Consider the following 55,826-nt stretch of genomic DNA (forward strand, 5'->3'; position numbering starts at 1 on the left):
CGTGCAGCATTCCCAGCGAAGCGATCACAAGCCGTTGAAGCGACGCGCGATGCGTCGCGTCGAGCAGAGACCCGACAGCGTCACCACGCTCTTCGTCCCACGCGAGCAATTGCATCAGCGTGTGCGCCCCATCGATCACGTCACGTGCATCGTTGAGGAACGCGGCACGCTGCCGCGCCCGATGATCGAGCCCCTCCAACAGGTTCCAGGCAAACGGCTTGAACTGGGCGCCGGCATGCGCGGCGCGTGATGATGATGATGACGAATCGGCCATGGAGGCCTCCCTTCGGTTCGGCTTTGCAACAACCACGCACCACGCTGCTAAACGAAGGCGGCGGCTCGAACGGGTTAGCAGACCGGGAACCGCTAGGCGAAACCGGCAGGGCGCGAGCCCTCCCATCCGAGCCGCCTAAAAGGAAGCCGGAATAGAAAAGCCGCAACACCATTGCGGTATGCGGCTTTCACCGCGGTTCTTTCGGGCTGCTAAACCCGGCCCCGCTCATCGCAGGGCGGACTGAATGTAGCGGCGCACTCCAGCCGCGTCAACCAGCCGGCGACACGCGCAGGTGCAACGGACTCGCCGGACGCAGCGTCACGTTAAGCACCGGTCGCGGTGCCTCCTGCCCTTCGGGCACCGACAGCACATGGCGTTGCAGCAGCATCGCCGCCACCACGGTCAGCTCGGTCATCGCCAGGTGCTGGCCCAGGCACACACGCGGGCCGGCACCCAGCGGCATGTAGGCCCCGCGCGGCACTTCGGGCGCACCGGGGGCAAAGCGCTCGGGACGAAACGCCAGCGGCTCCTCGAACCAGCGCGGGTCTCGTTGCATGAGCTGCACCGGCACCATGAACATCGTGCGTGCCGGAAACTGCCAGGCACCCAATGTCACTGGCCGTGTCGCCCGACGGCTGAACAGAACGGGCGCGGCGGGATAGAGGCGCATCGCCTCCTGCAGCGTGCGGGTCAGCGCGGGCATCGCAGTGAGGTCTTGCGCCGTCGGCGCGCGACCCTGCTGCCGCTGCTTCACTTCGTCGGCAGCCTTGCGCTGCGCTTCAGGGTTGAAAGCAAGGCACCACGCCCACCACGTGAGCGTGGCCGCGACGGTCTCGTGCCCCGCAAGGAACGCGGTCATGCATTCGTCGTGCACGGCCTGCAACGGCCACGCCGCCGGATCGTCGCGGTGCAGTTGCAGAAGGCGCGTGAGCAGGTCGTCGGGGCGCTCTTCCGGCGCCATGGCCGAGCGCGCGCGCAAGTGGTTGTCGATGAGCGTGCGCAGCATCGCCTTTGCATTGCGCTTGGCGCGCTTCCACGGCATCGCGTCGGGCCAGCTCGCAGGCCAGTAGAACTCGCTGTCTGCGGCCGTGCCGACGATGTGCACGGCCTGCGCGACCCGTGCCGCGTCGTCGCCGATGGGGCGCGAGAACAGCATGCGCACGATCACGTCCATGGCCAGCGTGGTGAGCGCGCTTTCGATCGGCCAGCGGGCCTCGTCGCCGCGCGGCCATGACCGCATCGCAAGCTCGGCCGTCTCCGCGATCGTGGGCACGAAGCTCTGTGTCGACTTCGGCGAAAACGCAGGCTGCAGCGCATGCCGCTTGTCGCGCCACGCCGCGCCCTCGGACACCAACACGCTGTGGCCATGCACCTGCGAGAACACGCGCATGCCGCGCTCCCAGCGAATGAGGGCATCGTGGTTCGCGACCAGCAGCTCGCGCACCAACGCCGGATCGGTCACGACGACCTGATGCTCAGGCCAGATGCGCAGGTGCACCAGGTCGCCATGGCGTTGCTGCCAGTCGCCCAACGTGCCCAGCAGGTCGCGTGACATCTGGTTGAGCAGGCCCCAGCCCGTGATGCCGGAGGGCGGCCCGGGCGGCCAGTGGCCGAGGGGGTGGCGCACCGGTGCACTCAGAGGCGCCGTCGCGTGCATCGGGCACGCGGAGGAAGAAGAAGAAGAAGAAGAAGAAGAAGAAGAAGAAGAAGAAGAAGAAGAAGAAGCGGTGTTCATGCCCCGCATGGTTCCCCGTTTCATGCGCACCGTCTTGAACCGAAACGACACGCGTGCGCGACTGCCTAAACTCGAGCCCGATGGACATCGCTCCCCTGCTTTCCCCCCTCGCCTACCCCGACCCGCTGGCGCGCGCGCCGCGTGTAGGCCCGGAAGACACCGGCCACATCCTGCCGACGCCGCCGGTGCTGCAAGGGGCCGTGGTGGCTGCGATCTCGCGCGACACGCGAGGCCTGACCATGAACGATGCGCAACGCCTGACGCACTTCCCGGCCTCGCCGCTGATGAGCCTGTCGTGGTTCCAGCACACCGAGGCCAGCATGATCGAACGCGGCGATGCACAGCAGCTTTCAAGCTGGCGACCCTCGGGCGCCGATTCGACGGTCGTGATTTCAGGAAGCCAGTCGCGCCCGTCGGTCTGCTGGGCGCACGAGAACGGACGCGCCGGCATGATCTGCTTCACTGCGGACATCGCGCGCACGCTGTTCGGCATCGATCCGGCCGCTGTTCACGACCGCTTCGTGCCCGCGCACGAGGTCATGGGTGCCACGTGGTCCCCACTGCTCGACGCCTTGGTCTGGTCCCCCGACGACGCAGCCACACTGGCTGCACTGCGCGACCACATCGCCCCGCGATGGCAGGCCTTGCACGGACGCTCGACCACCGCGCCATCGCTGCGCCAGTTGGGCCGCCACTGGGTCGAGCGCCTCGCATGGCAGGCCCACGAATGGCGCCGCACGCACAGCCCGCGCCAGGTGGAGCGTCGCGTCAAGGCCTTCAGCGGGCGCTCGCTGCGCGACTGGCAATCGCTGGTGCGCACCGAGGGCCTGTTCTTCGCCGCGCGCGAGCGCTACGAGACCGGCCAGCCCTTCGACTGGGCGACGCTGGCGCTCGACCATGGCTTTGCCGACCAATCGCACCTCGTGCGTGTCACACGGCACATCGCCGGTTTTTCTCCAGGTGAATTTGCCGAGCGCTTTGAACATGACGAGTCGTTCTGGATGTACCGGCTCTGGATCTGACTGGCCCCGGACCGGGGTGACACGGCGCATGCGTCGCCTACCACGCTTTCCTTCATTCCTCTCGCCGCGATACACGTCTTTCCGCCCCTCGCGGGAGGCCTGCCTATTCAACAGGCAACGTGGTGGAAACCCACGCCAGCTCTCGCTTCGCCGGGTCGCCTCCCCGCACAACCCACAGAGTTGTCCACAGAAAAATCGAACAAGTCATCGAACCGTCATGCGGATGCCGCGGCCACGTAACCCTTGAACTGTTCGCGCAACTTCGTCTTCAGCAATTTGCCGGTGGCGGTGTGCGGCAGGCTGTCGACGAAAGCCACGTCATCGGGCAGCCACCATTTCACGACGCGGCCTGCGAGGAATGTGAGCAGTTCCTCGCGCGTCACTTCGGCGCCCGCGCGCTTCACCACGATGAGCAGCGGCCGCTCCTGCCACTTCGGATGCGCAACGCCGATCACCGCGGCCTCGGCCACCGCGGGGTGCGCGCTCGCTGCGTTCTCCAGGTCGATGGAAGAAATCCATTCGCCGCCCGACTTGATGACGTCCTTCGCGCGATCGACCAGGCTCACGTAGCCGTCGGCATCGACGGTGGCCACGTCGCCCGTCGGGAAGAAGCCCTCGGCATCGAGCACCGGTCCGCCTTCGCTCTTGAAGTAGCCGCTCGCAATCCACGGCCCGCGCACGTGCAGGTGGCCGAAGGCCTTGCCGTCGTGCGGCAGGCGCAGTCCGTCTTGGCCGACGATCTTCAGCTCCACGCCCCACACGCCGCGGCCCTGCTTCATCTTGATGGTGGTCTGCTCTTCCTTCGACAGCGCCAGGTGCTTGGGCAGCAGGTTGCCGATCACGCCGATGGGGCTGGTCTCGGTCATGCCCCAGCCCTGCACGAAGTCGGCGCCGAAGTCGCGCTCGAAGCGTTCGATCATGCTGCGCGGCGTGGCCGCGCCGCCCACGCCGATGCGCTTCAGGCCAATGGCGCGCGTGTCGATCTCGGGGTGCGCATCGAAGTACTGGAACAGCATGAGCCAGATGGTCGGCACCGCCTGCGAGAAGCCAACCTTCTCGTCGCGCATCAGCTCGTACAGGCTCTGCGCGTCCATGTGCGGGCCGGGCATGACCAGCTTCGCGCCCGTCATGGCGGCGGCATACGGCATGCCCCACGCGTTCGCATGGAACATGGGCACGGCCAGCAGCAGCGTCATCTGCGAGTTCACGCCGAAGGTGTCGGGCGCGCACTCCATCAGCGAATGCAGCACCGTCGAGCGGTGCGAATACAGCACGCCCTTGGGGTTGCCGGTGGTGCCCGAGGTGTAGCAAAGCGAGGACGCGGTGCGCTCGTCGAACTCGGGCCACGCGCAGGCCTCGCTCTGCGCGCCCACGAGCTCGTCGTAGCACAGCAGGTTCGGCACGTCGATGGCGGGCATGTGCGCGCGGTCGGTCATGGCGATGAAGGCGCGCACCGTCTTCAGGCCGGGCGCGAGCTTCTCGACCAGCGCGGCGAAGGTGGTGTCGAAGAACAGCACCTTGTCTTCGGCATGGTTGACGATGTAGTCGATCTGCTCCGGAAAGAGCCGCGGGTTGACCGTGTGCAGCACCGCGCCCGAGCCCGACACGCCGTAGTACAGCGCCAGGTGCCGGTGCGTGTTCCACGCCAGCGTGCCGACACGCTCGCCGGGCGCGATGTCGAGCGCCTGCAGCGCATTGGCCACCTGCTTGGCGCGGCGCTGCACCTCGGCGTAGTCGGTGCGGTGCACCGGCCCTTCGACGCTGCGCCCGACGATCTGCGCATGCGGGTGGAAGGTGGCCGCATGGTCGATGAGCGACGAGATGAGCAGCGGGCGGTCTTGCATCAATCCGAACATGGCTTGTCTCCTGTGTAGGGCTGTCGCGCTGCATCGTAGGCAGCGGCCACGGCGCGTCACATCGTCGGAACGGACGATTGAGGGCGCCAGAGGGTTGCCCCTCATAGGCGCCTTGCGCGGCGGCTGGGCCCTCGGCGGATGCGGGAAATGCGGCAGGGAACGGAACCTGCTTGCACGCCGGGCAACCACGAGGCGCCCGATGCTCATCGCTCAAATCTCCGATCCCCACGTGCGCCCCGCCGGCCAGCTCTACCAGGGCGTGGCCGATTCGAACCGCATGTTCGCGCAGGCCATCGACCACCTGCACGCGCTGGACCGCCGGCCCGACCTGGTGCTGCTGACCGGAGACCTCGTCGACGAAGGCAGGCCCGAGGAATACGCTCAGACGCGGCGGCTGCTCGCGAAGCTGGCCGTGCCCTGCCTCGTGATTCCGGGCAACCACGACCACCGCGAGAACTTTCGCGCGGCCTTCGCGGACCACGCGTACCTGCCGCGCGAAGGCGCGCTGCACTACTGCATCGACGACCACCCAGTGCGCATCGTGGCACTCGACTCCTGCGTTCCCGGGCTGCACCACGGCGATGTCGATGCGCAGGGCCTGGCGTGGCTGCGGCGAACGCTGGAGGCGCAGCGCACGAAGCCGACGCTCGTGATGCTGCACCACCCGCCCTTCGCCAGCGGCATCCCGTACATGGACCCGTACCGCTGCATGAACCCGGCACCGCTCGAGGCCGTGCTGCGCGGCTTCGACAACATCGAGCGCGTGCTGTGCGGCCATGTGCACCGCACCATGCTGCGGCGCTGGGCCGGCACGGTCGTGTGCGCGTGCCCGAGCAGCACGACGGAAATCGCGCTGCGGCTGGCGGCGGACGCCGCGCCCGCCTCGTACATGGGCCGCCCGGCATGCATGCTGCACCTGTGGGACGCGGCGCAGGGCATGGTGAGCCATGTGAGCCACATCGGGCAGATGGAGGGTCCGTATCCCTTTGCCTGATACGCAATGAAGCGGCCGGCTGCGCCCCGTCGTGGGCAGAATGAACCCTTCCCCGCACATCCGCACATCCTCAGCCCCGCACGCCGCGCCATGCCCCAGCAACGCACCCTTCTCCACGCCTGCGACGCGTTCGAAGTGGCGCACGTTCGCTCGCACCCTGCGCGCTCGCAGGAATGGAGCGAGGCCTACACCGTCGCCTCGCGGCGCATCGTCTTTCCCGCCGGCAGCACCTTGCTCGAGGTGCGCTCCGGCGGCAGCAGCTGGCTGGCCGACGGACTCACCGCCATCCGCTTCGCCGACGGCACGGTCTACCAGTTGCGCCAGGGCATGCCGGCCGCGCGCAGCAGCCTGGTCGTCACCCGGCATCGCGCAGACGCCACCGACGAGGCGCCCGCCTTCTTCCTTCTGTCGCCGAGGTCGCTGTACCAGGTGCACGCCGCACAGCGGCAACTGCGCGCCGACGGCTGCGGCGCGGCACGTGTCGCGTCGCTGGTCGGCGAGCTGCCCGCGTTACGCCGGCAAGTGCCGCAGGCGGGCGCGACAGCCCGCGCCCGGCGCCTGCTCGCGCAGGCCGCGCAAACTGCGCACGGCGAACCGCGCATGTCGCTTCACGACGTGGCCGACGCCGTTTCGCGCTCCCCCTTCCACCTCGCCCGCAGCTTCCGCCAGCAGACCGGCCTGAGCCTGCACCAGTACCGCCAGCACCTGCGGCTCGCCGCGGCCATGGAGCGGCTGGCCGATGGCGACCACGAGCTCGCGGCCATCGCGCACGATCTCGGCTTCTGCAGCCAGAGCCACCTGGGCGCGGTGTTCCGCCGCGAAACCGGCGTGACGCTCGGCGAAGCCCGCCGCGTGCTGGGCAGCGCACGAATTTGATAGCCGCCACGCGGCGCGGTCGCGAGACTCGCCGCCATGACGGACCGCCACCTTTGCACCGGCCTGCTGGCCGCACTCGCCGCCGCGCTGGTCGGCAGCGCCTGGCAACTCGTCTCGCGCCACGGCGTGACCACCACGCTCGGCCCGATGGAGCTGGCGCTGATGCGCTACGGCATACCCGCCCTGCTGCTGGCGCCGCTGTGGTTCGGCCGCGCGCGCGGCACCCGCATGGCGCCCGCGGCCTCGCGGGCCACGCTCGCGCTGCTCGTCATCGGCGGCGGCCTGCCCTTCGGCCTGCTGGTGCTGGCCGGCGCGCAATGGGCGCCCGCCAGCCACATGGGCATCTTCATGGCGGGCAGCCTGCCGCTGTTCACCGCCATCGGCGCGCGGCTGCAAGGAGGACAAGAGGGTCACAAGGGACACAAGGGACACAAGATCGGCGGCATGCGCCTGCTGGGGCTGGGCTGCATTGCGCTCGGCATGGCGCTGTTCGCGGCCGGCAGCTTTCGCAGCGGCTCGCTCGACTGGCGCGGTGACCTGCTCTTCCTGGCCGCGGCCATGCTGTGGGCCACCCACTCGCTCGCCTTCGCGCGATGCGGCCTCACGCCATGGCAGGGCGCCGCGTTCGTCAACGGCTGGTCGGCCCTGCTCCTGCTGCCGCTGGTGGCGATCGCGGGTGCGCCGCGGCTGCTGAGCGCGCCGTGGGCCGACATCGCCCTGCAGGCCGCGGGGCAAGGCGTGGTCGCCGGCTTGCTCGGGCTGGTGGTCTACATGGTGGCCGTGGCGCGGCTGGGTGCCGCACGCGCATCGCTCTCCGCGGCGCTGGTGCCGGTGCTGACCACGCTGGGTGCGGCGTGGTGGATGAACGAACCGGTCACCGGCGCGGTGCTGCTGGCGTTGGCGCTGGTGGTGCCGGGCGTCGTGCTGGCGAGCGGCGCGGTGCGCGCGCGCGCGAAGGTGCCGACGCAGGCGGCGTAGCGGCGTCGGGCCGCACGGGCAGAATGCGGCGCATCGCCACCCGCGCCAAGAAAAACGCATGCTCACCGACGCTGTCACAGCAACTCGACTGGAACCGCCGGCCCATTGGCGCTCGGGCACATGAGCGATCAGATTCATCTGCAGCCCGTCGTGACCGTCCTCGCAGGCCCCTTCCAGCCCGATCCGATCAGTGAGATCGTGTCGATCTTCCATGCATCGAACGGATTGCAGATCAAGCTGAAGAGCGCGGACTCCACCGCCGAAGTCGTCTTCCCGACCACGTGGGGATTCAGGGTTCTCGACGAACTCGACCTGACGGAGTTCTGGTCGCAGTGCTCCATGAAGACCGGCTGGCTTTTCGAGGTCACCGGCGGTGGATGGAAGGCGCTCGAAATGCAGCGGACGCACTTTGTCAGCGGCCGCCTTTACGATGATCTGCGCGAGTTTCTTGTCATCGGCACCACCTTCTGCGTGAGCGTGTTGAGCCAGGATGAACCCATGGTCCGGACATGAGCCGCCAACACCCACCCTCACCACCGGAGGACCACGCATGAACAAGCCGACCTGCTGGTTCCCCGCCAAGCGCTACGGCTGGGGTTGGGGCGTGCCGACCTGCTGGCAGGGTTGGGCCGTGCTCGCGCTGTACTTCGTGTTGCTCGCCGGCGTGATCTTCACCGTTCGCCCCGAGCGGGAGCCGTTTCACTTTTTGCTCGCTGTCACCGGCCTCAGCGCCGCGCTCGTTGCCGTGTGCTGGCTCAAGGGCGAACCGCCCCGTTGGCGCTGGGGAGAGAAGAAGCGATGAAGGCGAACGCATCGCCGATGCGCTCGCCGGTCGAAGCGGCCGACATTTCCGGCGGCTCGCATCCCTGCATCGCATGGCTCGACGCCTGCGTGACCGATTGATGCGCGGCGCGCGCTTGCGGCTCTGCGCCGCCTGCCTGCTGCTGTGCGCCTTCTGCGCCCCACCGGCCTTCGCCAACGGCAGCATGCAGTGCGAAGGTGTTCCCTACTCGGCGGAGATCCAGTTCCGGTTGTCGACCGGCGAGCTCACGGAGCTGATCGTCGCGCGCACGAACGGCGCGAACACCGCATCCGAGCGCTTCACGCTGCGCCAGCGGTTCGTCGACCACGAGCGCCAGGTCATGCGCATCGAGGGCGCCGGGCTGGACCACCCCGCGCACAAGGCCACGCTGAACGCATCGAAGACACGGGGCACGCTGACCTACCGCGGCGCGCAGTACCGGTTGCGTTGCGACTGGAGCGAAGCCGGCTGAATCAACACCGGCCGAATCAGGCCGCGGCCATCACCTGGTCGCGCCCCATGGCCTTCGCGCGGTACAGCGCGGCATCGGCCCGTGCCAGCACGTCGTCGACCCGGTTGCCTTCCTCGCCCGCCGCCACGCCGATGCTCACCGCCATGGCACCGACCGCCGACAGTGGCGAATCCGGCGTGAACGGCTCGCCGACGGCCTGCTTGAGTTGCTGCGCGATGCTCATCGCCTCGGCCTGGCCCGCGCCGCTCAGCAGCACCACGAACTCCTCGCCGCCATAGCGCCCGAGCACCCCCGCATCGCCGATCGCGCGCTGCATGCGGCTGACCGCCTCGCGCAGCACCGCGTCGCCCATCAGGTGGCCGAAGCGGTCGTTGATGTCCTTGAAGTGGTCCAGGTCGATCATCAGCAGCGCCACGCGCCGGCGGCCCGCATGGGCGAACGCGGCACGGCACGCGTCGAGCAGCGCGCGGCGGTTGAGCGCGCCGGTCAGCGGGTCGCGCGAAGCCAGGTACTCGAACTCGGTGTGCACGCGGTCAGTGGCCATCAGGATCACCGCGATCGACATCAGCAGCACGGTGAACGAATACATGGTGATGTAGAGCGACTGGATCCACGACGTGTCCAGCAGGCTCTCGCCCGCCATGCCCACCAGCACCGACACGAAGCGCAGCGCGGCCACGGCCGACTGCACGAGCAGCAGGCCGGTCATCAGCCGCTTGCCGAACACCATGCCGCGATCGCGCATGTACAGCCGGGCGTGGAAGAAGAACAGCGCCGACACCGCGAGCGTGACCAGCACCAGGCGAAATTCGAAGTCGGGCTTCACGGCACTGAACCAGAACATGGCCAGCCCGAGGAAGCCGTTCAACAGCGTCCAGCCCCGCGTGTCGCTGCGCCCCAGCAGGAACTTCTGGCTGCCTGAGTAATAAAGAATGCAGGCCTGGAACAGCACGAAGTTGGCGACCACGATGGTGACGAAGTCCGGCAGGAAGCCGCGCCCCGCGAACAGCATGGTGCTCACGAAGGCCACCAGCGGCGCCAGTGCCCAGTCGCCCAGCCCGCCGATGCTCGGCGGGTAGCTGCGGCGCATGAAGAACACCACGAGCGCCATCATCAGGCCCATGATGCCGGCCAGCATGATGACGGAGCGGGGGTCGAGGATGGATGGCAATGCGCCCATGGGCATCGATTATGTTGGCATTGCCATTCCATGTTCCGGGACACCGGTTCCACGAGGGAACCAGGCCCGGCGGTCCCGGTGGACCGCGATGGCTCAGAGCCGCTCGACGATGGTCACGTTGGCCATGCCGCCGCCTTCGCACATGGTCTGCAGGCCGTAGCGCTTGCCGCGCTGGCCCAAGGCATGAACCAGCGTGGTCATCAGCTTGGTGCCCGAGGCGCCCAGCGGATGGCCCAGCGCGATGGCGCCGCCGTTCACGTTCAGGCGCGCCGGGTCGGCGTCCAGCGCCTGCAGCCATGCAATGGGCACAGGCGCGAAGGCCTCGTTCACTTCGTACAGGTCGATGTCGCCGATGCTCATGCCGGCCTTCTTCAGCGCGCGCTGCGTGGCCGGCAGCGGGGCCTCCAGCATGATCACCGGGTCGTGCCCCATCACGCTCATGTGGTGGATGCGCGCGAGCGGCTTCACGCCCAGTGTCTTCAGGCCGCGTTCGTTCACCACCAGCAGGCCGCTCGCGCCGTCGCAGATCTGGCTGGCGGTGGCGGCCGTGCAGCGCCCGCCCTCGGCGATGAGCTTCACGCCCGCGATGCTCTCCAGCGTGGCGTCGTAGCGGATGCCTTCGTCGGCGGTGTGCAGCTCGCCGGGCTCGGTGCCGTCGGCCATGCGCACCGCCACGGGCACGATCTCGCGTTCGAACAGGCCGGCCCGGGTGGCCGCGATGGCGCGCCGGTGGCTCTCGAGCGCATAGCGGTCGAGTTCCTCCTTCTCGATACCGTAGTTCTTCGCGATCATCTCCGCGCCGGTGAACTGGCTGAACTGCACGCCGGGGTAGCGCCCGGCCATCTGCGGGCTCACGTAGAAGCCCAGGCCGGCCTTCAGCGGCAGCGTGGCGGGCGTGCCCATGGGCACGCGCGTCATGCTCTCGACGCCGGCGGCGATCACGATGTCCATGCTGCCCGACATCACGGCCTGCGCCGCGAAGTGCAGCGCCTGCTGCGACGAGCCGCACTGCCGGTCGACCGAGGTGGCCGGCACCGACTCGGGCAGCTTCGAGGCCAGCACCGCGTTGCGCGCGATGTTGGAAGACTGCTCGCCGGCCTGGCCGACGCAGCCCATGATCACGTCTTCGACGAGCGCGGGGTCGGCGTCGGTGCGCGCAACGAGCGCGTCGAGCACCTGCGCGGCGAGGTCGGCCGGGTGCCAGCCGGCCAGGCGGCCGTTGCGCCGGCCGCCGGCGGTGCGCGCGGCGGCGACGATGAATGCTTCGGGCATGGGGAGTTCTCCGGTTGCGTCTGGGGTTCGGAGAATTGTTCGCGCCGGGTGCGCGCGCAGCGTCGTCGGAACGGACGATTTTGGCTGGCCCTTTTCGCGATGGCCGCGATGCCGAGGCGCAAGGGCTTCAGCGGTGGTTGAACACCGGCTTGCGCCGTGCCAGGAAGGCCCGCATGCCTTCGTGCGCGTCTTCGCTGGCGAAGCGCGCATGCAGCTGCCGCCGCTCGAACAGGATGCCCTCGGACAGCGGCACCTCCCAGGCCCGGTTGACCGACTCTTTGATGGCGATCAACGCCGGCAGCGAGCAGGCCGCGATGCGACCGGCCAGCGCCATGGCCTCCGGCATCAGCGCGTCGTTGGCCACCACGCGGGACACGAGGCCGTAGCGGTCGGCCTCGGCCGCGTCGAGCGTGCGCGCGCCCAGGCACATCTCCATCGCCTTGGCCTTGCCGATGGCGCGCGGCAGGCGCTGCGTGCCGCCCGCGCCGGGCAGCATCGCGAGCTTGATCTCGGGCAGCGCGAAGCGCGCGGACTCGGCCGCCAGCACGATGTCGCAGGCCAGCGCCAGCTCGCAGCCGCCGCCGAACGCGAAGCCCGCCACCGCGGCGATGACCGGCTTGCGCACGCGGCGGATGGTCTCCCAGTTGCGCGTGATGAACTCGTCGCGCACCACGTCGGCGTAGCCCCACTCGACCATCGCCGCAATGTCGGCGCCCGCCGCAAAGGCGGTGTCGCCGCCGGTGACGACGATGGCGCCGATGCCCGCATCGGCGTCGAAGCCGAGCAGCGCAGCGCCCAGCGCGTCCATCACCGCGTCGTCGAGCGCGTTGAGCTGCTTCGGCCGGTTGAGGGTGATCACGCCGACGCGGCCGTCGGTGTGCACGCGCACGGGGGGTTGCTGCTGCATCGGATCGCTCCCCTCAGTCGACGACGATCTTCTGCCTGGCGATCAGCGCCGACAGCACCGCGCCTTCGTCGGCCAGCAGCTTGCGGAACTCGGGCGTGTTCATCGCGAACGGTTCCGCGCCCAGGTCGGCGTAGCGCGACTTCACGGCCGGCAAGGCCAGCGCCTTGGCCAGCTCGCCGTTCATGCGCGCGAGCACCTCGCCCGGCGTGCCGTTGGGCGCCCACATGCCGAACCAGATGTCGAGGTTGGCGCCCGCGAAGCCCTGCTCCGCCACCGTGGGCACGTCGGGGAAGAACGGCGAGCGCTTGGCGCTCACGATGCCCAGCAGCTTGGCCTTGCCGGTGCGGATGTGCGGGAACGCAATGCCGGGGTCGCACACGAAGTCGGCCTGGCCCGAGAGCACGTCCTGCAGCGCAGGCGCGGCGCCGCGGTACGGCACGTGCTGCACGTCGGTGCCGATGGCCTGCTTGAAGAGCTCGCAGGCCAGGTGCGGCGGCGTGCCCGTGCCGGCCGAGGCGTAAGAGAAGGTGCCGGGCTTGGCCTTGGCCAGCGCGACCAGTTCGCGCACGTCCTTCGCGGGCAGCTGCGGCTTGGCGACCAGGTACATCTGCGTGCGGCCCACGGTGGCCACCGGCGTGAGGTCGCGCGAAGGCAGCAGCGCCGACTTGAAGAGCGAGGGGTTCGCCGTCTCGACCGAGGTCGGTGCGATCAGGAAGGTGTGGCCGTCGGGCGCCGCGCGCGCCACCTCGGTGGCCGAGATGTTGCCGCTGGCGCCGGGCTTGTTGTCGATGAGCACCGTCTGGCCCAGCGACTCCGAGAGCGACTGCGCGAGGATGCGCGCCATCACGTCGGTGCTGCCGCCGGGCGCGAAGCCGACGACCACGCGAATGGGCTTGCTGGGCCACGCGGCGGGTGCCGCAGTCTGTGCGCTTGCGGCAAAGGCCACGGTCACGCCGGCTGCAATGGCGAGCGTGCGCAGGCGCGCGACGTAAAGGTTGAAAGGCATGTCTGTGTCTCCGTTGCAGTAATGGCTCGATGGCCTTGTGGCCCAGACGGCTGGAAGGCCGGATGGCCGGCCGGCGCTGGGCACCCGAGCGCGCGTCAGGCCTTGCCCGCGCCACCCGATTCGTCCGCGCGCAGCAGTTCGCGCAGCTTGAATTTCTGGATCTTTCCGGAGGGCGTCGAAGGCATGGCCTCGCGCACGATCAACCGCTCCGGGATGTACTGCACCGCCACCTTCTCGCCCTTCAGGAACGCGACGATCGACGCCAGGTCGACGTTGCACCCGGGCCTGGGCACCACCACCGCGCAGGCGCGCTCGCCGAGCCGCTCGTCGGGGTAGGCCACGATGGCGGCCATGCCGATGTGGGGGTGGCGGTACAGCAGCGACTCGATCTCGACCACGGGAATGTTCTCGCCGCCGCGGATGATCACGTCCTTGGTGCGGCCCGCAATGCGCACGTAGCCGCGCTCGTCGATGCGCGCGAGGTCGCCGGTGTCGAACCAGTCCTGCGCATCGGTGGCGTTGAGCTGCGGGCGCTTCAGGTAGCCGCCGAAGTTGGAGCAGGAGCGCAGCATCAGCTTGCCGACCTCGCCCGCGGGCAGCACGAGGCCGTCGACGTCGACCACCTTGATCTCCACGCCGGGCAGCGGGCAACCGTCGGTGTGGACGGAGCGCTCGTCGTCGTCGGCCAGTTGCGTGAGCGTGACCGCGCCGTTCTCGCTCATGCCCCAGGCCGAGACGATCTTCGCGCCCAGCGCGCGGCGCGCCTGCTCGACCAGCGTGCCCGGAATGGGCGCGCCCGCGCAGAGAAAGACCTTGAGCGTGGGCACTTCGACGCCCGTCTCGGCCACGGTCTTGGCCAGGTCCGAGAGGAACGGCGTCGAGGCCATCGTGAAGCTCACGCGCTGCGCGTTGATGGCGGCAATGGCCTGCTTCGGCTCCCAGACGTCCTGCAGCACCACGGAGGCACCGAGCATGATCGGCATCATCAGCCCGTACATGAAGCCGGTCTGGTGCGCCATGGGCGAGGCCATGAGCACCACGTCGGCGGCGCCCAGCCCCAGCCGCTGCACGTACGGCACGATGTTGGCCATGGTGGTGTTGGCCGAATGCATCACGCCCTTGGGCTCGCCGGTGGTGCCCGAGGTGTAGATCAGCTGCGTGACGTCGTCGGGCCCCGGCCGGCTGCGCCGGAGAATCTCTTGCGCATCGGCCTCGTTCTCCCATTCGGGGCCGCCGAGCAAGGCGTCGAAGCTGTTCGCGCCGCTGCCGCCGACCACCACCACGTGCGCCAGCTCGGGCAGGCCGGCCTGCAGGCCCATGGCCATCTGCTCGAAGTCGAAGCCGCGAAAACGCGCGGGCACGATCAGCACCTTGGCCGCGCCGTGCTTGAGCATGAACGACAGCTCGCGCTCGCGGAAGATGTGCATCAGCGGGTTCATCACCGCGCCGAGCCGCGAGCACGCGAGGTAGGTCAGCGTGAACTGCCACCAGTTGGGCAGCTGGCAGGCCACCACGTCGTTGCGGCCAACGCCGAGCCGCGCGAGCCCCACCGCCATGCGGTCGGCCATGCGGCCGAGTTCGCGGTAGGTGAAGCGCGTGGTGCCGAGGGAGGTGCCGAGGGAGGTGCCGCCCCCTTCTCCCGTGTCGACCCGCAGCGCCGTCAGCGCGAGCTTGTCGGGGCTGCGCGCAATGCACGCGTCGAGCGCGTCGTTGATGGTGCGGTCGTGCCACAGCCCCTGGGCCACCATGCGCGCGCGGCGCGCGGGCAGCAGTACAGCGTCGAATTCCATGATGTCTTGTCTCCTCTTGTTGTGAACCCGAAATCCGTGGCGGTGGCGTTCAGGCCGGCACGGCCGAGCGCCCCGCCCGCGTGCGCGCCACGATGGTCTTCATGATCTGGGCGGTGCCGTCGCCGATCTGGAAGCCCAGCACGTCGCGCAGGCGCTGCTCCATCGGCCCGCGGTCGTAGCCGCCGTGGCCGAACATCAGCAGGCACTGGTGGATGGCGTCGTAGGCCAGCTTGGGCGCCCACCACTTGCACATGGCGGCCTCGGCCGTGTGCGGCGCGCCCTTGTCCTTGAGCCACAGCGTCTGCAGGCACAGCAGGCGCGCGGCCTCCACCTGCGTGTCGAAATCGGCAAGCGGGTGCGACACGCCCTGGAATGCCGACAGCGGCTTGCCGAAGGCCTCGCGCTGCGCCACGTACTCCCAGGTTTCCTCGAGTGCCACGCGCGCCACGGCCAGCACCTGCAGCCCGATGAGCGCGCGCGAAAAGTCGAAGCCCTGCATCACCTGCACGAAGCCCTTGTTCTCGTCGCCCAGGCGGTGGTCCAGCGGCACGCGCACGTTCTCGAAGAACAGCGAGCCGCGGCCGATGGCGCGCTGGCCGTGGCAGTCGAAGCGGTTGCGCGTGAGGCCGGGCGCATCGGCGGGCACCAGCAGCGCGGTGACGCCGTGCGCCGCCGATTCCACCGAGCCGGTGCGCCCGAACACCACCACCGCGTCGGCCTGGTCGGCCGCGGAGATGGACGTTTTCTCGCCGTTGATGACGTAGGCGTCGCCCACGCGCTCCACGCGCAGCCGCAGGTTGGCCGCGTCCGAGCCGCCGCGCGGTTCGGTGAGCGCAATGGCAAGCAGCACCTCGCCGCGCGTGAGCCTGTGCAGCCACGGCCGTACCACCTCGGGCCGGCCGTGCTCGGCCAGGATCTGCCCGTTGAGCGAGGCCAGCAGGTTGATGTAGCTCAGGCTCAGGTCGGCGCGCGCAATCTCCTCGTGGATCACCCCGGCCGCGAGGCAGCCCATGCCCTGGCCGCCGTGTTCTTCGGCCAGCTCGGGCGCGATGAAACCCATCTCGCCCATCTCGCGCATCAGCGTGCGGTCGAGCACGCGCGTGTCGTCGCGCTCCAGGAAGCCGGGCGCCACGCGGCCGGCGGCGAAGCGGCGCGCATGCTCGGCCAGCGTGGCGAGGTCGTCGTCGATGTAGGGGTTCATCGCGTGTCTCCTGCGGCGGCTACTTCGCGTACCTGCGGAACTCGGGCTTGCGCCGCTCCTGCAAGGCTTTCACGCCTTCGCGCGACTCTTCGGTGTCGTAGTACAGCTTCAGCGCGTACATGCCCAGGCCCGCGATGCCGGCCTGGTGCGCCGTGTCGGCGTTGAAGCTGCGCTTGGCGATGGCCAGCGCCGTGGGGCTGCGCTCGCAGATTTCCTCGGCCCACTTCTGCACCTCGGCGTCGAGCTGCTCGTGCGGCACCACCGCGTTGGCCAGGCCCATGGCCACGGCTTCGGCGCCGCTGTAGCGGCGGTTCAGGTACCAGATCTCGCGCGCCTTCTTCTCGCCCACCACGCGCGCCAGGAAGGCGGTGCCGTAGCCAGGGTCGACCGAGCCCATCTTCGGGCCGACCTGGCCGAACACGGCTTTCTCCGACGCGATGGTCAGGTCGCAGATGGTGCACAGCACGTTGCCCCCGCCGATGGCGAAGCCCTGCACCCGCGCGATGACCGGCTTGGGCACGTTGCGAATGGCGTCGTGCAGCTCTTCCATCGGCAGGCCGATGGTGCCGCGCCCGTCGTAGTTGCCGTTGTGCGCGGACTGGTCGCCGCCGGTGCAGAAGGCCTTCTCGCCCGCGCCGGCCAGCACGATGGCGCCCACCTCGCGGTCGTAGCCCGCGCGGTTCAGCGCGCGGATGATCTCGTCGCAGGTCTGCCCGCGGAACGCGTTCATCTTCTCCGGACGGTTGATGGTGATCCAGGCCACGCCGTTGCGCACGTCATAGAGGATGTCTTCGAAATCTGTGGGGGCCATGTGTGTCTCCTTGGGGGGTATCGGGGGGGGGTCAGCCGTTCATCGTCAGGCCGCCCGAGACGCTGAGCACCTGCCCGGTCACGAAGGCCGCGTCGTCGCTGGCGAAGAAAAGAATGGCGCCGGGCAGGTCGCTCGGCTGGCCGATGCGGCCCAGCGGAATCGAGCGCGTGAAGGCTTCCATCAGCTTCTCGGGGTTGCCGGCGCCTTGCTTGTAGTCGGCGAACAGCGCCGTGTCGGTGGGGCCGGGGCACACCACGTTCACCGTGATGCCGTGGCGTGCGTGCTCGCGCGCGATGGTCTTGGAGAAGGCCACCAGCCCGCCCTTGCAGGCCGCGTACACCGCTTCGCCCGATGAGCCCACGCGCGCCGCGTCCGACGCGATGTTCACGATGCGCCCCGCCTTGCGCGCGGCCATGCCGGGCAGCACCGCGTGGTGCATGTGCAGCGCGCCGGTGAGGTTGATGGCAATGAGCTTGTCCCACTGCGCGGGCTCGGTCTTGATGAAGGGCTTGAACACGTCCCAGCCGGCGTTGTTGACCAGCACGTCGATGGGGCCGAAGCGCTCCTGCGCGGCGGTCACGGCAGCATCGACCGCGGGGCGGTCGGTGATGTCGCAGCGGAAGGCCTGGGCCTGGCCGCCGTCGGCGCGAATCTGCGCGGCCACCGCTTCGGCGGCCTCCAGGTTCATGTCGAACACCGCCACGCGGGCGCCGTCCTGGGCGAAGCGGCGGCTGGTGGCGCCGCCGATGCCGCCGCCACCGCCGGTGACGATGACTGTCTTGTCTTGGAATCGTTGCATCTGGTTCTCCTTGGGTCCGGGGGCTTGCTATATCGTTGGGCGGTCGGGCACCGCTTTTTCGGCAATTACGTAAATACGTTGACGTATTATTAGTTGACGACGCGGGGCCGCGCAAGCCTTTCAGAAAGAAAAACCATGGTTACCGCTAGTGAAAACACTGACAGCACGCGAATGGCGCTCGCCAATCGGGTGTTCTTTCGCCTGTATCAATGTGCAAACATGTTGCATAAAACGGGCAGCCGAGCCGTCGAAGCCGAGGGCCTGACGACGCAGCAATGGGCCGTGCTCGGCGCGCTGTCTCGCGACGAGGCCGAGGGCGGGATGAGCATGGGCGACCTGGCGCGCTACCTGAAGGTCAGCCGCCAGAACCTGTCGGGCCTGGTCAGCCGCATGGAGCGCGACGGGCATGTGAAGACGGCGCCCGACAGCCGCGACCGCAGGTCAAGGCTGGTCACGATGACCGAGTCGGGACAACACGTGTGGGTGGTCGAGGCGCAGCCGAAGATCTACGCCTACTACGACCAGGTGCTCGAGGGGTTTTCGGTGAACGACGTCACCCACACCCTGCACTACCTGCTGAAGATCCTCGAGAACATGCAGCGGGTGGACAACGCGCAGGGGGGCGCGGAAGAAACGGCGGAGTGAAGCCTTGAAGTGAAGGCGCTGCGCGGCGCCATCGAAACGATCGATGCGCTCAGCGCATTCAGCGCGGCGCCATCCGGATGGCGCCGTCCAGCCGCACGCTCTCGCCGTTGAAGTAGCCGTTGGTGATCATCAGTTCCGCCAGCGTCGCGTACTCGGCCGGGTTGCCCAGCCGCTTGGGAAACGGCACCGACGCCGCCAGCGCGGCCTTCACGTTGTCGGGCGCGCCCTGCAGCAGCGGCGTGTCGAAGATGCCCGGCAGGATGGTGTTCACGCGGATGCCCTCGCCCATGAGGTCGCGCGCAATGGGCAGCGTCATGCCGACGATGCCGGCCTTCGACGCGGTGTAGGCCGCCTGGCCCATCTGCCCGTCCTGCGCGGCCACCGAGGCGGTGTTGACGATGGCGCCGCGCTCGCCGTCCTGCAGCACGTCCAGCGTGAGCATGCCGGCGGCCGACTTGGCGATGCAGCGAAAGGTGCCCACCAGGTTGATCTGGATGATGCGGTCGAAGTTGGCAAGCGGAAAGTGCTTGATCTCGCCCGTGGCCTTGTCGCGGCTGGCGGTCTTCACCGCGTTGCCGGTGCCGGCGCAGTTGACCAGCACGCGCTCCTGCCCGTGCGCGGCGCGGGCCTTGGCGAACGCGGCGTCGACCTGCTCCTCGGAGGTCACGTCGACCTTGCAGAACACGCCGCCCAGCTCCCTGGCCAGCGCCTCGCCCTGCTCGGCATTCAGGTCGAACAGCGCGACCTTCACGCCGTGCGTGGCAAGGCGGCGCGCGGTGGCGGCACCGAGGCCCGAAGCGCCGCCCGTGACGACGGCGGCCATGCTGGAATCGAGTTGCATCTGGGGGTGTCCTTGAGGTGTCTGGACGGGTTTGTCCGCGGCCAGTTTAGGAAGCAGAATCGCTCGCACGCATCGTCGGAAACGACGGGATTCTCTCCACCGCATGCAGCAGCACCCCACACCCCGGATCCTCGAAACCAAGCTCAGCCCGCCGGCCTTCGTCGCCACGCAGGTGCCGCGCGCGGCCCTCGGCGAAGGCGCCGCGGCGGCGGCCGTGAAACTGGTGCTGGTGCGCGCGCCGGCCGGCTTCGGCAAGACCACCGCCATGGCGCAGATGCGCGAGCGCATGGAGGCGCAGGGCATCGCCACCGCATGGCTCACGCTGGACCGCGCGGACAACGACGTGTCGCGCTTCCTGCATTGCCTGGCCGAGGCGGTGCAGCGCCTGGGCGTGGAAGCGCCGCGCTTTCACGGCATGCACGGCATGCACAGCACCCAGGGCAGCCACGGCCCCTTCGACGCCGTGGCCGCGCTCGCCGCGCACGACTCGCCCTTCACGCTGTTCCTCGACGACTTCGAGGTGGTGCAGGAACCGGCCGTGCTGGGCCTGGTGCGCGAGATCGTCGAGCACCTGCCGCGCCGCGGGCAGATCGTGATCGGCTCGCGCAGCCTGCCCGACCTGGGCCTGGGCCGGCTGCGCGCGCGCGGGCAGCTGATGGAGATCGACACCGACCGCCTGCGCTTCAGCCTGGAGGAGACCACCGCCTTCTTCGCGTTGCGCCTGGCCCATGCGGCACCGCAACAAGCCACGCACGCCACCGGCGCATTGCCGCCCGACATGCTCTCGCAGCTGCACCGCAAGACCGAAGGCTGGGTGGCCGCGCTGTGGCTCGCGTCGATGGCGCTGGAGCGCCACGGCACCGAGACCGGCTTCGTCGAGCGCTTCTCGGGCTCCGACCGCGCCGTGGCCGACTACCTGGCCGAAGACGTGCTCGCGCACCAGCCCAAGGAGATCCGCGACTTCCTGCTGCGCACCAGCATCCTGCGCCAGCTCGACGCGTCGGTGTGCCAGGCGCTGTGCCCGCGCGTGGACTGCGCGGCCATCCTCGAAAGGCTGGCGGCGTCGAACCTGTTCGTCACGCGCATGGGGGGCGAAGGCGGTGCGGGAGGCGACGGCGACGGCGATGCGTGGCGCTACCACAGCCTGTTCGCCGACTTCCTGCGCGCGCAGCTCGTGCGCGAGATGCCCGGCGAGCTCGAGCGCCTGCACCTCGCGGCCTCGGGCTGGTACGAGTCGCACGAGCGCCCGGTGCCGGCCATCGACCACGCCATCGAGGGCGGCGACCATCCGCATGCGCTGACGCTGCTCGACAGCTATGCAGCGCAGTTTCTCGAGCAGGGCCGCATGCGCATGCTGGCGCGCTGGTTCTCGGCCATTCCGGAACACCAGCTGCGCGAGCACCCGTTCCTGCAGCCGATCTCGCTGTGGGCCACCTGCTTCACGCACGGCCCGTGGGACGCGATGCGCCAGCTCGACAAGTCGGGCTGCCTCGACAGCCCCATTGCCGAGGTGCGCGCGAGCGCCCACACGCTGGTGCCGCTGCTGCTGGCCATGCAGGACCGCCACGACGAGGCCTACGAAGCCGGCCGCCAGAGCCTCGCGCGCCTGCCCACCGGCCTGGCCTTCGCCGACAGCGTGCTGCTCAACGCGATGGCCCACATCCTGGCCGTGCGCGGCGATCCGCACGAGGCGCGCCGCCTGCTCGAGGTGGCGCGGCGCGAGCAGGGCAACAGCAGCTTCAACCGCATGTACACCGAGTCGCTGGCCGGCCTGTTCGACCTGCACGAAGGCCGGCTGCGGCAGGCCACCGCGCGGCTGCGCATGGCCGTCGACTCGACCTACGCCACCCACTCGGCACATGCCGCGTCGTACAACCACAGCCACGGCAACGCCTGGGCCGGCCTGCTCTACGCGGGCGCGGTGTACGAGACCAACCAGCTGGTGCAGGCCGAGCACCTGCTCAACGTGTACCTGCCGCTGGCGCGCGACGTGGGCCTGCCCGACCACATGATCCTGAGCCACGTGATGCGCTCGCGCCTCGCGTTCCATGCGGGGGATATCGATGCGGCGTTCCAGGCCCTGACCGAGCTCGAGTACCTCGGCCACCACCGGCAGTTGCCGCGCGTGGTGGCCGGCGCCAAGCTGGAGCGCTCGCGCATGCTGCTGCTGCAGGGCAACGGCCCCGCGTCGCACGACGAACTGCTGCGCGCCGACGAGCCCGCGCTGTGGGACCGCGAACGGCGCCAGCGCCTGCCCGCGCACGACCTCGACTACCTCGCGCTCGCCAGGGCGCGCTGGGACATCGCTTTCGGCGACGCGCGCGCGGCACTGGCCGTGCTCGACGCGGAACTGCACGCCGCGCTGGCCTGCGCCCGCAACCGCCGCGCGCTCACGCTGCGGGTGCTGCGCGCGCTGGCGCTGCAGCGCGCGGGCGACCTGCCGGCCGCGCTCGACCAGATCGGCGTGGTGCTGCAGGCCGCGAGCCAGGAAGGCTTCATGCGGCTGATCCTCGACGAAGGGCCTGCCGTGGGCGCGCTGGTGCATCGCTATGCGGCGGTGCAGCAGGAAAGCCATGCGCACGGCGGCCAGCAGGCCGGCGACCCGATCCTGGCGGACTACCTGCAGCGGCTGCTGCAGGCCGCCGGGCCGGCACCGGTCGGCGAGGCCGAGGCACCGAGCGGCGACGCGATGAAGGAGCCGCTCACGCGCAAGGAAATCCGCGTGCTGCAGCTGCTGGCCGAGGGCTACTCGAACAACGCGATGGCCGAGAAGCTGTTCGTGTCGGACAGCACGGTGCGCACGCACCTGCGCAACATCAACATGAAGCTCGATGCGAAGAGCCGGACGCAGGCCGTGGCCATCGCGCGCAAGCTCGGCGTCATTCGTTAATACCAAAGACAACAAAAATCTTCGGGAACGCCTTTTCATGCGGCGTTGTACTTACCTGTCATCACAACGACTACGGATTTCGGTGATATCCCCCACCCCCGGCAGTCCCTAGCATTTCCCTCGAGATCAGAGCCTTCCAACTGCCGCGATAGCCCAAAGGCGCGTGGCACCCGGAGGAAAGTCGCGCCCAGCGAAGCCACTCAACAGAGAGCGCCATCGAGCTGAAGCCACCATGCCCAAAGGAATTCCCAACCCCGCCGCCATGTACGGCATCTACCTGCGTGCCTGGGGGTACGAGGTGTCGATCGTGCGCAACGGCACCCGTTACTACAAGCAGTTCGGCCGCGCCAGCTACGGCAGCGACGAGCAGGCGCTGCTGCAGGCGCAGGACTGGCGCGACGAGACCGTGCGCAACGTGCCGCCGGTGCCGCGCCGCGCGCGGGCCGAGAAGCTGCGCGTGAACAACACCACCGGCGTGTCGGGCGTCTTCGCTCAGATCGATTCGGAAGGCAAGGTGCGCGCCTGGGTGGCCAAGACCTACCTGGGCCAGGACGAGATCCTGCGCACCGACTTTCCCGTGAACGCGGTGGGCGACGCCGCGCAGGCGCTGGCCATCGAGGAACGCGCGCGCCAGCTCGAGCGCATGGCGGGGCTGGCCAGGCTGCACCCGGCCGAGGAAATGATCCGCACGGCGCCGGTGCCGCCGCCGACCATCGCCGAGCTGCGCTCGCCCAAGCGCTCGAAGTCGGAGATCAAGCGCAGCACCAACTCCAGCGGGGTGAGCGGCGTGCATTTCAAGTCGCCCAATGTCGGCCACCCGGGCTACTGGCTGGCCATCACGTACACGGCCGGCAAGGGCAGCGTGAGCAAGGCCTTCTCCATCAAGGAACACGGCCCCGACGGCGCCAAGCGCCTGGCCATCGAGGAGCGCGAGCGCCAGCTCGAACAGAAACTGATGCACGTCAGCAACACCGCCGACACCGGCCACGCGCTCACCATTCCCTACCGCAAGGAGCCGCGCCCCCACGGCATGGCGGTTGCCGGGGCGAGGCAGGCGCAGTGAGGCAGGCGCGCGGCGACGGCGACAGTGCCGCCGCTGCGAAACCGTCACGCGTCTTGGGTCAGGTGGGTCAGGTCTTGGGTCAGAATGGCTGCGAGAAACGGGCGCCAACGAGCCTCGGGCGACTTGGGGAGTCCATCGAAACCAGCGGCAAGGCCGCTGGGAAGCAAAGCAGCAGCACGTCGAGCATGCCCAAAGGTGTTCCCAATTCCGCCGCCCTGTACGGCATTTGTGCCAGGCCCTGGGGTTTCGAGGTTTCGTTGATCCGCAACGGCGTGCGCTATTACAGGCAGTTCGGCCGCGCCAGCTACGGCGGCGAAGAGCAGGCGCTGCTGCAGGCCCAGGACTGGCGCGACCACATCGTGCGCAGCGTGCCGCCGGTGCCGCGCCGCGCGCGGGCCGAAAAAATGCGCGCCAACAACAGCACCGGCGTGCCGGGCGTGTTCCACCGGCTCGCGCCGGGCGGCCGGGTGCGCGGCTGGCTGGCCAAGACCTACATCGCGCAGGACGAGATCCTTCGCGCCGACTTTCCGGTCGCGGGCCTGGGCGACGCGGCGCAGATGCTGGCCATCCGCGAGCGCACCCAGCAGCTCGACCGCATGACGGGGCTGGTGCACCTGCACCCGGCCGAGGAGGCAATCCGCATGGGGCTGTCGGCGCATGCGGGCGGCCCGCGCGCGGCCAAGCGCTCCAAGTCCGAGATCACGCGGCGCAACAACACCAGCGGCGTGAGCGGCGTGCACTTCAAGACGCCGAACCCGAACCATCCGGGCTACTGGCTCGCCATCACCTACAGCACGGCCAAGGGCAGCGTGAGCAAGGCCTTCTCGGTCAAGGCGCACGGCAGCGACATGGCCAGGAACCTGGCCATTGCCGAGCGGCAGCGCCAGCTGGCCGAGAAGCTGCGCGCCGATGAAGCCGCATCGGCGCAGGCGGCGGCTGCGTCGCCACTCGAACCCGCCAAGCCCCGCAAGGGCCGTGAACCAGCCGAGTCCCGCGCGCCAGGGACGCCCAGGGCCCGCGCCACCTCCGGCCCCAAGCGTCCCCACTGACCCTGCGTGCCTTGCCCCTGCTCCGGCCTCGCCGACGCGCGGGGCCCGGCGGCCCCCGCATGCCCGAACCCATCTCCCAGCCCCGCCCCGAAGGCGGTGACTCCATGACCCACAAATCACTCCACCAACTGCTGCGCGTCGCGTCGCACCTGCTCGACCAGGCCGCGGCCGACATCCGCGCGGCCGACCTCGCGCCGGTGCCCGACAACATCCAGCGCATCGGACGCGCGCTGATCGAAGTGATCGAGGTGCAGCGGCAGATCTACACGGCGCAGCCCGAGCTGCAGCCCAAGTCGCTGGCCGCGTCGCCGCGCGAGCTCGAGGCCAACCGGCTCTTCACGCAGTTCACGCTCGAAGCGCTGGAGCTCGAGGACGCGGGCGACCCCGAGGCCGCGCGCGAGAAGTACACCGAGTTCATCGGCCTGTCGCCGTCGTACCCGCACCGGGAGATTGCGCGGGCGGAGATTCGCCGGCTGTCCTGAGGGCGGCCCTTTTCGGCGGCGCTGCTCGCCTTCACATCGCCCGCGAGATCACCTCTTTCATGATCTCGTTGGTGCCGCCGTAGATGCGCTGCACGCGCGCATCCGCGTACATGCGCGCCACCATGTACTCGCTCATGAAGCCGTAGCCGCCGAAGAGCTGCAGGCATTCGTCGAGCACGCGGCCCTGCGTCTCCGAGCCCCAGAGCTTGGCCATGGAGGCGGTGGCGGTGTCGAGCGTGCCGGCCACCAGGTCTTCGACGCAGCGGTCGATGAAGGCGCGGCCCACCTTGATCTGCGTGGCGATCTCGGCCAGCTTGAACTTGGTGTTCTGGAACTCGGCAATCGGCTTGCCGAAGGCCTTGCGGTCGCGCACGTAGCCGAGCGTGGCCTGGTAAGCGCCTTCCATGGTGGCCAGCGCGCTCAGGCCGATGATGGTGCGCTCGTACGGCAGGTCGCTCATGAGCTGGAAGAAGCCCTGCCCTTCCACGCCGCCCAACAGCGCATCGGCGCCCACGCGCACGTCGTCGAAGAAGAGCTCCGAGGTGTCCTGCGCCTTCATGCCGATCTTGTCGAGCACGCGGCCCACGCGAAAGCCCTGGCAGCCCTCGGTCTCCACGATGAGGATCGACGTGCCCTTGGCGCCCTGCCCCGGGTCGGTCTTGCACACCACCAGCACCACGCCCGCAAGAAAACCGTTGGTGATGAAGGTCTTCGAGCCGTTGACCACGTAGCCGCCGTCCGCCTTCTCGGCGCGCGTGCGCACGCCCTGCAGGTCGGAGCCCGTGCCGGGCTCGGTCATGGCGATGGCGCCCACCATCTCGCCGCGCGCCAGCAGCGGCAGGTAGCGGCGCTTCTGTTCGTCGGTGCCGTGGTTCAGGAAGTAGTGCGCCACGATGGAATGCACCGAGGTGCTCATGCCGTTGAGCCCGCGCCGCGCGGCCTCCTCGTAGAACACGGCCTCGTGGCGGAAGTCGCCGCCGCCGCCGCCGAACTCCTCGGGAATGTCGGCGCACAGCAGCCCGAGCGAGCCGGCCTTGCGCCAGATCTCGTGGCCCACGTGGCCGCGCTTGCGCGCCGCCTCGTCGCCGGGAAGCATCTCGGTCTCGATGAAGCGCACCACGTTGTCGCGGTACAGCTCCAGGTCTTCGTCGCTCCATGAGCGGCGGAAGTCGATGGACATGGGGTCTCCTTGGTGGTCTCGTTCGTTTCGCTTGTCTTTGTTGCGCGTCCGGTCTCAGCCCACGCGGCGCGAGCGGCCGGCCCAGTAGGGGTCGCGCAGCTGGAACTTCTGCAGCTTGCCCGCCGCCGACAGCGGCAGCGCGTCGCGGAACTCCACGCTGCGCGGGCACTTGTAGCCGGCGATGTGCCCGCGGCAATGCGCGATGACATCCGCCGCCTCCAGCGCCATGCCCTCGCGCCGCACGATCACCGCATGCACGCGCTCGCCCCACTTCTCGTCGGGCACGCCGATGACGGCGGACATCAGCACCTGCGGCAGCTGCGCGATGGCGTTCTCGACCTCGGCCGAATACACGTTCTCGCCGCCGCTCACGATCATGTCCTTCATGCGGTCGACCACGTACACGAAACCTTCTTCGTCCATGTAGCCGCCGTCGCCGGTGTGCATCCAGCCGCCGCGCAGCGCGGCCTCGGTTTCCTGCGGCTTGTTCCAGTAGCCCTTCATCACCATCGGCCCGCGCGCGACGATCTCGCCGACCTGCCCGTGCGGCAGCTCGTGGTCGTCGCCGTCGACGATGCGCAGCTCGGCGATCGAGATGGGCGTGCCGGCCGAGCGCAGCAGGCGCTCGCGCTCCGGCCCCGGCCGGTGGCAATGCGGCGCCAGCGCGGTGACCACCGGCGACAGCTCGGTCATGCCGTAGACCTGCGCGAACGCGGTGCCAGGAAAGGCGCGCATGGCCTGGTCGAGCAGCGCGGCGTCGATGGGCGCCGCGCCGTACGACAGCAGGCGCAGGCTCGACAGGTCGAACTCCGCGAAGCGCGGGTGCTCGATCACGCGCTTGATCATGGTCGGCACCAGGAACATCTCGGTGATGCGCGCCGACTGCAGCGTCTGCAGCACGGCCAGCTCGTCGAACATCGGCACCACGTGCACCGGCACCAGCCGCAGCAGGCTCTGCAGCGCGACGCCGCAGCCGGCCACGTGGAACATGGGCGCCGCGACGATGGCGGCGGCGTCGTGCGTGTCGCGCGGCAACGCAGCCACCGTGCCCAGCGCGTTGATGCACAGGCTGCCGTGCGTGAGCATCACGCCCTTGGGCTGGCCGGTGGTGCCGCCGGTGTACATGATGGCGGCGAGCTCGTCGCCGCCGTGCGGCGCGTCGTCGACCGGCGCGGCCTCGGCCAGCAGCGCCTCGTAGCCCAGCATGCCTTCGGGCACGGCGGCGTCGCCGCAATAGACCACCGTGCGCAGCGAGCGGGACAGCCCGCGCAGCGCGGGCACCATCGGCGCGAACAGGTCGTCCACCAGCAGGATGCGGGTGTCGCAGTCGTCCAGCGAGTACGCCACCTCCTTCGGGTTCCAGCGGATGTTCACGGGGTTGATCACGCCGCCGCCCCACCAGGTGCCGAAGAAGTATTCGACGAAGCGGTGCGAGTTGAGGCTCAGCATGCCGACCCGGTCGCCGCGGCCCATGCCCAGGCGCTGCAGCACGCCGCCCAGGCGCGCGACGCGGTCGGTGAACTCGGCGTGGTCGAGCCGCCTGGCGCCGCACACCACGGCGGTGGCGCCGGCCTTTTCGCGGCGGCCCTTGTGCAGGGGCTGGGTGAGGAACATGGGTGAGGTCTCCGTGGTCGTCGTTGTCGTCGTTGTCTTGGCAGGGGTCGATCGGGTCGGCGGATCACCGGATCACGGCGTGCACAGCGGCGCGATGGCCTCGGCCGCCACGCCCCAGCGGCGCAGCACCGTCGGGCCGTCGTCGCGCGCCGTGGCGGGCGGCACCACCGGCGCGGTGCGGCTGAAGCGCGGCGCGGGCGCGGGCTGCACCACGCCGCCCACGTCGGCGAAGGTGCCGCGCGCCACGTTGTGCGGGTGCCGCGGTGCCTCGTCCCAGTCGAGCACGGGCGCGAAGCAGGCGTCGCTGCCTTCGAGCAGCACGCACCACTCGTCGCGCGTGCGGGTGCGGAACACGTCGGCCATGCGCAGCTTGAGCAGCGGCCAGCGGTCGGCGTCCATCTGCGCGTCGAAGGCGGTGTCGTCGGCGATGCCGCAGCGCTCGCGCATGAGCGCGTAGAACTGCGGCTCGATCGCGCCTACGGCCACGTACTTGCCGTCGGCACAGGCGTAGGTGTCGTAGAAGTGCGCGCCGCCGTCGAGCATGTTCTCGCCGCGCTGGTTGCTCCACTGGCCGGCCGACTTGAAGCCGTACATCATGGCCGACAGCAGCGCCGCGCCGTCGGTCATGGCGGCGTCCACCACCTGCCCCTGGCCCGACTGCCTGGCCTCGTGCAGCGCCGCGAGGATGCCGAAGGCCAGCAGCATCGCGCCGCCGCCGAAGTCGCCCACGTAGTTCAGCGGCGGCACCGGCGGCTCGCCCGCGCGGCCGATGGCGTGCAGCGCGCCGCTGATGGCGATGTAGTTGATGTCGTGGCCCGCCGCATGCGCCAGCGGCCCGTGCTGGCCCCAGCCCGTCATGCGGCCGTAGACCAGCTTCGGGTTTCGCGCGTGGCAGGGCGCGGGGCCCAGGCCCAGGCGCTCCATCACGCCGGGGCGAAAGCCCTCGATCAGCACGTCGGCCCGCGCGATGGCGTCGAGCACCGGCTGCGCCGCGCCCGGCGCGCGCAGGTCGACCTGCAGCGTGCTGCGCCCGCGCGCCAGGATGTCGTGCGCGTCCGCCCGGGTGCCGGGGCGCGCGATGCGGACCACCTCGGCGCCCATGTCGGCGAACAGCATCGCGCAGAACGGCCCCGGGCCGATGCCCGCCATCTCGATGACCCGCAACCCCTGCAACGGACCTGCCATGCCTGTCTCCTTCGGCGCCGCGGCGCGCGCCTGTCGTGTGGCGGCATCTTGGCGCGCGGACGGCCGGGGTGCATCGTCGAAAGCGACGAATGCACGCGCGCCGGTGCCCGCGCGGGGCCGGCTCAGCCCGCGCGAAGCCGCGCCACGCGGCGCAGGTGCCACGACGGCGGGCCGAACTGGCCCTCGATGAGCGTGGCGCGGCGCACGTAGTGGCCCACCGCCAGCTCCTCGGTCATGCCCATGCCGCCGTGCAGCTGCACCGCGCCCTGCCCCACGGCCCGGCAGGCCTTCGCGGCCGCCACCTTGGCGGACGAGACGGCGCGCGCGCGTTCGGCGGGCGGCGCGGTGCCGATGGCCTCGCCCACGCTGGCGGTGAGCGCGGCGGCCAGTTCCAGCGCCATGTGCATGTCGGCCAGCCGGTGCTGCAGCACCTGGAAGCTGGAGATCGGCACGCCGAACTGCTTGCGCTGGCGCACGTGGTCGAGCGTGTCGCGCATCAGGCGGCGCATGACGCCGACCGACTCGGCGCACACGGCCAGCGTGGCCTCGTCGAGCGCCTGCTCGATCTGCGGCAGCGCGCCGCCCTCCTCGCCGAGCAGGGCACTGGCGGGCAGGCGGACCTTGTCGAAGGCGATGTCGGCGGCACGGCCGCCGTCGCGCGTGGGGTAGGCGCGCAGGCGCACGCCGGGCGTGTCGGCGGGCACGACCAGCAGCGAAAGCCCGGCGGCGCTGCGTGCGCTGACGAGGAAATGGCTGGCCCATGGCGCGGCATGCACCACCGCCTTTCGGCCGGCCAGGAGAAAGCCGTCACCTTCGCGCGCGAGCTCGGACTTCACGTCGGCGCGGTCGTGCCGGCTTTGCGGCTCGCCGTGCGCGAAGGCCAGCACGGCCTCGCCCGCGACGACCCGCGCCAGCAGCGCATCGGCCTGCGCGCCGGGGTGGCGCTGCAGCAGGCCCGCGCCGATCACCATGGTCGACAGGTAGGGCTCGGCCGCGAGCGCGCCGCCCAGCGTTTCCATCAGGGCCAGGTGCGCAGGCATGCCGCCGCCGAGGCCGCCCTGGGCTTCGGGCAGCGCCGCGCCCAGCAGGTCGAGTTCGCGCGCCAGCCCTTGCCAGAACGGCGGCGGCGCGTCGCCGGCATGGCGCAGCGCATGCAGCCGCTGCTCGAAGCCGTGCCGGTCGTCGAGGTAGCGCGCAAGGCTGTCGCGCAGCATCGAGAGGGTGTCGTCCTGTTCGGTGAGAGTGGGCATGGGTGGCACCTCAGTTCGCCAGCAGGTGCGCCGCAACGATGTTGCGCTGCACCTCGTTGGAGCCCGCGTAGATCGACGCGGCACGGTCGTTGAGGTAGGCCGACATCGAGAACACGGCCTCTTCGGAAATGGGCAGCTCGCCCTGCAGCCCGTCGTCCAGGGGCAGGTCGACGGCGGCATGGTGCGCGGCGATTTCCACACCGAGCTCGGTCAGCCGCTGGCGCAGTTCGGAGCCCAGCACCTTGCCCATGGAGGGCCGGATGCCCGGCGGCTCGCCGCGTGCCTGCGCGCGCAGCGACTGCAGCTCGGTGGCCTCGAGCGCGTCGATGGCGCATTCGGCGTCGGCGAGGCGCAGGGCCATGTCGTCGGCCTCGTGGGCATCGGACGATGCTGCGGCAAAGGCCGCGTCGGCCGCCGACTGCAGCCGGCGCAGGCGTGCGCGCAGCATCGGCGCCCAGGCTCCGCCGCGCTCGTGCTGCAGCAGGTACTTGGCGATGGTCCAGCCCTGGTTCTCCTCGCCGATGAGCCCGTCGGCGGGCACGCGCACGTCGTCGAAGAACACCTGGTTGAGCTCGTGGTCGCCCGAGATGCTGATGATCGGACGGATCGTGATGCCCGGCGCCGGCAGGTCGAAGCAAAGAAAGCTGATGCCCTGCTGCGGCTTGCCGCCCGAGGCGGTGCGCACCAGGCAGAACATCCTGTTGGCGTACTGCGCGTGAGTGGTCCAGATCTTGGTGCCGTTGAGCACGTAGTGGTCACCGTCGCGCACCGCCTTGCACTGCAGCGACGCCAGGTCGGAGCCCGACTGCGGCTCCGAGTAGCCCTGGCACCAGTAGTCCTCGCCCGAGCGGATGCCGGGCAGCCAGGCGCGCTTCTGCGCCTCGGTGCCGAAGGCGATGATCACCGGCGCGACCATGCCGGGCCCCATGGGCGCGCGCTGCGGCGCGTCGGCCGCAGCCAGTTCGGCCGCGAAGAGGTAGTGCTGCATCGGCGTCCAGCCGGTGCCCCCGTGCGCGACCGGCCACTGCGGCACGCTCCAGCCGCGCCCGGCAAGGATGCGGTGCCAGCCGTTGCCCTCGGCGTAGTCGCTGAAGATGCCCGAGCAGCGCCGCCCCGCGGTGCGCAGTTGGGGCGTCAGCTCACGCGCCAGGAAGTCTCGAACCTCGTCTTGGAAAGCGGTCTCCGCCGCCGTGAGTGCCCAGGCCATGGTGTTGTCTCGCTTCGGGAATACCGCGCGAGTGTGACGCCGGCCGGGCTGGCCGGCATCGTCGGATCGGACGAAAGGGTCGCCGGAGCGACAGCGCCCTGGCGCCAGCCCTCAGCCCTCAACCGTCAGACCTCGGCAGTCAGGCCGCCACGGTCTCTCGCGGCGCCGCGGCCTTGGCCGACACCGGCATGTGCTGCGCCCAGTCGATGATCTCCAGCGTGCCGTCGGCATGCTCGGCCAGCGCGGTGAGGCTTTCCACCCAGTCGCCGTCGTTGCAGTACAGGATGCCGTCGATGTCGCGCATCTCGGCATGGTGGATGTGGCCGCACACCACGCCCTGCGCGCCGCGGTTGCGGGCCTCGCGGGCCACGGCCGCCTCGAAGTCGCCCACGTAGCTCACGGCGCGCTTGACCTTGCCCTTGAGGTACTTGGACAGCGACCAGTACGGCAGCCCCATGCGCGCGCGCAGCGAGTTGAGGTGGCGGTTGAGCTTGAGCGTGAACTCGTAGAGCGAGTCGCCCACGTAGGCCAGCCACTTGGCGCACTGGATCACGCCGTCGAACAGGTCGCCGTGGATGATCCAGAGCTTGCGGCCGTCGGCCGTCTCGTGGATCCACTCGTCGGCCACGTCGATGCCGCCGAAGTTGTGGTGCAGGTACTTGCGGGCGAACTCGTCGTGGTTGCCCGGGATGAAGATCACGCGCGTGCCCTTGCGCGCCTTGCGCAGCAGCTTCTGGATCACGTCGTTGTGCGCCTGCGGCCAGTACCAGTGGCGCTTGAGCTGCCAGCCGTCGATGATGTCGCCGACCAGGAACAGCGTCTCGCACTCGGTGTTCTTCAGGAAGTCGAGCAGCGCCCGCGCCTGGCAACCGGGCGTGCCCAGGTGCAGGTCGGAGATCCAGAGCGTGCGGAACCGCAGGGGCTCGCGCACGTGGTCTTCGTCGTCCGGCTCCAGGGCCCGGGTCGCGGTGTCGCGCCATGCGCGAAGGAAAGCGTCGTCGCGTTGCATGGACGGGTAGGCTCCCACTGCCCGATGACGGCGCGATGGCACACCCGTGACATCCCGGTGACGCGTGGCCGCCCGGCAACGACACAATCCCGCGATGCGCCCTGGCCAGATCATCGTTCTCGCGACCCCCGTCTTCCTTCTTCTCATCGCCCTCGAGTTCGCGGTCGGCCGCGTGCGCGCCAAGCGCGGCACCGGGCAGGACACCTACCGCCTGGCCGACGCCGTGAACAGCATCGGGCTGGGCATGCTGAGCCAGATCAGCGCGGTGCTCACGGGGCTGCTGCGCATCGGCATCTACACGGCCGTGTACTCGGCGGTGGCGCTGTTTCCGCAGGAGGCCGCGCGCGACTTCTGGAGCGCCTGGTACGGCTGGCTGCTGGCGCTGGTGTTCTACGACCTTTGCTACTACTGGCTGCACCGCATGGGCCACGAGTCGGCCGTGCTGTGGGCGGCGCACGTGGTGCACCACCAGAGCCAGCACTACAACCTGTCGACCGCGCTGCGCCAGACCTCCAGCGGCGCGCTGCTGGGCTGGGTGTTCTACCTGCCGATGGCGGTGGCGGGCGTGCCCCCGCTGGTGTTCGGCGTGGTGGCGCTCGTCGACCTGCTCTACCAGTTCTGGGTGCACACCGAGCAGGTGGGCAAGCTGGGCTGGTTCGACCGCTGGTTCTGCTCGCCGTCGAACCATCGCGTGCACCACGCGGTGAACGACCGCTACCTCGACCGCAACTACGGCGGCATCCTGATCGTGTGGGACCGCCTGTTCGGCACCTTCCGCGAGGAAGACGAGCGCTGCGTCTACGGCACGCGCGGCGAGCTGCGCAGCTGGGACCCGCTGTGGGCCAACGCCGAGGTGTACTGCGGGCTGGCCAGGGATTCATGGCATGCGCGCAGCTGGGCCGACAAGCTGCGCGTGTGGTTCAAGCCGCCGGGCTGGCGGCCGGCCGACGTGGCCGAGCGCTTTCCCAAGACGATGTTCGACATTTCGAAGGTGACGCGCTACGAGCCGGAAGTGGGCCGGGGCGTGCAGTGGTTCGCCGGGCTGCAGTTCGTGGTGCTGCTGGGCCTCGTCGCAGTTTTTCTGTGGTTCTCCGACACGGTCCCGTTGCCGCAGGCGGCCGTGTGGCTCGCCGCGCTGACGGCGGGGCTGTGGGCCGTGGGCGGGGTGCTGCAGGGGCGGCTGACGGTGACCGAGGTGTTGCTGATGGAGGCCTCGGCGCTGGCCACGGCGAGCGCGGCGCTGGGCCTCGAAGGACTGCATCACGTCTGCAAGCCGCTGGCCTTGGGCATCGCGATCTTTCTGGTCGCTCGGCGGGCGATGGTGCGCGGCGGGGTGACGGCCTTCGACGGGATGCTGCTGGCGGGGCTGGTGGCATCGCTCGCGGGCGACGTGCTGCTGATGGGGTCGGCCAGGCTGTTCGTGCCGGGGCTGGTGTGCTTTCTGCTGGCGCACCTGGCGTACATCGCGCTGTTTCGCATCGGCGTCGGGCTGTTTCCGCGGCGCGGGGTGCTGGCGGTGACGCTGCTGATCGGCGCGGGGATGTATGCGTTTCTCTGGCAGGGCGGGTTGCCCGTGGCGCTGCGGGTGCCGGTCGGGGTCTACGTGGTGGTGATTGCATGCATGGCGGCACAGGCCATCGGTCGCGCGGCCGTGCTGCGGCGCCGGGACCCGGCCGCGCCGTGGGTGGCGGTGGGCGCCTGCTTCTTCATGCTGAGCGATTCGCTGCTGGCGACGAACCGGTTCGTGATGCCGCTGCCGCTGGCGTCGCTGTGGGTGCTGGGGACGTACTACGCGGCGCAGATATTGATCGTGCGGCACGCGCGCCAAGCGGCCTGAATGGGTGTTGCGCTCTCCCCTCCCGGGGGAGGGCGGGGGTGGGGGCACCCGGCGTCTGCATCGGGCGCCCTGCGTGCCCCCTCCCGACCTCCCCCCGGAAGGGGGAGGAGCAAGACCGGATCAATCCACGCAGCGCTGGATTTCCACCGTCGAGTGGCGGATCTCCTCGTGCATCGAGAAGCAGGCGCGCACCTCGTCGGCCGTGAGCGTGAGCGAGTGCGTCACCACCGTCAGTGCGCAGGCATACGCATCGCGCCCCACGCGCCACACGTGCAGGTCGGCCACGCGGGTTTCCGATGCGGCCAGCATGGTCTCGACGCCTTCGCGGATTGCTTCCGTCACCGGGTGGTCCATCTCGCGGTCGAGCAGCACCTTGCCGGTTTCCTTCAGCAGCCCCTTGGCCCACATGGCCACCAGCACCGCACCGACGATGCCCATCGCCGGGTCGAGCCAGGCCCAGCCGTAGAACCAGCCACCCAGCAGCGCGGCGATGGCCAGCACCGAAGTGGCGGCGTCGGCCACGACGTGGATGTAGGCCGAGCGCAGGTTCAGGTCGTGGCCGTGGTCGTCATGCGCGTGGCCGTGATCGTGATCGTGATCGTGGCCGTGCCCATGGTCGTGTCCGTGGTGATGCGCCCCGCCCAGCAGCCGCGCGCAGACCAGGTTGACCACCAGCCCCAGCACCGCCACCGAAATCGCCTCGGGGTAGTGGATGGCCGAGGGCGACCACAGCCGCTCGAGCGAACCCACCACCATCAGCGCCGCGATGCCCAGCAGCACCAGCGCGCTGGCAAAGCCGGCCAGCACCTCGATCTTCCAGGTGCCGAAGGCGAAGCGCGGGTCGCGCGCATAGCGCCGGGCGGCCGCGTAGGCGAATGCGCTCAGGCCGATGGCCAGTGCGTGCGAGCTCATGTGCCAGCCGTCGGCCAGCAACGCCATCGAGTTGAACCACCAGCCCGCGCCGATTTCCACCACCATCATCACGGCGGTGATCCACATCACGAGGCGGGTGCTGCGCTCGGCGGAGGTGTTGTCGGCGCCGAAGTGGTGGTCGTGCTTCCAGGCACTCAGGTCATGCGTGTGCATTCGTCAGGCTCCGAAGAGGTCGGCGCTGTCGGCGCGGCCCGAAGGCGGCGCCACGCCCAGGTGGCGGTAGGCGGCGAGCGTGGCGATGCGCCCGCGCGGCGTGCGTTGCAGGTAGCCCTGCTGGATGAGGTAGGGCTCGATCACGTCCTCGATGGTGTCGCGCTCCTCGCCGATGCTGGCCGCCACGTTGTCCAGCCCCACGGGGCCGCCGTCGAAGCGGTGGATCACGGCCTCGAGCAGCTTGCGGTCCATCAGGTCGAAGCCCTGCGGGTCGACATCGAGCATGGCCAGCGCCTTGTGCGCGATGTCTTCCGTGATGCGGCCGTTGCCCTTCACCTCGGCGTAGTCGCGCACGCGGCGCAGCAGGCGGTTGGCGATGCGGGGCGTGCCGCGCGAGCGGCGGGCGATCTCAAAGCCGCCGGCCGGGTCGGTCTCGACCTTGAGCAGGCGGGCGCTGCGGGTCACGATGAGCGCGAGCTCGTCGGGCGTGTAGAACTCCAGCCGCGCCACGATGCCGAAGCGGTCGCGCAGCGGGTTGGTCAGCATGCCGGCGCGGGTGGTGGCGCCCACCAGCGTGAAGGGCTGCAGGTCGAGCTTGATGCTGCGCGCCGCGGGGCCCTCGCCGATCATGATGTCGATCTGGTAGTCCTCCAGCGCGGGGTACAGGATTTCCTCGACGACCGGGCTCAGCCGGTGGATCTCGTCGATGAAGAGCACGTCGTTGGGCTCGAGGTTGGTCAGCAGCGCCGCCAGGTCCTTGGGCTTCTCGAGCACCGGGCCCGAGGTCTGGCGCAGGTTCACGCCCAGCTCGGCCGCGATGATGTGCGACAGCGTGGTCTTGCCCAGGCCGGGCGGCCCGAAAAGCAGCACGTGGTCGAGGGCTTCCTTGCGCTTGCGCGCGGCGCCGATGAAGATCTCGAGCTGCTCGCGCACCTTGGCCTGGCCGACGTACTCGTCGAGCAGCTTGGGGCGCAAGGCACGCTCGATCGCCTCTTCGTTGGGCGAGGCGGGGGCGGCGGACACCACGCGTTGGGGGGCGGGCGCGAAGTCGTCGGTCTGGATGGTCATTGCGAGGGGGTTCTTCGAAGGCGAGTTTAGTGCCTGCCACACTGGCAGAATGCTCCGGCCGTGTATCCGGCCATATAACAAACGAGGGGAAGCCAGCACGTGTCGATCTACGAACTGAAGCCGCGTTTCCAGGCCCTGCTGCGGCCGCTGGTGGTCCGACTGCATGCGATGGGCGTCACCGCCAACCAGGTGACGCTGGCGGCATGCGTCGTCTCGGTCGCACTCGGGCTGTGGCTCTTCTTCTCGGCCCCCTCCCTTGCGGCCTTCGCGCTCATCCCGCTGTGGATGTTCCTGCGCATGGCCTTCAACGCCATCGACGGCATGCTGGCGCGCGAACACCACCAGCAGAGCAAGCTGGGCGCCTTCCTCAACGAACTGACCGACGTGGTCTCCGACGCCGCGCTGTACCTGCCCTTTGCGCTGGTGGCACCGTTCAGCGGCTTCTGGGTCGGCACGGTGATCGTGCTGGCCGGCCTGAGCGAATTCGCCGGCGCGCTCGGCCCCACGGTGGGCGCCTCGCGCCGCTACGACGGTCCGCTGGGCAAGAGCGACCGGGCCTTCGTGTTCGGCGCGCTCGGACTGTACGTCGCACTCGGCGGCCCGCTGCCGGGCTGGACGGGCTGGCTGATGCCGCTGCTGGCGGCGCTGGTGGCCTGGACCACGGTCAACCGCATCCGCCGCGCGCTGGCGGAAGCCGGGGCCGTGCCGGCAGCGCCAGGCTGAGCGCGGCGGCACCGCAAGACAAATCGACCAATAAAAAACTCACAGGGATTCAATGACAGACACAACCAACATGGCGCCTTCGCGCGTTCCCGAAGAACGCCAGTTCCAGACCCACGACGGCGAATCGCTGTTCTACCGCCGCTGGCCCGCCACGGGCGCCGCGCGGCGCGGCGCCATCGTGCTGTTCCACCGCGGCCACGAGCACGGCGCGCGCATGGCGCACCTGGTCGACGAGCTGAACCTGCCCGATTTCGACTTCTACGCCTGGGACGCCCGCGGCCACGGCCGCTCGCCGGGCCAGCGCGGCTACAGCCCCAGCTTCGGCACCTCGGTGCGCGACGTGCAGACCTTCGTGCAGCACATCGGCAGCGCGCACGGCGTGCCCGAGCAGGACATCCACGTGGTCGCGCAGAGCGTGGGCGCGGTGCTGATCGCCACCTGGGCGCACGACTACGCCCCCAAGGTGCGCGGCCTCACCCTCGCCTCGCCGGCCTTCAAGGTGAAGCTGTACGTGCCGTTCGCGCGCGCCGGCCTGGGCCTGATGCACAAGCTGCGCGGCCTGTTCTTCGTGAACAGCTACGTGAAGGCGAAGTTCCTCACGCACGACCCCGCGCGCATCGCCAGCTACGAGAGCGACCCGCTCATTTCGCGCCCCATCGCGGTCAACATCCTGCTGGGCCTTTATGAAGCGGCCGACCGCGTGGTGGCCGACGCCAACGCCATCACGCTGCCGGTGCAGCTGCTCATTTCCGGCGCCGACTGGGTGGTGCACCACAAGCCGCAGCACCAGTTCTTCGAGCGCCTCGGCAGCGCGGTGAAGACCAAGACCGAGCTGCCGGGCTTCTTCCACGACACGCTGGGCGAGAAAGACCGCGCGCCCGCCGTGGCGCAGATCCGCGAATTCATCCTGCAGCGCTTCGACGAACCGGCCGTGCCGGTCGACCGCCGCGAGGCGCACCTGAGCGGCGACACGGCCGACGAGTCGCGCGCGCTGGCCGAGCCGCTGTCGCCGCTGTCGCCGCGCGGCGCCTACTGGGCCATGACCCGCGCCAGCCTGCGCCTGGGCGGCACGATGTCAGACGGCATCAAGCTGGGCCATGAGACCGGCTTCGACTCGGGCAGCACGCTCGACTACGTGTACCGCAACCAGCCGAAGGGCAGCTCGGCGCTCGGCCGCTCCATCGACAACACCTACCTGAACTCCATCGGCTGGCGCGGCATCCGCCAGCGCAAGATCCACGTCGAGGAGCTGCTGCGCATCGCCATGGAGCGCCTCGCCGAAATGCACCGCGAGGTGCGCGTGATGGACATCGCCGCCGGCCACGGCCGCTACGTGCTCGACGCGGTGCAGGCCAGCCCGGTGAAGGCCGCCTCGATCCTGCTGCGCGACTACAGCGACATCAACGTGCGCGACGGCCGTGCGCTCATCGCCGAGAAGGGCCTGGAAGACGTCGCGCAGTTCGTGCAGGCCGACGCCTTCGACCGCATGAGCCTGGCGAGCGTCACGCCGCGGCCCACGCTGGCCGTGGTGTCGGGGCTGTACGAGCTGTTCCCCGACAACGAGATGGTGCGCCGCTCGCTCGCGGGCGTGGGCGACGCGGTGGAAGACCGGGGCTACCTGGTCTACACCGGCCAGCCGTGGCATCCGCAGCTCGAGATGATCGCGCGCGCCCTCACCAGCCACCGCCAGGGCGAAGCCTGGGTGATGCGCCGCCGCACCCAGTACGAGATGGACCAGCTGGTGGAAGAAGCGGGCTTCCGCAAGATCGACCAGCGGGTCGACGAGTGGGGCATCTTCACGGTGTCGCTGGCGGTGCGCACCGAGCGATGAGCGCAGCGGCGCGCGGCACCGAGGCCTTGCAATGACCGCCTGGCTGGCACAGCGGCCCTGGAAGCGCGCCGCCGCCTGGCTGGTATTTTTGGGGCCGTTGTTCTACGCGACCTACGGGTTTGCCAACTGGTGGGCCACCACGCGCGCCAGCGTGCCGTCGATGGCCTTCGCGTGGGAGCGCCATGTGCCGTTCTGGCCCTGGACGATCTTTCCGTACTGGACCATCAACGTCTTCTACGCGCTGTCGCTGTTCCTCGCGCGCAGCAAGCACACGCTCGACCGGCACGCGCTGCGGCTGGTCACGGCCACGCTCGTCGCCTGCACCTGCTTCATCCTGTGGCCGCTGCACTTCAGCTTCGGGCAGCCGCCGGTGGACGGGGCGCCGGCCTTCCTGTTCAACGCGCTGCGCGGCTTCGACCAGCCGTTCAACCAGGCGCCTTCGCTGCACATTGCGCTGGCCGTGATCCTGTGGGACTGGTACCGGCAGTTCCTGCGGCCGCTGTGGGCGCGGCTGGTGCTGCATGTGTGGGCCTTCGCCATCTGCGCGTCGGTGCTCACGACGTGGCAGCACCACTTCATCGACATTCCGACCGGCGCGCTGCTGGGCATCTTCTGCGTGTGGCTGTGGCCGCTGGAGCGCGTGGTGTCGATGCCTCGCGCCTGGCATCGCACGCGCGACGCGCAACGCCGGAAGCTGGGCGGCTTCTATGCGGCGGGCGCGGTGCTGTGCCTGGCCGCCGCGCTGTACGGCGGCGGCATCGCGCTGTGGCTGGCCTGGCCGGCCGCGTCGCTGGCGCTGGTGGCGCTCAACTACATCGGTTTCGGCGCGCGCGGCTTCCAGATGAACCGCCATGGCCGCATGGGCTGGGCGGCGCGCTGGCTGTTCGCGCCCTACCGGCTCGGCGCGGCCGCCAACGCCTGGCTGTGGACGCGCAAGCTGCCGGCCTCGGTCGAGGTGGTGCCCGGCCTGCGGCTGGGCCGCCGCCCGACGCGCGCCGAATGGCTGGCCGCCGGCCGGCCCCGGCTGGTGAGCCTGTGCGCCGAGCTGCAGCTGCCGGCCGGCGTGCCGCATGCGCGCTGCGTGCCGCTGCTCGACCTGACGGTGCCGCCCACCGTGCGGCTGCAGCGCGCGGCGGCGGTCATCGAAGGTCAGCGGCGCAACGCTGCAAGCGCCACGCGCCGTGCAGAAGGCGCTACGCACCGTGCCGAAAGCGCTACCGTATGGGTCTGCTGCGCGCTCGGCTTCTCGCGCAGCGCGGCCGCGTCCATCGCCTGGCTGGGCCGCTACGGCGCGGCCGGCGGTGTGGCGCAGGCCGAGGCCGCCGTGCGCCGTGCCCGCCCGCAGATCGTGCTGCGCGGGGCATGGCTGGCGTCGCTGGAACCCCTGAAGCCGCTGTCGAAGCTGCCGGAGGTCCCACGCCATGACTGACAACGAACGCACCACCTGTACCGCGCTGGCCGGCCTGCTGCGCGCCGCCGCGCTGCTGGCCCTCTGGGGCTTCGCGCTCACCTGCATCGCCGCGCTGGTGCTCGCACTGACGCTGCGCTCGCTCTCCACCACGGCCACCATGGCGTTCGGCGCGGTGGTGGTGCTGGGGGCGCTGGAGCGCTACTTCGCGTTCCGCCTGCGCTTCGACGAGGCGCTGTTCGACGGCCTCGCGCGCAGCACCGTGACCTCGCTCGACGCGCTCGACAAGGCGCTCGCCTCGCTCGGGCTGCGCGATGCGCCACAGCACCAGCAACCGCACCAGCCGCCCACGCGCGCGCTGGAAGACCGCGTGCAGGGCACGCGCCAGCTCATGCAGCGCCACGCCATCGTGGTGGCCTGCCAGAGCGCCATGTTCCTCCTCGCCTTGATGACACAGGACCTCTCTTGACCGCAGAAGACAACAAGAACAACGACAAACCCGAAAGCACCGTGCTGCGGCGCGGGCTCGCCATCGTGGCGGGCAAGCTGATCATCGGCGCGGCCGGCCTGCTGACCGGCGTGCGCGCCATCTGGTCGGGCACCAGCCCCAAGGCCGAGCAGACGCTGTACTTCGCCAACCACACGAGCCACGGCGACTTCGTGCTGCTGTGGGCCACGCTGCCGCCCGACCTGCGCGCGCTCACGCGGCCCGTCGCCGGGCAGGACTACTGGGAAGCGTCGAAGCTGCGCAACTTCATCGGCCGCGACGTGTTCAACGCGCTGATGATCCGGCGCGACGGCTCGGGCCAGGGCGGCAACCCGGTCGACCAGATGAAGGAGGCGCTGGAAGGTGGCGACTCGCTCATCATGTTCCCCGAGGGCACGCGCAACACGGGCGACGACATCCTGCTGCCGCTGAAGAGCGGCCTGTTCCACCTGGCGCGCGCCTGCCCGCACGTGCGGCTGGTGCCGGTGTGGATCGAGAACCTCAAGCGCGTGCTGCCCAAGGGCGTGCTGGTGCCGATTCCGCTGGCCTGCACGGTGCGCTTCGGCACGCCGCTGGTACTGGCGCAGGGAGAAGACAAGGTGTCGTTCCTGGCCCGCGCGCGCACGGCGATGCTGGACATGCGGCCCGAGTACGACCGCGTCGACACCAACGGACAGAACAACGGGGGGACCGCCGCATGATCGAACTCTCCCCCTTCGCCTGGACCACCTTCAAGCTCTTCGGCGGCGTCTTCGGCGTGCTGGTGCTGGCCTCGGCCATCGGCGCGGTGCTGAAGTGGCGCGTGGCGCACGGCCAGCCGCACTCGGTCATCGACAACCTCAACTCGCGCGTGAACGCGTGGTGGGTGATGGTGGCGGTCATCGGCATCGCCTTTGCCTTCGGCAAGGGCGGCGTGATCGTGCTGTTCTACCTGATCTCGTTCTACGCGCTGCGCGAGTTCATCAGCCTGGCCTACACGCGGCGCGGCGACCACGGCGCCATTGCGCTGGCCTTCTTCGTGGCGCTGCCGGGCCAGTACTTCCTGATCTGGATCGACTGGTACGGGCTGTACTCCATCTACATCCCGGTCTATGCCTTCCTGATCCTGCCCATCCTGGCGGCGGTGGGCGGCGACACGCAGCGCTTCCTGGAGCGCACCTCCAAGATCCAGTGGGGGCTGATGGTGTGCGTGTTCTGCATCAGCCACGTACCCGCGCTGCTCACGCTGCAGATTCCGGGCTTCGAGGGCCGCAACCTGCTGCTGATCGCGTTCCTGGTGATCGTGGTGCAGGGCAGCGACGTGCTGCAGTACGTGTGGGGCAAGCTGTTCGGCAAGCGCAAGGTGGCGCCCGAGCTGTCGCCCTCCAAGACCTGGGAAGGCCTGATCGGCGGCGTGGCGAGCGCCACCGCGCTGGGCGCGGCGCTGTACTGGGCCACGCCGTTCAACCCGTGGCAGGCGGCGCTGATGGCGCTCACCATCTGCCTCATGGGCTTCTTCGGCGGCCTCGTGATGTCGGCCATCAAGCGCGACCGCGGCGTGAAGGACTGGGGTTCGATGATCGAGGGCCACGGCGGCATGCTCGACCGGCTCGACTCGGTGATCTTCGCCGCGCCCATCTATTTCCACGCCCTGCGCTACTGGTGGGTGCCGTGAGCACCGGGCGCGTTCAGCACGACGCGCCGCTCGAATGCGCCGACGCCGCGGCCTGGACGCGCTGGCTGCGGCGCCACCATGAGAGCGCGGCCGGCATCTGGCTGCGCATCGCGAAGAAGGGCTCCGGCATTGCGTCGATCGACCATCCGCAGGCGCTCGAAGAGGCGCTGTGCCACGGCTGGATCGACGGCCAGCGCAAGAGCGACGACGCGCAGTACTTCCTGCAGCGCTTCACGCCGCGCAGCATGTGGTCGCAGATCAACCGCGACAAGGTGCGCAAGCTCATCGACGACGGCCGCATGCAGCCCGCCGGCCTGGCCGAGGTGGCGCGCGCGAAGGCCGACGGGCGCTGGGACGCGGCCTACGAAGGCGCCAGCGTGGCGACCGTGCCGCCCGACCTGCAGGCGGCGCTGGACGCCAACAGGAAGGCCGCGAAGTTCTTCGCCACGCTCGACGCGCGCAACCGCTATGCGGTGCTGTTCCGCACGCAGGGTGCGAAAAAACCGGAGACCCGGGCGCGCCGCATTGAAAAGTTCGTCGAGATGCTGGCGCGGGGCGAGAAGATCCACCCCTGAGGGCCATCGCCGCGCATCGGCCGGTGCTGCCTCGCATTTTTCCGCCTCGCACCCGAGGGTAAGCAACATGTTCAAGCGAGGCCTGTTCCCCCACACTGCGCCGTGATTGGCACGGTTTCTGCTCGTCAGGTCGACGATGGCCGCCGCGCCACCGCGCACCATGACCGAGCTTCACTTCACCCGACAACTGACCACCGAGGCCCAGGCGCAGGCCTCCAGCGTGGACGCCTGGGAGCAGCGCTACGAGCAGCTCTCCAACGGCCGCTTCGCCGGCCTCTCCGAGGACCTGCACCTCGACTACGTCCAGGTCTTCCACGAGCACGCGAACCAGACGGTGCTGCAGGCGGGCCACGGCCGGCCCGGCACCATCGCCTTTGCCGTGACCCAGGTCGAGCAGCCGGGCAGCTGGTATTGCGGGCATGACATCGGCGGACGCCGGCTGATCGCCCTCTCCCCGCAGCGCGAGTTCGAGCTGCTCGCGGGCGCCGGCATGGACCTGATGGCCGTGTGCATCGACGCCGCGCCGCTGTCGGAGCTGGCCGCCACGCTGTTCGGCCCCGGCTTCGAACTGCGCCTGCCCGAGCCGGTGCCGGTGCGCGAACCCGGCTTCGACGAGACCGAATTCACCCGCCTGCTGGGCGCGGCCCTGACGCTGGCGCGCGAGAACCTCGCCCAGCTGGAGCAGCCCGCCGCGCGGCACATGCTGTCGCTCTCACTGGCCGACGCCGTGCTGCACTGCATCGGCTCCGACGCCTTCGAGGCCGAGCTGCCCGCCAGCACGGTGGCGCGCCGGCACATCGTGGCCATGGCGCGCGAGTACATGCACGCGCACGCCGACGAAGCCATCAGCGTGCCCGACCTGTGCACCGCCACCGGCGTGTCGCGCCGTGCGCTGCAGTACGCCTTCGAGGACGTGGTGCACCTGAGCCCCGTCACCTACCTGCGCGTGATGCGCCTGAACCGCGTGCGCTGCGAGCTGCAGACGCGCGTGCGGGACACCATCGGCGACGTGGCCGCGCGCTGGGGCTTCTGGCACCTGTCGCGCTTTGCGAGCGACTACAGCCGCCTGTTCGGCGAACTCCCCTCGGCCACGCGCATGCGCTGGCTTGCCAAATCCGGATAACGCTCCAGGGGGCTGCGACCTTAACTTCGCTGTTGTTCACCACAACAACATGCGAAGAAGGATGCAGCCATGCGCAGCAGCTACCACCGAACGCCCCGCAAGGCCACGCAACGTTTCCTTGCCACGGCGCTGGCACTGGCCCTGGGCGCCGCCGGCGCGCTGGGCGCAGGCAACGCTTTGGCCCATGGCGGCGCGGCCCACATGGTGCCGCTGAAGAAGACCGTTGAAGACTTCGGCGCCACGGTGCGCTGGGACGGCTTCGGCGGCGTGTTCACCATCTCGCGCAACGGCACGCTGGTGCGCGTCAAGCCAGGCTCGAAGACCGCGCTGATCAACGGCCAGCCGCTGCAGCTCGACGTGCCGGTGGTCATGCGCAAGGGCACGGCCTTCGTGTCGCACGACTTCATCAACCAGGTGTTCCAGTCCAGCCTGGACAAGACCTTCGTGGTCGAGCGCGTGGCCAACCCGCTGAACCCGCTCACGGCCGCCGAGATCCGGGCCACGGTCGACGTGCTGAAGGCCTCCGGGCGCTACAAGCCCGGCCTGCGCTTCACCGAGATCAGCGTGAAGCGCCCGCCGAAGGACCAGGTGTGGGCCTTCGCGCTGGCCGGGCAAGCGGTGCAGGCGCCGCGCCAGGCCGAGTTCGTCGCGCTCGACGGCAAGAAGGTGATCGAGGGCACGGTCGACCTCGCGGCGCGCAGCCTCACGGCCTGGAAACCGGTGGAAGGCGCGCACGGCATGGTGCTGCTGGACGACTTCGCCACGGTGCAGAGCGCCATCGAGGCCAGCGCCGACTACGCCAGGGCGCTGGCCGTGCGCGGCATCGCCGACGTGAAGAAGGTGGTGGCCACGCCGCTGACCGTGGGCTACTTCGACGGCAAGGACTCGCTGCGCCAGGAAGACCGCCTGCTGAAGGTGGTGAGCTACCTGGACGTGGGCGACGGCAACTACTGGGCGCACCCGATCGAGGGGCTGGTGGCGGTGGTCGACCTCGAGCAGAAGAAGGTCATCAAGATCGAGGACGGCGGCCTGGTGCCGGTGCCGCTCAAGCCCACGCCCTACGACGGGCGCGACCGCGCGGGCGCACCCGCGCCCAAGCCGCTGGACATCACCGAGCCCGAGGGCAAGAACTACACCATCGCCGGCAACACGCTGCACTGGCGCAACTGGGACTTCCATGTGCGCCTCGACTCGCGCGTGGGGCTGGTGCTGTCGACCGTCACGTACAACGACAAGGGCACGAAGCGCAAGGTGATGTACGAGGGCTCGCTGGGCGGCATGATCGTGCCCTACGGCGACCCCGACACAGGCTGGTACTTCAAGGCCTACCTCGACTCCGGCGAGTACGGCATGGGCACGCTGACCTCGCCCATCGAGCCGAACAAGGACGCGCCGCAGAACGCGGTGCTGCTGGACGCCACGCTGGCCGACTACACCGGCACGGCCACCCAGGTGCCGCGCGCCATCGCGGTGTTCGAGCGCTACGCCGACGCGGAATTCAAGCACCAGGAAATGGGCAAGCCCAACATCAGCGTGGAACGCCGCGAACTGGTGGTGCGCTGGATCAGCACGGTGGGCAACTACGACTACATGTTCGACTGGGTGTTCGCGGAGAACGGCACCATCGGCATCAACGCGGGCGCCACCGGCATCGAGGCGGTGAAGGGCGTGAAGTCGCGCACCATGCAGGACGCCACCGCCGCCGAGGACACACGCTACGGCACGCTGCTGGACCACCACATCGTGGGCACCACGCACCAGCACATCTACAACTTCCGCCTCGACATGGACGTGGACGGCGAGGCCAACTCGCTCACCGAGGTCGACCCGGTGGTGCTGCCCAACACCCGCGGCGGCCCGCGCACCAGCACCATGCAGACGGTGCAGCGAACGGTGCAGAACGAGCAGCAGGCGGCGCAGAAGTTCGACCCCTCGACCATCCGGCTGCTGAGCAACCCGGCGAAGAACAACAAGGTCGGCAACCCGGTGTCGTACCAGCTCATTCCGTACGCGGGCGGCACGCACCCGATTGCCAAGGGCGCCAACTTCGCCAAGGACGAGTGGATCAACCACCGCCTGAGCTTCATGGACCGCCAGCTCTGGGTGACGCGCTACAACCCCGACGAGCAGTTCCCCGAAGGCAAGTACCCGAACCGCTCCGACAAGGACACGGGCCTGGGCCAGTTCACGGCCGACAACCAGGACATCGTGAACACCGACAACGTGGTGTGGCTCACCACCGGCACCACGCACGTGGCGCGCGCGGAGGAGTGGCCGATCATGCCCACCGAGTGGGTGCACGCGCTGCTCAAGCCCTGGAACTTCTTCGACGAGACGCCGACGCTGGGGCTGAACCGCCCCGCGAAATGACGGACCGCGACCGCACACCGAACAACGACACCGCACGCACCGACATGAACAACCGCTCTACTTCACATCCGTCTTCGCGCCCCAAGCTCGCGCAGCTCGCGCGCGCCACCACCGCGCTGGTCGCCACGCTCGGCATGGCCGCCGGCCTGCAGGCGCAAGCCCAGGCCCAGCCCGCCGCGCCGCAGGACGAAGTCTTCGGCCGCTACGAAGACCTGATGACGCTGCCGCCCGAGCTGCAGGCCCCCACCTACCGCCACATGGACCGGCTGTACCCGACGCGCACGATCCAGCGCGGCACGCATGTGCACCCGCTGCCCGAGGGGAAGAAGATCGACGTGAGCTACCAGGTGGGTGATCAGCGCTACGGCATCGACGAGTTCATGGCACGCAACCGCACGGCCGGCCTGCTGGTGCTCAAGGACGGCAAGGTCGTGCTCGAGCGCTACGCCATGGGCAACGACGCGAAGACGAAATGGCTGTCGTTCTCCGTGGCCAAGTCGCTGTCGTCCACGCTGGTGGGCGCGGCGGTGAAGGACGGCTTCATCGCCAGCCTCGACGATTCGGTGGTCAAGTACGTGCCCGCGCTGCGCGGCTCGGCCTACGACGAGGTCACGGTGAAGCAGGTGCTGCAGATGAGCTCCGGCGTGGCCTGGAACGAGGACTACCTCGACCCCGCGTCCGACCGCCGCCAGATGCTGCGCGCCCAGCTCGCGCAGGAAAAAGGCGCGGTGCTGAAGTTCATGGCCCAGCTGCCGCGCGTGGCGCCGGCGGGCACCCGGTTCAACTACAGCACGGGCGAGACCTACCTGGTCGGCGAGATCCTCGCGGGGGCCATCAAGCAGCCGATCAGCGCGTACCTGTCGAAGAAGATCTGGGCGCCCTTCGGCATGGAGGCCGACGCCTACTGGCAGCTCGACTCGCCCAACGGCCAGGAGTTCACCGGCAGCGGCGTGAACGCCACGCTGCGCGACTTCGGGCGCTTCGGCCTGTTCGTGCTCGAAGGCGGCGTGGCCGGCGGCAAGCAGGTGCTGCCCGCGAACTGGATCGCCGACGCCACGCGCGCCGACCCGGCGCAGCGCCTCGCGCCCGGCACGCTCAAGGGCTTCGAGCCGATGGGCTACGGCTACCAGTGGTGGACCTTTCCGGTCGGCGAGAAGGCGCTGCCCAACCTCGACGGCGGGCTGTTCGCCGCGCTCGGCATCTTCGGCCAGCAGATCTACATCAACCCGAAGGAGAAGCTGGTGGTCGCGATCCACAGCACCTGGCCCAAGCCCATCCACGGGCCGAGCCTGGTCGAGACCGACGCGCTGCTCGGCGCGCTGACGGCCGCCCTTCGCAAGTAGGCGCGCAGCCGTCGCACAGCAAACGCACGGCAGGCGCACATCAGGCGCATTCCGCAGATTCAAGAACAACACACCGACGGATTCGAGATGAATGACTTTGCAACCCCTTCGTTCACGCCGGGCGACAACAGCCGCCGCGGCTTCCTCAAGCTCGGCGCGGCCGTGCTCGCGGCACCCGTCGCGCTGAACGCGACGGCGCAAGCCGCCGGCGCCACCGCGCGCTCGCAACGCGAGATCACCGGCTGGAGCGCCGTGCAGCTGTCGCAGGCGATCCGGTCGCGCAGCGTGTCCTGCGTGGAAGTGATGGGCGCGTACCTGGCGCAGATCGACCGGCTCAACCCGAAGGTCAACGCCATCGTGTCGCTGCAGGCGCGCGACGGTCTGCTGGCGCAGGCCGGCGAACGCGACACGCAACTGGCAACCGCCAGGGCGGCGGGCCGCAACGTCGGCTGGATGCACGGTTTTCCGCAGGCGCCGAAGGACCTGACGAACACCGCGGGCATTCCGACCACGCAGGGCTCGCCGATCTTCAGGAACCATGTGCCCAAGGCCGATTCGATCATCGTCGAGCGCGCGCGCAAGGCCGGCGCGGTGCTCATCGGCAAGACCAACGCGCCCGAGTTCGGCCTGGGCTCGCACACCTACAACAAGGTGTTCGGCACCACCGTCAACGCCTACGACACCACGCGCAGCGCGGGCGGCAGCAGCGGCGGCGCGGCGGTGGCCCTGGCGCTGGACATGCTGCCGGTGGCCGACGGCAGCGACTTCATGGGCTCGCTGCGCAACCCCGCGGGCTGGAACAACGTGTTCGGCTTTCGCCCTTCGGCCGGCCGCGTGCCCTACGGCCCGACCGGCGAGGTGTTCATCCAGCAGCTCGGCTACGAAGGCCCGATGGGCCGCAGCGTGGGCGACGTGGCGATGCTGCTGTCGACCCAGGCCGGCTACGACCCGCGCACGCCGCAGTCGCTGAAGGACGACCCGGCCGTGTTCGCGCAACCGCTGGCCAGGGACATGAAGGGCGCGCGCATCGGCTGGCTCGGCGACTACAACGGCTACCTGCCGATGGAGGCCGGCGTGATGGACACCTGCCAGCGCGCGCTGAAGCACTTCGAGACCATCGGCTGCACGGTCGAGGCGGTGCAGCCCGACTTCTCGATGGAACGGCTGTGGAAGACCTGGCTGGTGATGCGCGGCTTCATGGTGGCGGGCATTGCGGGCGGGCTGTACAACGACCCCAAGCTGCGCCCCCTGCTCAACGACGCGGCGGTGTGGGAGATCGAGAACGGGTTGAAGCTCAATGCGGCCGATGTCTACAAGGCCTCGTCGGACCGCTCGGCCTGGTACCAGGCGCTGCAGGCGCTCTACCAGCGCTACGACTACCTGGTGCTGCCCACCGCGCAGGTGTTCCCGTTCGACGCCAGGCTCGACTGGCCGAAGACCGTGGCCGGCAAGCCGATGGACACCTACCACCGCTGGATGGAAGTGGTGATCGGCGGCACGCTGGCCGGCGTGCCGACGCTCGCGGTGCCCGCGGGCTTCGGGCCCGGCGGCTTGCCGATGGGCCTGCAGGTGATGGGCCGGCCGCAGGCCGACCTGGCGGTGCTGCAGCTGGGGCATGCCTACGAGCAGGCCAGCGGCTACACGGCCAAGCGCAGCGCGCTGCTCGCTTGATGCCCATCGCTCGCGCGCACCGCAGGGCCTTTCTCGGCGCGCTGCCGGGCCTCGCGGCGATGGGCCTGTGGCCTGGCGCTGCGTTCGCGCACGATGCGCATGCAGCACATGGCCAGCCTGTGAAGGATGCGGTGGTACCGATGAAGCAGCCTGAAGGCCCGGTCACGGACCGCGCACCGGTCGGTGCGATTCCGCTTCAGCTGGCCGACGGGCGCAAGGCGAACCTGCAGGCGCTGCTGCGCGGCCAGCTCACGGCCGTGCAGCTGATGTTCACCGGATGCGGCACCACCTGCCTCGTTCAAGGCGCGCTGTTCGCGCAGGTGCAGGAACAGCTGCGTGCGCGCCAGGTGAATGCCCGCCTGCTGTCGATCAGCATCGACGCGCTCGGCGACGATGCCAAGGGGCTGGATGCGTGGCTGACCAAGTTCGGCGCGCAACGCGATGCATGGACGGCCGCGGTGCCCGAGCTTCGCGGCGTGGAGCGCATGCTTTCCGCGTTCCAGCTCGGCAGCGCGCAGGACGCGGTGCCGCACCTGAACCGCGTCTTCCTCTTCGACCGGCGCGGCGCGATGACCTGGGCGACCGCGGTGGACCCGCAGCCGGCCCAGGTCACCGAGTTGCTGTCACGCCGCGCCTGAACCTCAAGAGAAGATCACCTGGGCGTCGGTGTATTCCTTCAGCCCCTCTTCCGCGAACTCCACGCCGAGCCCCGAAGCCTTCACGCCGCCGAAGGGCGCGTTGGGCTGGATGGCGCCGTGCTTGTTGATCCACACCGAGCCGCATTCCATGCGGCTGGCCACGCGCCGTGCGTGCTCGATGTCGCTCGACCACACCGAGCCGCCCAGGCCGTTCTCGCTGTCGTTGGCCGCGCGAATGGCTTCGTCGACATCCGAGTAGCGGATCACGGGCAGCGCGGGGCCGAACTGTTCCTCGTCGACCAGCGCGTCGCCGTTCTTCAGGCCCGCCACGATGGTCGCGGGGAAGAACAGGCCCTCGCCCGGCTCGCCGCCGGTGAGCAGCTGGCCCTTCTTCTTCGCGTCGGCCACCAGCCGCGCGACCTTGTCGAACTGCATGCGGTTCTGCACCGGGCCGAGCACGTTCTTCTCGTCCATGCCGTCGCCCATGGGCACCTTCTTCGCGAAGGCCGCGAGGTGCTCGCACACGTCGTCGTGGATGCGCTCATGCACGTACAGGCGCTTCATGGCCGCGCAGGTCTGGCCGTTGTTCAGGAAGGCGCCCCAGAAGAGACCCTCGGCAATGGCCTTGGGGTCGGCGTCGGGCAGCACGATGCCGGCGTCGTTGCCGCCGAGTTCGAGCGTGAGCCGCTTCATGGTGCGCGCGGCCGACTGCATCACCTTCTGGCCGGTGGCGCAGGAGCCGGTGAACACGATCTTGCGGATGACGGGGTCGGCCGCCATGTCGGCACCGAGGTTCGAGGTGCGGTCGTCGCAGCTCACGCTGTTGACCACGCCCTCGGGCAGCACCTCGTTGAGCAGCTCCACGAAGCGCAGCGTGGCCAGCGGCGTGTACGGAGAAGGCTTGATGACCACCGTGTTGCCCGTGCGCAGCGCCGGCAGCACGTGCCACACGGCGATCATCACGGGGAAGTTCCACGGTGTGATCGAGCCGACCACGCCCACGGGCTTGCGGAAGATCTCGACGCGGCCCTGTGCGTTGTCCTGCAGCACGCGCGGCGGCAGCGACAGCGCCGCGGTGGCGCCGGCCCAGGCGGCGGCGCCGCCCATTTCCCAGCGCGAGCCCAGGCCGTTGAGCGGCTTGCCCTGCTCCAGCGTGAGCAGGCGGGCGAGTTCCTCGGCGTGCGCGCCGATCTTCTCGGTGACGGCCCGGCAGGCGGCGGCGAGTTCGTCATCGGGCTTTTGCGACCAGCTGGTGAAGGCCTTGCGGGCGGCGGCCACGGCGGCGTCGAGGTCGGCGCGAGAGCCGTTGGGCGCGGTGCCGACCACCTGGCCGTTGGCGGGGTTGCGCACCTCGAAGGAAGTCGCGCCCTGCACCGCGCGGCCGCCGATGGTCATTCTTGTCTCTTGCATTCTTTGTCCTCGTTGGGTTGATGCTGGAACGCACCGCCGCACGGCGGGCGCCGGCCCAATGTAGGAAAAGCAAGGCCCTGCGTCTTGGAGCAGGACGTCAGCGCATGGACTCAGGCGTCAGTGCAGCGGCGGGTCCGGCTCGATGCGGCCCAGTTGCCCGGGCGGCACGCCGAAGCGCTTGCGGAACTCGCGGTGGAAGAAGGACAGGTCGTTGAAGCCGCAGTCGTAGGCCACCACCGAAACCGCCACCGCCGGTGCGCCGCGCTTGGCGGCGGCTTGGAGCGACGCATGGGCGGCTGCCAGCCGGGCGTCGAGGATGTGGCGGCTCGGGGACACGCCCAGCGACTCGAAGGCACGCTGCAGCAGGCGCGGCGACACGCCCAGGTGCCGCGCGAGGTCGCCCGCGTGGAAGGCCGGGTCCTGGAAGTGCAGGGCCACGTGGTCGAGCGCCTTGCGCAGCACGCCTTCGCCGGCGCTGCGCGCGAGCGCCGGCACCTGCCGGGCGCGCTCGACCAGCACCGAGCCGAACACGCCGAGAAAGGCCTCCACCAGGTGCGCGTCGTCGCTCTGCCCGCTTTCGAGCATGCGCGCCAGGATGGCCCGCATGGCGAAGCCGAGCGCGTCGCCGCGCCGCACGCACACGCCGCCTTGCAGCGCGGGGCCGAAGCGCGCGAGCATGTCGGCGCGCGGCAGGTGGACCGACACCTGCTGCGAGCAGGCGCCGTCGTAGACGAATTCGGAGGGGCGCGCGGAATCGATCAGCACGATGTCGCCGGCCTGCACCGCCACGCGCTGCTCGCCTTGGCACATGAGCGCGCCGCCGTGGTCCTGGAACACCAGGAAGAAATGCTCGCGGTCGTCGCCGCGGATGGCGCGCGCGTCGCGGTACACGCGCTGCAGGTTCTGGCCGATGAGCGCAAAGTCGACACCGCCCGCGCGCCGCACCTCGATGCCGCCCGACACGGTGTGCTGCCGCGGCATGGGCACCGCGGCGAAGTTGCCGCAGACGGCCTGCAGGCGCGGGCCGACGAGCTCCAGCGGCATCTCGGCGCGCATCAGCGGCGTCAGAGGCATCAGGGGCATCAGGGGGCCGCCTGTCACGGCGAGCGGCATGGCGCGGGTGGCCGGTGCGGGAAACGGGGAAGCGCTCACGTCGAGGTGTCTCCTTGCAGCGCATGCTCGCCGGGCTTCCAGGGGCCCATGGCCACCCCGGCGTTCCACAGCGCGAGCGCGCCCGGCAGTATGGCGCGGCTGCCGATCCTTGCCACGCCCCGCTTGCGGATCTCGCGGTTCAGGCGCGACGAGAAGGCGGTGATCTTGCCGAAGTCCCAGGCGCCGACGTCGCCCATTTCCGGCAATGTGGCCGACCAGGCCTGCGCCCGCTTCAGGGTGTTGTGGTTGGTGTGCGAATCTTCCAGCCGCGTGTCGCCTTCGGGCAGCGCGCCCAGGTAGAGCTGCACGAGGCCCCAGCCGTCGGCGTTGTAGCGAAAGGTCGCGCCACCGCAGGCCTTCGGGTCGAGCGACACGCGCCGCGGCACGAACGGCGGCCCGGCGCCCGGCACGTAGAGCTGCAGGTGAACGGCCCGCCACTTTCCGCCATGGGGATAGCGCCGCTCGAACTGGGCGAGCACGTCGCCCGCCGAGTGGAAGCGCCTGAGCGGCTGCCCGAAGTCGGAGGCCAGCTCGTGCACCTCGCAGGCACCGTCGGCCAGCAGCCACGCGAGCAGGCCCTCGTGGTCTTCGGGCGTGGCGTAGAAGTCGCAGTTCGGCATGCCTGTGCGCCCTCTCGCGTTCTTACTTGGCCAGCGACTTCAGCGCCATCTTGATGCCCTCGCTCACCGTCGCGTCCTTCGGCAGCGCCTTGAGCGCGAGCGCGGCTTCCTTGTCGCTGTAGCCCAGCGCGATCAGCGCCTGCAGGATGTCGGCCTGCGCGTCGGAGGCGGCGTGCGCGGGCAGGCCGATGTCGGCGCCCAGCTTGCCCTTGAGCTCCAGCAGCAGCCGCTCGGCGGTCTTCTTGCCGATGCCCGGGATCTTCACGAGCCGGCCCAGCTCCTGCGTGGTGATGGCCTGCGACAGCTCGGCCACGCTCATGCCCGAAAGCAGGCCCAGCGCGGTGCGCGGGCCCACGCCGGTGATCTTGATGAGCTGGCGGAAAGCCCCGCGCTCCTCTGCGGTGCCGAAGCCGTAGAGAATCTGCGCGTCCTCGCGCACCACGAAGTGCGTGAGCAGCGACACGCGCTCGCCGGTGGCCGGGAGGTTGTAGAACGTGCTCATGGGCACGTCGACCTCGTAGCCGACCCCGTTGCAGTCCACAACCACCTGGGGGGGATTGCGCTCGGCCAGCGTGCCGGTCAGTTTGCCTATCATGGGTGCCCTTTTTCCTTGAAATGTCCGGCGTGATTCTGCGACACACCTTTACCCCACTGAACAACTCGCGCCTCGGCCACCTGTGCGGACCCCTGGACGCCCACCTGCGCCGCATCGAGGAGGCCCTGGGCGTGAAGATCGCCCACCGCCACGAGCAGTTCAAGGTCGACGGCCCCAAGGCCACCGCGCAACGCGCCATGGACGTGCTGCAGGCGCTCTACGAGATCGCCCAGCGCCCGATCGACGCGGCCGTGGTGCAGCTCACGCTGGCCGGCGACGGCTCGATGCTCGAGGGCGACGAAGACGCCGCGATGCTGGTCACCCGCCGCGCCGACCTGCGCGCGCGCACGCCCACGCAGGCGGCCTACCTGGACAACATCGCCAAGCACGACATCACCTTCGGCATCGGCCCGGCCGGCACCGGCAAGACCTACCTCGCGGTGGCCTGCGCGGTCGACGCGCTGGAGCGCGCGGCCGTGCAGCGCATCGTGCTGACACGCCCGGCCGTGGAAGCGGGCGAGCGCCTGGGCTTCCTGCCGGGCGACCTGACGCAGAAGGTCGACCCCTACCTGCGCCCGCTGTACGACGCGCTGTACGACCTGATGGGCTACGAGAAGGTGCAGAAGGCGTTCGAGCGCAATGCGCTGGAGATCGCTCCGCTGGCCTTCATGCGCGGCCGCACGCTGAACAACGCCTTCGTGATCCTGGACGAGGCACAGAACACCACGCCCGAGCAGATGAAGATGTTCCTCACGCGCATCGGCTTCGGCGCGCGCGCGGTGGTGACGGGCGACGTGAGCCAGATCGACCTGCCCAAGCAGCAGCTGAGCGGCCTGATCGACGCCGAGCGCGTGCTCAAGCGCGTGAGCGGCATCGCCATGACGCACTTCACCAGCGCGGACGTGGTGCGCCACCCGCTGGTGGCGAAGATCGTCGACGCCTACGACGGCCAGCGCAAGCGCGCGGGAGCCCACTGACATGGCGGCCTCCAGACTTCCGGCGCTGTCGCTGTCGCTGCAGTTCGGCCGCTTCAAGGGCGTGGAGCGCCACCGCGCCGCGCTGCCGCGCCACAGCGTGACGCGCTGGATCCGCCATGCGCTGGACATCGACGGCGAGATCACCGTGCGCATCGTCGATGCCGACGAAGGCCAGCGCCTGAACCGCGAGTTCCGCGGCAAGGACTACGCGACCAACGTGCTGACCTTCGACTATGCGCAGAGCCCGCTGGTGATGGCCGACCTGGTGCTGTGCGCGCCGGTGGTGGCGCGCGAGGCGAAGGAAAACCGCAAGACGCTGGCCAACCACTACGCCCACCTGCTGGTGCACGGCACGCTGCATGCGCAGGGCTGGGACCACGAGACCAGCGAGGCCGACGCCGACGAGATGGAGGCGTACGAGATCGAGATCCTCGCGGAGATGGGCATCCGCAGCCCTTACTGAACTGCGGCTCCCCTGCGTCACTCGAGCGTGATGTTGCGCTCGCGGATCACCTTGCCCCAGCTGCTGCGGTCGCGCTCGATGTACTGGTTGAGCTCGGCGTCGGTGCGCGGCGATTGCACCAGCAGCGACTGCGCCTCGACCAGGCTGCGGAACTGGGCGCCCTGCATCACCTTGTGGATGGCCGACTGCAGCGTGGCCGACACCGCGGCCGGGGTGGCCGCCGGCACGGCCACGCCGAACCAGGTGGCGGCATGGAAACCGGGGAAGCCGGCCTCGGCCACCGTGGGCACGTCGGGCAGCGACTTCACGCGCTCGCTGCCCGTGACGGCCAGTGCGCGCAGCTTGCCGGCGCGGATGTGGGGCAGCGAGGTGCTCACCACGTCGACCATCAGCTGCGTGTCGTTG

The 55,826-nt window shown here is 69.8% G+C and carries 52 protein-coding genes (2 of these 52 running past the window's edge); 27 read left to right on the forward strand and 25 right to left on the reverse strand.

Going from position 1 to position 55,826, the window contains the following annotated elements; genetic code table 11:
- Both BM004_RS25640 and BM004_RS25645 read right to left on the reverse strand, forming a co-directional pair.
- Nucleotides 1-274, reverse strand: partial view of a hypothetical protein gene (locus BM004_RS25640; RefSeq protein WP_093217845.1) — the 5' portion only. 47 nt of this gene lie to the left of the window's left edge; 274 of the gene's 321 nt are visible here — the first part of the coding sequence; the start codon lies at nt 272-274; its stop codon lies off the left edge, out of view.
- 268 nt (nt 275-542) lie between these two features.
- Nucleotides 543-2,033, reverse strand: coding sequence for a cytochrome P450 (locus BM004_RS25645; protein WP_371270571.1), 1,491 nt, complete (start codon nt 2,031-2,033; stop codon nt 543-545).
- 56 nt (nt 2,034-2,089) lie between these two features.
- Between BM004_RS25645 and BM004_RS25650 the strand changes: the two genes are divergently transcribed.
- Nucleotides 2,090-3,031 carry a helix-turn-helix transcriptional regulator gene (locus tag BM004_RS25650; RefSeq protein WP_093217848.1) on the forward strand — a complete coding sequence of 314 codons (942 nt, stop codon included), beginning with the start codon at nt 2,090-2,092 and terminating at the stop codon, nt 3,029-3,031.
- Between the two features lie 215 nt (nt 3,032-3,246).
- Here the strand turns inward: BM004_RS25650 and BM004_RS25655 are convergent, their stop codons facing one another.
- Complete coding sequence (locus tag BM004_RS25655) at nt 3,247-4,887, reverse strand: 3-(methylthio)propionyl-CoA ligase (protein ID WP_093217850.1); 1,641 nt, start codon at nt 4,885-4,887, stop codon at nt 3,247-3,249.
- 199 nt (nt 4,888-5,086) lie between these two features.
- Between BM004_RS25655 and BM004_RS25660 the strand changes: the two genes are divergently transcribed.
- The 6 genes from BM004_RS25660 to BM004_RS25685 all read left to right on the forward strand — a co-directional run bounded on the left by BM004_RS25660 (nt 5,087) and on the right by BM004_RS25685 (nt 9,009).
- Nucleotides 5,087-5,881, forward strand: a complete 795-nt coding sequence (locus tag BM004_RS25660) for a phosphodiesterase (RefSeq protein ID WP_093217851.1) — start codon at nt 5,087-5,089, stop codon at nt 5,879-5,881.
- 90 nt (nt 5,882-5,971) lie between these two features.
- Entirely contained in the window at nt 5,972-6,757 is a 786-nt protein-coding gene (locus BM004_RS25665) for a helix-turn-helix transcriptional regulator (RefSeq protein WP_093217853.1), read from the forward strand.
- Nucleotides 6,758-6,793: 36 nt separating this feature from the next.
- The gene (locus BM004_RS25670; protein ID WP_093217854.1) at nt 6,794-7,735 is read left to right on the forward strand and encodes a DMT family transporter; all 942 of its coding nucleotides are present in this window, start codon (nt 6,794-6,796) and stop codon (nt 7,733-7,735) included.
- Between the two features lie 120 nt (nt 7,736-7,855).
- A complete protein-coding gene (locus BM004_RS25675; protein WP_143072510.1) occupies nt 7,856-8,248 on the forward strand; it encodes a hypothetical protein in 393 nt (130 codons plus the stop codon).
- A 37-nt stretch (nt 8,249-8,285) separates the two neighbouring features.
- A complete protein-coding gene (locus BM004_RS25680; RefSeq protein ID WP_093217857.1) occupies nt 8,286-8,537 on the forward strand; it encodes a hypothetical protein in 252 nt (83 codons plus the stop codon).
- 73 nt (nt 8,538-8,610) lie between these two features.
- Nucleotides 8,611-9,009 carry a hypothetical protein gene (locus BM004_RS25685; protein ID WP_143072511.1) on the forward strand — a complete coding sequence of 133 codons (399 nt, stop codon included), beginning with the start codon at nt 8,611-8,613 and terminating at the stop codon, nt 9,007-9,009.
- 16 nt (nt 9,010-9,025) lie between these two features.
- On the opposite strand, the gene BM004_RS25690 is transcribed toward BM004_RS25685, so the two are convergent.
- The 8 genes from BM004_RS25690 to badH form a co-directional block, all read right to left on the reverse strand.
- Nucleotides 9,026-10,189, reverse strand: a complete 1,164-nt coding sequence (locus BM004_RS25690) for a GGDEF domain-containing protein (protein ID WP_177206604.1) — start codon at nt 10,187-10,189, stop codon at nt 9,026-9,028.
- Nucleotides 10,190-10,282: 93 nt separating this feature from the next.
- On the reverse strand, nt 10,283-11,461 hold the full coding sequence (locus BM004_RS25695; protein WP_093217862.1) for an acetyl-CoA C-acetyltransferase: 1,179 nt from the start codon (nt 11,459-11,461) through the stop codon (nt 10,283-10,285).
- Between the two features lie 127 nt (nt 11,462-11,588).
- Nucleotides 11,589-12,368: an enoyl-CoA hydratase-related protein gene (locus BM004_RS25700; protein ID WP_093217863.1), complete on the reverse strand. Its 780-nt coding sequence runs from the start codon at nt 12,366-12,368 to the stop codon at nt 11,589-11,591.
- Nucleotides 12,369-12,381: 13 nt separating this feature from the next.
- Nucleotides 12,382-13,374: a tripartite tricarboxylate transporter substrate binding protein gene (locus BM004_RS25705; RefSeq protein ID WP_093217865.1), complete on the reverse strand. Its 993-nt coding sequence runs from the start codon at nt 13,372-13,374 to the stop codon at nt 12,382-12,384.
- 95 nt (nt 13,375-13,469) lie between these two features.
- Nucleotides 13,470-15,164 (reverse strand): cyclohexanecarboxylate-CoA ligase, encoded by a 1,695-nt coding sequence (gene aliA / locus BM004_RS25710; protein WP_093217866.1) that lies wholly within the window; start codon nt 15,162-15,164, stop codon nt 13,470-13,472.
- Between the two features lie 49 nt (nt 15,165-15,213).
- Nucleotides 15,214-16,365: a cyclohexanecarboxyl-CoA dehydrogenase gene (gene aliB, locus BM004_RS25715; RefSeq protein WP_093217868.1), complete on the reverse strand. Its 1,152-nt coding sequence runs from the start codon at nt 16,363-16,365 to the stop codon at nt 15,214-15,216.
- Between the two features lie 19 nt (nt 16,366-16,384).
- Nucleotides 16,385-17,176 carry a 2-ketocyclohexanecarboxyl-CoA hydrolase gene (gene badI / locus BM004_RS25720; protein ID WP_093130455.1) on the reverse strand — a complete coding sequence of 264 codons (792 nt, stop codon included), beginning with the start codon at nt 17,174-17,176 and terminating at the stop codon, nt 16,385-16,387.
- Between the two features lie 31 nt (nt 17,177-17,207).
- On the reverse strand, nt 17,208-17,975 hold the full coding sequence (badH, locus tag BM004_RS25725) for a 2-hydroxycyclohexanecarboxyl-CoA dehydrogenase (RefSeq protein ID WP_093217869.1): 768 nt from the start codon (nt 17,973-17,975) through the stop codon (nt 17,208-17,210).
- A 135-nt stretch (nt 17,976-18,110) separates the two neighbouring features.
- Between badH and BM004_RS25730 the strand changes: the two genes are divergently transcribed.
- On the forward strand, nt 18,111-18,620 hold the full coding sequence (locus BM004_RS25730; RefSeq protein ID WP_093217871.1) for a MarR family winged helix-turn-helix transcriptional regulator: 510 nt from the start codon (nt 18,111-18,113) through the stop codon (nt 18,618-18,620).
- Between the two features lie 58 nt (nt 18,621-18,678).
- Here BM004_RS25730 and BM004_RS25735 read toward each other — a convergent pair whose 3' ends face one another.
- Entirely contained in the window at nt 18,679-19,461 is a 783-nt protein-coding gene (locus BM004_RS25735) for an SDR family NAD(P)-dependent oxidoreductase (protein WP_093217872.1), read from the reverse strand.
- A gap of 103 nt (nt 19,462-19,564) precedes the next feature.
- Between BM004_RS25735 and BM004_RS25740 the strand changes: the two genes are divergently transcribed.
- The 4 genes from BM004_RS25740 (at nt 19,565) to BM004_RS25755 (ending at nt 24,945) form a co-directional block, all read left to right on the forward strand.
- Entirely contained in the window at nt 19,565-22,351 is a 2,787-nt protein-coding gene (locus BM004_RS25740) for a winged helix-turn-helix domain-containing protein (protein ID WP_093217874.1), read from the forward strand.
- Nucleotides 22,352-22,583: 232 nt separating this feature from the next.
- On the forward strand, nt 22,584-23,414 hold the full coding sequence (locus BM004_RS25745; protein WP_256220050.1) for an AP2 domain-containing protein: 831 nt from the start codon (nt 22,584-22,586) through the stop codon (nt 23,412-23,414).
- A 185-nt stretch (nt 23,415-23,599) separates the two neighbouring features.
- A complete protein-coding gene (locus BM004_RS25750) occupies nt 23,600-24,463 on the forward strand; it encodes an AP2 domain-containing protein (protein WP_256220051.1) in 864 nt (287 codons plus the stop codon).
- A 104-nt stretch (nt 24,464-24,567) separates the two neighbouring features.
- Entirely contained in the window at nt 24,568-24,945 is a 378-nt protein-coding gene (locus BM004_RS25755; RefSeq protein ID WP_093130460.1) for a hypothetical protein, read from the forward strand.
- A 31-nt stretch (nt 24,946-24,976) separates the two neighbouring features.
- Here the strand turns inward: BM004_RS25755 and BM004_RS25760 are convergent, their stop codons facing one another.
- The 6 genes from BM004_RS25760 to BM004_RS25785 all read right to left on the reverse strand — a co-directional run bounded on the left by BM004_RS25760 (nt 24,977) and on the right by BM004_RS25785 (nt 32,390).
- Nucleotides 24,977-26,125 carry an acyl-CoA dehydrogenase family protein gene (locus BM004_RS25760; protein WP_093217875.1) on the reverse strand — a complete coding sequence of 383 codons (1,149 nt, stop codon included), beginning with the start codon at nt 26,123-26,125 and terminating at the stop codon, nt 24,977-24,979.
- Between the two features lie 54 nt (nt 26,126-26,179).
- Nucleotides 26,180-27,739: a long-chain-fatty-acid--CoA ligase gene (locus BM004_RS25765; protein WP_093217877.1), complete on the reverse strand. Its 1,560-nt coding sequence runs from the start codon at nt 27,737-27,739 to the stop codon at nt 26,180-26,182.
- A 72-nt stretch (nt 27,740-27,811) separates the two neighbouring features.
- The gene (locus BM004_RS25770; RefSeq protein ID WP_093217963.1) at nt 27,812-28,924 is read right to left on the reverse strand and encodes a CaiB/BaiF CoA transferase family protein; all 1,113 of its coding nucleotides are present in this window, start codon (nt 28,922-28,924) and stop codon (nt 27,812-27,814) included.
- Between the two features lie 122 nt (nt 28,925-29,046).
- A complete protein-coding gene (locus BM004_RS25775) occupies nt 29,047-30,174 on the reverse strand; it encodes an acyl-CoA dehydrogenase family protein (RefSeq protein ID WP_093217879.1) in 1,128 nt (375 codons plus the stop codon).
- A 10-nt stretch (nt 30,175-30,184) separates the two neighbouring features.
- Nucleotides 30,185-31,381 carry an acyl-CoA dehydrogenase family protein gene (locus BM004_RS25780; protein ID WP_093217881.1) on the reverse strand — a complete coding sequence of 399 codons (1,197 nt, stop codon included), beginning with the start codon at nt 31,379-31,381 and terminating at the stop codon, nt 30,185-30,187.
- 139 nt (nt 31,382-31,520) lie between these two features.
- A complete protein-coding gene (locus BM004_RS25785) occupies nt 31,521-32,390 on the reverse strand; it encodes a UDP-2,3-diacylglucosamine diphosphatase (RefSeq protein ID WP_093217882.1) in 870 nt (289 codons plus the stop codon).
- Nucleotides 32,391-32,484: 94 nt separating this feature from the next.
- Here BM004_RS25785 and BM004_RS25790 point away from each other — a divergent pair, with 94 nt between their 5' ends.
- Nucleotides 32,485-34,227, forward strand: coding sequence for a lysoplasmalogenase family protein (locus tag BM004_RS25790; protein WP_093217884.1), 1,743 nt, complete (start codon nt 32,485-32,487; stop codon nt 34,225-34,227).
- A gap of 120 nt (nt 34,228-34,347) precedes the next feature.
- Here BM004_RS25790 and dmeF read toward each other — a convergent pair whose 3' ends face one another.
- A complete protein-coding gene (dmeF, locus tag BM004_RS25795; RefSeq protein ID WP_093217885.1) occupies nt 34,348-35,313 on the reverse strand; it encodes a CDF family Co(II)/Ni(II) efflux transporter DmeF in 966 nt (321 codons plus the stop codon).
- Between the two features lie 3 nt (nt 35,314-35,316).
- Nucleotides 35,317-36,381 (reverse strand): Holliday junction branch migration DNA helicase RuvB, encoded by a 1,065-nt coding sequence (gene ruvB / locus BM004_RS25800; protein WP_093217887.1) that lies wholly within the window; start codon nt 36,379-36,381, stop codon nt 35,317-35,319.
- Between the two features lie 99 nt (nt 36,382-36,480).
- Between ruvB and BM004_RS25805 the strand changes: the two genes are divergently transcribed.
- From BM004_RS25805 to BM004_RS25860, 12 genes are all read left to right on the forward strand, one after another.
- Entirely contained in the window at nt 36,481-37,104 is a 624-nt protein-coding gene (locus BM004_RS25805; protein ID WP_093130470.1) for a CDP-alcohol phosphatidyltransferase family protein, read from the forward strand.
- Nucleotides 37,105-37,156: 52 nt separating this feature from the next.
- Nucleotides 37,157-38,935: a bifunctional alpha/beta hydrolase/class I SAM-dependent methyltransferase gene (locus BM004_RS25810; RefSeq protein ID WP_093130471.1), complete on the forward strand. Its 1,779-nt coding sequence runs from the start codon at nt 37,157-37,159 to the stop codon at nt 38,933-38,935.
- Between the two features lie 31 nt (nt 38,936-38,966).
- Nucleotides 38,967-40,364, forward strand: coding sequence for a phosphatase PAP2/dual specificity phosphatase family protein (locus tag BM004_RS25815; protein WP_093217888.1), 1,398 nt, complete (start codon nt 38,967-38,969; stop codon nt 40,362-40,364).
- On the forward strand, nt 40,357-40,812 hold the full coding sequence (locus tag BM004_RS25820; protein WP_093130473.1) for a hypothetical protein: 456 nt from the start codon (nt 40,357-40,359) through the stop codon (nt 40,810-40,812). The genes BM004_RS25815 and BM004_RS25820 overlap by 8 nt, the downstream gene beginning before the upstream one ends.
- Complete coding sequence (locus BM004_RS25825) at nt 40,809-41,531, forward strand: lysophospholipid acyltransferase family protein (protein WP_371270589.1); 723 nt, start codon at nt 40,809-40,811, stop codon at nt 41,529-41,531. The genes BM004_RS25820 and BM004_RS25825 overlap by 4 nt, the downstream gene beginning before the upstream one ends.
- On the forward strand, nt 41,528-42,484 hold the full coding sequence (locus BM004_RS25830) for a phosphatidate cytidylyltransferase (protein WP_093130474.1): 957 nt from the start codon (nt 41,528-41,530) through the stop codon (nt 42,482-42,484). Before BM004_RS25825 ends, BM004_RS25830 begins: the two co-directional genes overlap by 4 nt.
- A complete protein-coding gene (locus BM004_RS25835) occupies nt 42,481-43,059 on the forward strand; it encodes a YdeI/OmpD-associated family protein (protein ID WP_093217966.1) in 579 nt (192 codons plus the stop codon). Before BM004_RS25830 ends, BM004_RS25835 begins: the two co-directional genes overlap by 4 nt.
- Before the next feature lie 160 nt (nt 43,060-43,219).
- On the forward strand, nt 43,220-44,182 hold the full coding sequence (locus tag BM004_RS25840) for a helix-turn-helix domain-containing protein (protein ID WP_143072512.1): 963 nt from the start codon (nt 43,220-43,222) through the stop codon (nt 44,180-44,182).
- A gap of 69 nt (nt 44,183-44,251) precedes the next feature.
- The gene (gene tynA / locus BM004_RS25845; protein WP_093217892.1) at nt 44,252-46,552 is read left to right on the forward strand and encodes a primary-amine oxidase; all 2,301 of its coding nucleotides are present in this window, start codon (nt 44,252-44,254) and stop codon (nt 46,550-46,552) included.
- On the forward strand, nt 46,549-47,895 hold the full coding sequence (locus BM004_RS25850; protein ID WP_218152728.1) for a serine hydrolase domain-containing protein: 1,347 nt from the start codon (nt 46,549-46,551) through the stop codon (nt 47,893-47,895). Before tynA ends, BM004_RS25850 begins: the two co-directional genes overlap by 4 nt.
- An 87-nt stretch (nt 47,896-47,982) precedes the next feature.
- Nucleotides 47,983-49,566, forward strand: a complete 1,584-nt coding sequence (locus BM004_RS25855) for an amidase (RefSeq protein WP_093217893.1) — start codon at nt 47,983-47,985, stop codon at nt 49,564-49,566.
- The gene (locus tag BM004_RS25860; RefSeq protein ID WP_093217895.1) at nt 49,566-50,204 is read left to right on the forward strand and encodes an SCO family protein; all 639 of its coding nucleotides are present in this window, start codon (nt 49,566-49,568) and stop codon (nt 50,202-50,204) included. The genes BM004_RS25855 and BM004_RS25860 overlap by 1 nt, the downstream gene beginning before the upstream one ends.
- A 3-nt stretch (nt 50,205-50,207) precedes the next feature.
- Here BM004_RS25860 and BM004_RS25865 read toward each other — a convergent pair whose 3' ends face one another.
- The 4 genes from BM004_RS25865 to ruvA all read right to left on the reverse strand — a co-directional run bounded on the left by BM004_RS25865 (nt 50,208) and on the right by ruvA (nt 53,981).
- Nucleotides 50,208-51,614: an aldehyde dehydrogenase family protein gene (locus BM004_RS25865; protein WP_218152729.1), complete on the reverse strand. Its 1,407-nt coding sequence runs from the start codon at nt 51,612-51,614 to the stop codon at nt 50,208-50,210.
- A 117-nt stretch (nt 51,615-51,731) separates the two neighbouring features.
- Complete coding sequence (locus BM004_RS25870) at nt 51,732-52,697, reverse strand: helix-turn-helix domain-containing protein (protein WP_177206605.1); 966 nt, start codon at nt 52,695-52,697, stop codon at nt 51,732-51,734.
- Nucleotides 52,698-52,762: 65 nt separating this feature from the next.
- Entirely contained in the window at nt 52,763-53,386 is a 624-nt protein-coding gene (locus BM004_RS25875) for a hypothetical protein (protein WP_093217899.1), read from the reverse strand.
- Between the two features lie 22 nt (nt 53,387-53,408).
- Nucleotides 53,409-53,981 (reverse strand): Holliday junction branch migration protein RuvA, encoded by a 573-nt coding sequence (gene ruvA / locus BM004_RS25880; protein ID WP_093130482.1) that lies wholly within the window; start codon nt 53,979-53,981, stop codon nt 53,409-53,411.
- A gap of 20 nt (nt 53,982-54,001) precedes the next feature.
- Between ruvA and BM004_RS25885 the strand changes: the two genes are divergently transcribed.
- Together BM004_RS25885 and ybeY are read left to right on the forward strand one after the other, a co-directional pair.
- The gene (locus BM004_RS25885; protein WP_177206606.1) at nt 54,002-54,958 is read left to right on the forward strand and encodes a PhoH family protein; all 957 of its coding nucleotides are present in this window, start codon (nt 54,002-54,004) and stop codon (nt 54,956-54,958) included.
- Nucleotide 54,959: 1 nt separating this feature from the next.
- Complete coding sequence (ybeY, locus tag BM004_RS25890; RefSeq protein ID WP_093130483.1) at nt 54,960-55,421, forward strand: rRNA maturation RNase YbeY; 462 nt, start codon at nt 54,960-54,962, stop codon at nt 55,419-55,421.
- Between the two features lie 17 nt (nt 55,422-55,438).
- On the opposite strand, the gene BM004_RS25895 is transcribed toward ybeY, so the two are convergent.
- Nucleotides 55,439-55,826, reverse strand: the final stretch of a protein-coding gene (locus BM004_RS25895) for a Bug family tripartite tricarboxylate transporter substrate binding protein (protein WP_093217901.1). It continues 590 nt past the right edge of the window; the window shows 388 of its 978 coding nt (coding positions 591-978); its start codon lies off the right edge, out of view; the stop codon is at nt 55,439-55,441.

Source organism: Variovorax sp. OK212 (genome assembly GCF_900112425.1).
Classification (GTDB): Bacteria; Pseudomonadota; Gammaproteobacteria; order Burkholderiales; family Burkholderiaceae_C; genus Variovorax.

Coding starts and splice junctions, on each gene's coding strand:
- BM004_RS25645 (WP_371270571.1), bottom strand. CDS start 2,033: ATGAAACGGGGAACCATGCGGGGCATGAACACCGCTTCTTCTTCTTCT.
- BM004_RS25650 (WP_093217848.1), top strand. CDS start 2,090: ATGGACATCGCTCCCCTGCTTTCCCCCCTCGCCTACCCCGACCCGCTG.
- BM004_RS25655 (WP_093217850.1), bottom strand. CDS start 4,887: ATGTTCGGATTGATGCAAGACCGCCCGCTGCTCATCTCGTCGCTCATC.
- BM004_RS25660 (WP_093217851.1), top strand. CDS start 5,087: ATGCTCATCGCTCAAATCTCCGATCCCCACGTGCGCCCCGCCGGCCAG.
- BM004_RS25665 (WP_093217853.1), top strand. CDS start 5,972: ATGCCCCAGCAACGCACCCTTCTCCACGCCTGCGACGCGTTCGAAGTG.
- BM004_RS25670 (WP_093217854.1), top strand. CDS start 6,794: ATGACGGACCGCCACCTTTGCACCGGCCTGCTGGCCGCACTCGCCGCC.
- BM004_RS25675 (WP_143072510.1), top strand. CDS start 7,856: ATGAGCGATCAGATTCATCTGCAGCCCGTCGTGACCGTCCTCGCAGGC.
- BM004_RS25680 (WP_093217857.1), top strand. CDS start 8,286: ATGAACAAGCCGACCTGCTGGTTCCCCGCCAAGCGCTACGGCTGGGGT.
- BM004_RS25685 (WP_143072511.1), top strand. CDS start 8,611: ATGGCTCGACGCCTGCGTGACCGATTGATGCGCGGCGCGCGCTTGCGG.
- BM004_RS25690 (WP_177206604.1), bottom strand. CDS start 10,189: ATGGGCGCATTGCCATCCATCCTCGACCCCCGCTCCGTCATCATGCTG.
- BM004_RS25695 (WP_093217862.1), bottom strand. CDS start 11,461: ATGCCCGAAGCATTCATCGTCGCCGCCGCGCGCACCGCCGGCGGCCGG.
- BM004_RS25700 (WP_093217863.1), bottom strand. CDS start 12,368: ATGCAGCAGCAACCCCCCGTGCGCGTGCACACCGACGGCCGCGTCGGC.
- BM004_RS25705 (WP_093217865.1), bottom strand. CDS start 13,374: ATGCCTTTCAACCTTTACGTCGCGCGCCTGCGCACGCTCGCCATTGCA.
- aliA (WP_093217866.1), bottom strand. CDS start 15,164: ATGGAATTCGACGCTGTACTGCTGCCCGCGCGCCGCGCGCGCATGGTG.
- aliB (WP_093217868.1), bottom strand. CDS start 16,365: ATGAACCCCTACATCGACGACGACCTCGCCACGCTGGCCGAGCATGCG.
- badI (WP_093130455.1), bottom strand. CDS start 17,176: ATGGCCCCCACAGATTTCGAAGACATCCTCTATGACGTGCGCAACGGC.
- badH (WP_093217869.1), bottom strand. CDS start 17,975: ATGCAACGATTCCAAGACAAGACAGTCATCGTCACCGGCGGTGGCGGC.
- BM004_RS25730 (WP_093217871.1), top strand. CDS start 18,111: ATGGTTACCGCTAGTGAAAACACTGACAGCACGCGAATGGCGCTCGCC.
- BM004_RS25735 (WP_093217872.1), bottom strand. CDS start 19,461: ATGCAACTCGATTCCAGCATGGCCGCCGTCGTCACGGGCGGCGCTTCG.
- BM004_RS25740 (WP_093217874.1), top strand. CDS start 19,565: ATGCAGCAGCACCCCACACCCCGGATCCTCGAAACCAAGCTCAGCCCG.
- BM004_RS25745 (WP_256220050.1), top strand. CDS start 22,584: ATGCCCAAAGGAATTCCCAACCCCGCCGCCATGTACGGCATCTACCTG.
- BM004_RS25750 (WP_256220051.1), top strand. CDS start 23,600: ATGCCCAAAGGTGTTCCCAATTCCGCCGCCCTGTACGGCATTTGTGCC.
- BM004_RS25755 (WP_093130460.1), top strand. CDS start 24,568: ATGACCCACAAATCACTCCACCAACTGCTGCGCGTCGCGTCGCACCTG.
- BM004_RS25760 (WP_093217875.1), bottom strand. CDS start 26,125: ATGTCCATCGACTTCCGCCGCTCATGGAGCGACGAAGACCTGGAGCTG.
- BM004_RS25765 (WP_093217877.1), bottom strand. CDS start 27,739: ATGTTCCTCACCCAGCCCCTGCACAAGGGCCGCCGCGAAAAGGCCGGC.
- BM004_RS25770 (WP_093217963.1), bottom strand. CDS start 28,924: ATGGCAGGTCCGTTGCAGGGGTTGCGGGTCATCGAGATGGCGGGCATC.
- BM004_RS25775 (WP_093217879.1), bottom strand. CDS start 30,174: ATGCCCACTCTCACCGAACAGGACGACACCCTCTCGATGCTGCGCGAC.
- BM004_RS25780 (WP_093217881.1), bottom strand. CDS start 31,381: ATGGCCTGGGCACTCACGGCGGCGGAGACCGCTTTCCAAGACGAGGTT.
- BM004_RS25785 (WP_093217882.1), bottom strand. CDS start 32,390: ATGCAACGCGACGACGCTTTCCTTCGCGCATGGCGCGACACCGCGACC.
- BM004_RS25790 (WP_093217884.1), top strand. CDS start 32,485: ATGCGCCCTGGCCAGATCATCGTTCTCGCGACCCCCGTCTTCCTTCTT.
- dmeF (WP_093217885.1), bottom strand. CDS start 35,313: ATGCACACGCATGACCTGAGTGCCTGGAAGCACGACCACCACTTCGGC.
- ruvB (WP_093217887.1), bottom strand. CDS start 36,381: ATGACCATCCAGACCGACGACTTCGCGCCCGCCCCCCAACGCGTGGTG.
- BM004_RS25810 (WP_093130471.1), top strand. CDS start 37,157: ATGACAGACACAACCAACATGGCGCCTTCGCGCGTTCCCGAAGAACGC.
- BM004_RS25815 (WP_093217888.1), top strand. CDS start 38,967: ATGACCGCCTGGCTGGCACAGCGGCCCTGGAAGCGCGCCGCCGCCTGG.
- BM004_RS25820 (WP_093130473.1), top strand. CDS start 40,357: ATGACTGACAACGAACGCACCACCTGTACCGCGCTGGCCGGCCTGCTG.
- BM004_RS25830 (WP_093130474.1), top strand. CDS start 41,528: ATGATCGAACTCTCCCCCTTCGCCTGGACCACCTTCAAGCTCTTCGGC.
- BM004_RS25840 (WP_143072512.1), top strand. CDS start 43,220: ATGACCGAGCTTCACTTCACCCGACAACTGACCACCGAGGCCCAGGCG.
- tynA (WP_093217892.1), top strand. CDS start 44,252: ATGCGCAGCAGCTACCACCGAACGCCCCGCAAGGCCACGCAACGTTTC.
- BM004_RS25850 (WP_218152728.1), top strand. CDS start 46,549: ATGACGGACCGCGACCGCACACCGAACAACGACACCGCACGCACCGAC.
- BM004_RS25855 (WP_093217893.1), top strand. CDS start 47,983: ATGAATGACTTTGCAACCCCTTCGTTCACGCCGGGCGACAACAGCCGC.
- BM004_RS25860 (WP_093217895.1), top strand. CDS start 49,566: ATGCCCATCGCTCGCGCGCACCGCAGGGCCTTTCTCGGCGCGCTGCCG.
- BM004_RS25865 (WP_218152729.1), bottom strand. CDS start 51,614: ATGCAAGAGACAAGAATGACCATCGGCGGCCGCGCGGTGCAGGGCGCG.
- BM004_RS25870 (WP_177206605.1), bottom strand. CDS start 52,697: ATGCCCCTGATGCCTCTGACGCCGCTGATGCGCGCCGAGATGCCGCTG.
- BM004_RS25875 (WP_093217899.1), bottom strand. CDS start 53,386: ATGCCGAACTGCGACTTCTACGCCACGCCCGAAGACCACGAGGGCCTG.
- ruvA (WP_093130482.1), bottom strand. CDS start 53,981: ATGATAGGCAAACTGACCGGCACGCTGGCCGAGCGCAATCCCCCCCAG.
- BM004_RS25885 (WP_177206606.1), top strand. CDS start 54,002: ATGTCCGGCGTGATTCTGCGACACACCTTTACCCCACTGAACAACTCG.
- ybeY (WP_093130483.1), top strand. CDS start 54,960: ATGGCGGCCTCCAGACTTCCGGCGCTGTCGCTGTCGCTGCAGTTCGGC.